The organism is Rahnella sp. CJA17(1/100) (assembly GCF_963881615.1).
Taxonomy (GTDB): Bacteria; Pseudomonadota; Gammaproteobacteria; order Enterobacterales; family Enterobacteriaceae; genus Rahnella; species Rahnella aceris.
In genome coordinates this window covers 403,699-461,369 of sequence record NZ_CAWOJA010000033.1, presented here as the reverse complement: position 1 = coordinate 461,369, position 57,671 = coordinate 403,699, and the positions used below count along the sequence as shown (strand labels likewise).

General features: G+C 53.5%; 48 protein-coding genes and 1 pseudogene (2 of these 49 only partly in view). 32 read left to right on the top strand and 17 right to left on the bottom strand.

Features of this window, described 5'->3' with window-relative positions:
* Positions 1-78, bottom strand: partial view of a protein kinase YeaG gene (gene yeaG / locus AACU55_RS16705; protein ID WP_013575358.1) — the beginning only. Its footprint begins 1,857 nt before the window's first position; the window shows 78 of its 1,935 coding nt (coding positions 1-78); it begins with the start codon at positions 76-78; its stop codon lies off the left edge, out of view.
* Positions 79-683: 605 nt separating this feature from the next.
* Here yeaG and AACU55_RS16700 point away from each other — a divergent pair.
* Both AACU55_RS16700 and AACU55_RS16695 read left to right on the top strand, forming a co-directional pair.
* Positions 684-1,433 carry a MipA/OmpV family protein gene (locus AACU55_RS16700; RefSeq protein WP_037033915.1) on the top strand — a complete coding sequence of 250 codons (750 nt, stop codon included), beginning with the start codon at positions 684-686 and terminating at the stop codon, positions 1,431-1,433.
* Positions 1,434-1,563: 130 nt separating this feature from the next.
* Positions 1,564-2,418, top strand: coding sequence for an aldo/keto reductase (locus AACU55_RS16695; RefSeq protein ID WP_134705795.1), 855 nt, complete (start codon positions 1,564-1,566; stop codon positions 2,416-2,418).
* An 82-nt stretch (positions 2,419-2,500) separates the two neighbouring features.
* Here the strand turns inward: AACU55_RS16695 and AACU55_RS16690 are convergent, their stop codons facing one another.
* Positions 2,501-3,370, bottom strand: a complete 870-nt coding sequence (locus AACU55_RS16690; RefSeq protein ID WP_134705794.1) for a D-hexose-6-phosphate mutarotase — start codon at positions 3,368-3,370, stop codon at positions 2,501-2,503.
* Between the two features lie 166 nt (positions 3,371-3,536).
* Positions 3,537-4,535, bottom strand: coding sequence for a glyceraldehyde-3-phosphate dehydrogenase (gene gapA, locus AACU55_RS16685; protein ID WP_013575362.1), 999 nt, complete (start codon positions 4,533-4,535; stop codon positions 3,537-3,539).
* A gap of 349 nt (positions 4,536-4,884) precedes the next feature.
* On the opposite strand from gapA, the gene msrB reads away from it, so the two are divergent.
* Positions 4,885-5,298: a peptide-methionine (R)-S-oxide reductase MsrB gene (gene msrB, locus AACU55_RS16680; RefSeq protein ID WP_037033918.1), complete on the top strand. Its 414-nt coding sequence runs from the start codon at positions 4,885-4,887 to the stop codon at positions 5,296-5,298.
* A 95-nt stretch (positions 5,299-5,393) separates the two neighbouring features.
* Positions 5,394-5,666: a YeaC family protein gene (locus AACU55_RS16675; RefSeq protein ID WP_015689892.1), complete on the top strand. Its 273-nt coding sequence runs from the start codon at positions 5,394-5,396 to the stop codon at positions 5,664-5,666.
* A gap of 76 nt (positions 5,667-5,742) precedes the next feature.
* Here AACU55_RS16675 and pncA read toward each other — a convergent pair whose 3' ends face one another.
* From pncA to sppA, 3 genes are all read right to left on the bottom strand, one after another.
* Positions 5,743-6,372: a bifunctional nicotinamidase/pyrazinamidase gene (pncA, locus tag AACU55_RS16670; protein WP_134705793.1), complete on the bottom strand. Its 630-nt coding sequence runs from the start codon at positions 6,370-6,372 to the stop codon at positions 5,743-5,745.
* 13 nt (positions 6,373-6,385) lie between these two features.
* A complete protein-coding gene (gene ansA, locus AACU55_RS16665) occupies positions 6,386-7,399 on the bottom strand; it encodes an asparaginase (protein ID WP_013575366.1) in 1,014 nt (337 codons plus the stop codon).
* Between the two features lie 157 nt (positions 7,400-7,556).
* Positions 7,557-9,410, bottom strand: a complete 1,854-nt coding sequence (gene sppA / locus AACU55_RS16660; RefSeq protein WP_013575367.1) for a signal peptide peptidase SppA — start codon at positions 9,408-9,410, stop codon at positions 7,557-7,559.
* Positions 9,411-9,589: 179 nt separating this feature from the next.
* On the opposite strand from sppA, the gene AACU55_RS16655 reads away from it, so the two are divergent.
* The 3 genes from AACU55_RS16655 (at position 9,590) to AACU55_RS16645 (ending at position 12,621) form a co-directional block, all read left to right on the top strand.
* The gene (locus AACU55_RS16655) at positions 9,590-10,141 is read left to right on the top strand and encodes an NAD(P)H nitroreductase (RefSeq protein ID WP_134705792.1); all 552 of its coding nucleotides are present in this window, start codon (positions 9,590-9,592) and stop codon (positions 10,139-10,141) included.
* Between the two features lie 223 nt (positions 10,142-10,364).
* Positions 10,365-12,314 carry a DNA topoisomerase III gene (locus AACU55_RS16650; RefSeq protein ID WP_013575369.1) on the top strand — a complete coding sequence of 650 codons (1,950 nt, stop codon included), beginning with the start codon at positions 10,365-10,367 and terminating at the stop codon, positions 12,312-12,314.
* Entirely contained in the window at positions 12,307-12,621 is a 315-nt protein-coding gene (locus tag AACU55_RS16645; protein ID WP_013575370.1) for a DUF1496 domain-containing protein, read from the top strand. Before AACU55_RS16650 ends, AACU55_RS16645 begins: the two co-directional genes overlap by 8 nt.
* Positions 12,622-12,695: 74 nt before the next feature.
* Here the strand turns inward: AACU55_RS16645 and AACU55_RS16640 are convergent, their stop codons facing one another.
* Together AACU55_RS16640 and xthA are read right to left on the bottom strand one after the other, a co-directional pair.
* Positions 12,696-13,097, bottom strand: coding sequence for a pyrimidine (deoxy)nucleoside triphosphate diphosphatase (locus AACU55_RS16640; RefSeq protein ID WP_134705791.1), 402 nt, complete (start codon positions 13,095-13,097; stop codon positions 12,696-12,698).
* On the bottom strand, positions 13,097-13,906 hold the full coding sequence (gene xthA / locus AACU55_RS16635; RefSeq protein WP_013575372.1) for an exodeoxyribonuclease III: 810 nt from the start codon (positions 13,904-13,906) through the stop codon (positions 13,097-13,099). Before xthA ends, AACU55_RS16640 begins: the two co-directional genes overlap by 1 nt.
* Before the next feature lie 255 nt (positions 13,907-14,161).
* Here xthA and tyrR point away from each other — a divergent pair, with 255 nt between their 5' ends.
* A complete protein-coding gene (gene tyrR / locus AACU55_RS16630) occupies positions 14,162-15,736 on the top strand; it encodes a transcriptional regulator TyrR (protein ID WP_015689897.1) in 1,575 nt (524 codons plus the stop codon).
* 76 nt (positions 15,737-15,812) lie between these two features.
* On the opposite strand, the gene tpx is transcribed toward tyrR, so the two are convergent.
* Positions 15,813-16,316, bottom strand: coding sequence for a thiol peroxidase (gene tpx / locus AACU55_RS16625; RefSeq protein ID WP_013575374.1), 504 nt, complete (start codon positions 16,314-16,316; stop codon positions 15,813-15,815).
* A gap of 136 nt (positions 16,317-16,452) precedes the next feature.
* On the opposite strand from tpx, the gene ycjG reads away from it, so the two are divergent.
* Together ycjG and AACU55_RS16615 are read left to right on the top strand one after the other, a co-directional pair.
* Positions 16,453-17,430 (top strand): L-Ala-D/L-Glu epimerase, encoded by a 978-nt coding sequence (ycjG, locus tag AACU55_RS16620; RefSeq protein ID WP_015689899.1) that lies wholly within the window; start codon positions 16,453-16,455, stop codon positions 17,428-17,430.
* A gap of 145 nt (positions 17,431-17,575) precedes the next feature.
* Positions 17,576-19,210 carry an ABC transporter substrate-binding protein gene (locus AACU55_RS16615; RefSeq protein WP_134705790.1) on the top strand — a complete coding sequence of 545 codons (1,635 nt, stop codon included), beginning with the start codon at positions 17,576-17,578 and terminating at the stop codon, positions 19,208-19,210.
* 64 nt (positions 19,211-19,274) lie between these two features.
* On the opposite strand, the gene AACU55_RS16610 is transcribed toward AACU55_RS16615, so the two are convergent.
* Positions 19,275-20,477 carry an MFS transporter gene (locus AACU55_RS16610; RefSeq protein ID WP_013575377.1) on the bottom strand — a complete coding sequence of 401 codons (1,203 nt, stop codon included), beginning with the start codon at positions 20,475-20,477 and terminating at the stop codon, positions 19,275-19,277.
* Between the two features lie 113 nt (positions 20,478-20,590).
* Here AACU55_RS16610 and AACU55_RS16605 point away from each other — a divergent pair, with 113 nt between their 5' ends.
* The 3 genes from AACU55_RS16605 to AACU55_RS16595 all read left to right on the top strand — a co-directional run bounded on the left by AACU55_RS16605 (position 20,591) and on the right by AACU55_RS16595 (position 23,549).
* On the top strand, positions 20,591-21,526 hold the full coding sequence (locus tag AACU55_RS16605) for a LysR family transcriptional regulator (RefSeq protein ID WP_013575378.1): 936 nt from the start codon (positions 20,591-20,593) through the stop codon (positions 21,524-21,526).
* A 78-nt stretch (positions 21,527-21,604) separates the two neighbouring features.
* The gene (gene zntB, locus AACU55_RS16600) at positions 21,605-22,588 is read left to right on the top strand and encodes a zinc transporter ZntB (RefSeq protein ID WP_013575379.1); all 984 of its coding nucleotides are present in this window, start codon (positions 21,605-21,607) and stop codon (positions 22,586-22,588) included.
* A gap of 283 nt (positions 22,589-22,871) precedes the next feature.
* On the top strand, positions 22,872-23,549 hold the full coding sequence (locus AACU55_RS16595; protein ID WP_134705789.1) for a hypothetical protein: 678 nt from the start codon (positions 22,872-22,874) through the stop codon (positions 23,547-23,549).
* A gap of 59 nt (positions 23,550-23,608) precedes the next feature.
* Here the strand turns inward: AACU55_RS16595 and ttcA are convergent, their stop codons facing one another.
* Both ttcA and AACU55_RS16585 read right to left on the bottom strand, forming a co-directional pair.
* The gene (gene ttcA, locus AACU55_RS16590) at positions 23,609-24,544 is read right to left on the bottom strand and encodes a tRNA 2-thiocytidine(32) synthetase TtcA (RefSeq protein WP_112152468.1); all 936 of its coding nucleotides are present in this window, start codon (positions 24,542-24,544) and stop codon (positions 23,609-23,611) included.
* A 103-nt stretch (positions 24,545-24,647) separates the two neighbouring features.
* Positions 24,648-24,824: pseudogene (locus AACU55_RS16585) on the bottom strand (site-specific integrase); the annotation flags it as partial.
* Positions 24,825-25,085: 261 nt separating this feature from the next.
* Here AACU55_RS16585 and AACU55_RS16580 point away from each other — a divergent pair.
* The gene (locus tag AACU55_RS16580) at positions 25,086-25,319 is read left to right on the top strand and encodes a YgdI/YgdR family lipoprotein (RefSeq protein ID WP_126124855.1); all 234 of its coding nucleotides are present in this window, start codon (positions 25,086-25,088) and stop codon (positions 25,317-25,319) included.
* A gap of 32 nt (positions 25,320-25,351) precedes the next feature.
* Complete coding sequence (locus AACU55_RS16575; protein ID WP_013575383.1) at positions 25,352-25,594, top strand: YgdI/YgdR family lipoprotein; 243 nt, start codon at positions 25,352-25,354, stop codon at positions 25,592-25,594.
* Between the two features lie 117 nt (positions 25,595-25,711).
* On the opposite strand, the gene AACU55_RS16570 is transcribed toward AACU55_RS16575, so the two are convergent.
* Positions 25,712-27,511 (bottom strand): sodium:solute symporter family transporter, encoded by a 1,800-nt coding sequence (locus AACU55_RS16570; RefSeq protein WP_134705788.1) that lies wholly within the window; start codon positions 27,509-27,511, stop codon positions 25,712-25,714.
* A 257-nt stretch (positions 27,512-27,768) separates the two neighbouring features.
* Here AACU55_RS16570 and AACU55_RS16565 point away from each other — a divergent pair, with 257 nt between their 5' ends.
* From AACU55_RS16565 to AACU55_RS16535, 7 genes are all read left to right on the top strand, one after another.
* The gene (locus AACU55_RS16565) at positions 27,769-29,112 is read left to right on the top strand and encodes an alginate lyase family protein (RefSeq protein WP_134705787.1); all 1,344 of its coding nucleotides are present in this window, start codon (positions 27,769-27,771) and stop codon (positions 29,110-29,112) included.
* Positions 29,109-31,247, top strand: a complete 2,139-nt coding sequence (locus tag AACU55_RS16560; RefSeq protein WP_134705786.1) for a heparinase II/III domain-containing protein — start codon at positions 29,109-29,111, stop codon at positions 31,245-31,247. Before AACU55_RS16565 ends, AACU55_RS16560 begins: the two co-directional genes overlap by 4 nt.
* 10 nt (positions 31,248-31,257) lie before the next feature.
* Complete coding sequence (locus AACU55_RS16555; protein WP_013575387.1) at positions 31,258-32,034, top strand: SDR family NAD(P)-dependent oxidoreductase; 777 nt, start codon at positions 31,258-31,260, stop codon at positions 32,032-32,034.
* A 94-nt stretch (positions 32,035-32,128) separates the two neighbouring features.
* Positions 32,129-32,839: a FadR/GntR family transcriptional regulator gene (locus AACU55_RS16550; protein ID WP_013575388.1), complete on the top strand. Its 711-nt coding sequence runs from the start codon at positions 32,129-32,131 to the stop codon at positions 32,837-32,839.
* 252 nt (positions 32,840-33,091) lie between these two features.
* Positions 33,092-33,958: a helix-turn-helix domain-containing protein gene (locus AACU55_RS16545; RefSeq protein WP_134705785.1), complete on the top strand. Its 867-nt coding sequence runs from the start codon at positions 33,092-33,094 to the stop codon at positions 33,956-33,958.
* 107 nt (positions 33,959-34,065) lie between these two features.
* The gene (locus AACU55_RS16540) at positions 34,066-35,364 is read left to right on the top strand and encodes an MFS transporter (RefSeq protein WP_134705784.1); all 1,299 of its coding nucleotides are present in this window, start codon (positions 34,066-34,068) and stop codon (positions 35,362-35,364) included.
* A 47-nt stretch (positions 35,365-35,411) separates the two neighbouring features.
* A complete protein-coding gene (locus AACU55_RS16535; protein WP_134705783.1) occupies positions 35,412-38,069 on the top strand; it encodes a glycoside hydrolase family 78 protein in 2,658 nt (885 codons plus the stop codon).
* 179 nt (positions 38,070-38,248) lie between these two features.
* Here the strand turns inward: AACU55_RS16535 and nifJ are convergent, their stop codons facing one another.
* Positions 38,249-41,779 carry a pyruvate:ferredoxin (flavodoxin) oxidoreductase gene (nifJ, locus tag AACU55_RS16530; protein ID WP_134705782.1) on the bottom strand — a complete coding sequence of 1,177 codons (3,531 nt, stop codon included), beginning with the start codon at positions 41,777-41,779 and terminating at the stop codon, positions 38,249-38,251.
* A 514-nt stretch (positions 41,780-42,293) separates the two neighbouring features.
* Between nifJ and AACU55_RS16525 the strand changes: the two genes are divergently transcribed.
* Positions 42,294-42,575: a putative hemolysin gene (locus AACU55_RS16525; RefSeq protein WP_013575393.1), complete on the top strand. Its 282-nt coding sequence runs from the start codon at positions 42,294-42,296 to the stop codon at positions 42,573-42,575.
* A gap of 50 nt (positions 42,576-42,625) precedes the next feature.
* On the opposite strand, the gene hslJ is transcribed toward AACU55_RS16525, so the two are convergent.
* Positions 42,626-43,048 (bottom strand): heat shock protein HslJ, encoded by a 423-nt coding sequence (gene hslJ / locus AACU55_RS16520; RefSeq protein ID WP_112198606.1) that lies wholly within the window; start codon positions 43,046-43,048, stop codon positions 42,626-42,628.
* Positions 43,049-43,250: 202 nt separating this feature from the next.
* On the opposite strand from hslJ, the gene AACU55_RS16515 reads away from it, so the two are divergent.
* The 5 genes from AACU55_RS16515 to AACU55_RS16495 all read left to right on the top strand — a co-directional run bounded on the left by AACU55_RS16515 (position 43,251) and on the right by AACU55_RS16495 (position 48,390).
* Positions 43,251-44,354 carry an ABC transporter ATP-binding protein gene (locus tag AACU55_RS16515; RefSeq protein WP_134705781.1) on the top strand — a complete coding sequence of 368 codons (1,104 nt, stop codon included), beginning with the start codon at positions 43,251-43,253 and terminating at the stop codon, positions 44,352-44,354.
* A 65-nt stretch (positions 44,355-44,419) separates the two neighbouring features.
* On the top strand, positions 44,420-45,700 hold the full coding sequence (locus tag AACU55_RS16510) for an ABC transporter substrate-binding protein (RefSeq protein WP_134705780.1): 1,281 nt from the start codon (positions 44,420-44,422) through the stop codon (positions 45,698-45,700).
* A gap of 16 nt (positions 45,701-45,716) precedes the next feature.
* The gene (locus tag AACU55_RS16505) at positions 45,717-46,628 is read left to right on the top strand and encodes a carbohydrate ABC transporter permease (protein ID WP_037033939.1); all 912 of its coding nucleotides are present in this window, start codon (positions 45,717-45,719) and stop codon (positions 46,626-46,628) included.
* Positions 46,625-47,440, top strand: a complete 816-nt coding sequence (locus tag AACU55_RS16500) for a carbohydrate ABC transporter permease (protein WP_037033941.1) — start codon at positions 46,625-46,627, stop codon at positions 47,438-47,440. Before AACU55_RS16505 ends, AACU55_RS16500 begins: the two co-directional genes overlap by 4 nt.
* A 20-nt stretch (positions 47,441-47,460) precedes the next feature.
* Positions 47,461-48,390, top strand: coding sequence for a metallophosphoesterase (locus AACU55_RS16495; RefSeq protein WP_134705779.1), 930 nt, complete (start codon positions 47,461-47,463; stop codon positions 48,388-48,390).
* 76 nt (positions 48,391-48,466) lie between these two features.
* Here the strand turns inward: AACU55_RS16495 and AACU55_RS16490 are convergent, their stop codons facing one another.
* Positions 48,467-49,453: a 2-hydroxyacid dehydrogenase gene (locus AACU55_RS16490; protein ID WP_119262238.1), complete on the bottom strand. Its 987-nt coding sequence runs from the start codon at positions 49,451-49,453 to the stop codon at positions 48,467-48,469.
* Between the two features lie 242 nt (positions 49,454-49,695).
* On the opposite strand from AACU55_RS16490, the gene AACU55_RS16485 reads away from it, so the two are divergent.
* The 3 genes from AACU55_RS16485 to AACU55_RS16475 are packed head-to-tail and all read left to right on the top strand — an operon-like array spanning position 49,696 to position 52,975.
* Positions 49,696-52,422, top strand: a complete 2,727-nt coding sequence (locus AACU55_RS16485) for a YdbH family protein (RefSeq protein ID WP_134705778.1) — start codon at positions 49,696-49,698, stop codon at positions 52,420-52,422.
* Entirely contained in the window at positions 52,419-52,613 is a 195-nt protein-coding gene (locus AACU55_RS16480; RefSeq protein ID WP_013575402.1) for a YnbE family lipoprotein, read from the top strand. Before AACU55_RS16485 ends, AACU55_RS16480 begins: the two co-directional genes overlap by 4 nt.
* A 56-nt stretch (positions 52,614-52,669) precedes the next feature.
* A complete protein-coding gene (locus AACU55_RS16475) occupies positions 52,670-52,975 on the top strand; it encodes a YdbL family protein (protein WP_037033947.1) in 306 nt (101 codons plus the stop codon).
* Positions 52,976-53,096: 121 nt separating this feature from the next.
* Here the strand turns inward: AACU55_RS16475 and AACU55_RS16470 are convergent, their stop codons facing one another.
* A complete protein-coding gene (locus AACU55_RS16470) occupies positions 53,097-53,714 on the bottom strand; it encodes an FMN-dependent NADH-azoreductase (RefSeq protein ID WP_134705777.1) in 618 nt (205 codons plus the stop codon).
* 301 nt (positions 53,715-54,015) lie between these two features.
* Between AACU55_RS16470 and hrpA the strand changes: the two genes are divergently transcribed.
* Positions 54,016-57,671, top strand: the 5' portion of a protein-coding gene (gene hrpA, locus AACU55_RS16465; RefSeq protein ID WP_134705776.1) for an ATP-dependent RNA helicase HrpA. 220 nt of this gene lie beyond the right edge of the window; the window shows 3,656 of its 3,876 coding nt (coding positions 1-3,656); the start codon lies at positions 54,016-54,018; its stop codon lies beyond the right edge, outside the window.

Genomic DNA, 57,671 nt, shown 5'->3' with positions numbered 1-57,671 from the left:
GGTAAGAAATTCCTGCAGTGTGAACTCTTCGTCCTTGGCAGCCTCATAGCGCTGGCGATAATGGTCAAATATGTTCATACGATGCCCGTCCTTCGTTATTTTACCCTTCGTCTTTGGAACCGCACCTTCGTTGGCTTCGCTTGTTCACCCGGGTCACTTAACTGTGTAAGCTCATCGGGAATCATTCACTTGCCGCCTTGCTGCAATTCCAATGATTCGGGTAACGCACAGGTTAATGAGAGCTTTTTTCAGCGCTCCCGGAAGAAAGATCTCCCACCTGAAATACAGCAACCCTTATGCCAACTTGCAAAACCCCTTGGAAAGCGACAATCTCGATGGTTTGAGAACTGTCTTTATTCGGTGGGACGGGCAACCGTTCAGGCTAAGTCTTTCATCTATTTATAAGCGTAGTTTGGCATTAAGAAAATTTCCTCTCTGGTTTTGGCGTTTTTTAAGTCATATCAATGACTCAGTTGTGCGGAATGCTCTGAAAAGCCTTACAGGACGTGCCCTGCAGAGCGGAAGTTGTTTCTTTAGTCATTTTTATTTCATATTTTGCAGTTAAATTGTGCGATCGCCCCGGTTTTTCTGGATATGTCTTTTTATAGACCCAGAATTGCTAAGCGTGACGTTTAAGGTTCATTTACACTAGCGACGTTTTTTTACTTAATGGAATTAAGACAATGAAAATGATCAATCTAAAAACACTGTCCATCGTTAGCGCGGCAGTGCTTTGCAGTCATGCTGCCGTGGCGGGAACCTGGCAGGCGGGTGCATCTGCGCTGGTCGCTCCGGATCCGTACCGTGGTAATAATGACCACGTATACCCGGTACCGATCATCAATTACGACAATGATGATTTCTATTTCCACACCCTGATGGCGGGCTATTACCTGTGGAATGATGACGCCAACAAACTGAGCGTCACCGCCAGCTATTTCCCGTTGAGCTTTGATCCAAGCGACAGCGACGATAAGCGCATGAAGCGCCTCGATAAACGTCACTCAACGCTGATGGCCGGTCTGGCTTATTCGCATAACGCCGAGTGGGGTACCCTCCGCGCCAGCTTCAATGCGGATACGCTGGATACCAGCAATGGCATGACTGCTGACCTGGGCTACCTGTATGCCATTAAAGGCTCTAACTGGGCTGTGGTGCCGGGCTTTGGTGTGACCTGGTTTAGCTCGAATCTCACCCAGTATTATTATGGCGTGACCAAAGACGAATCCCGTCGCAGTGGCTTCCACAGCTATTCCCCGAACGACAGCTTCAGCCCGTATGTTGAAGTCTCCGCAAAATATAACTTCACGCCTGCATGGCAAGGGTTCGTGACCGGCCGCTACCTGCGTCTGTCCAGTGAAGTGACCGACAGCCCGATCATCGAAAATAACTGGACTGGCGTGTTGTGGACGGGTGTGACTTACACCTTCTGAGGCAATGCACCATTATGGTGAACATATTGCACATTAATGGGGCGTATCGCCCCATTTGCACATTTATAGATCAGTAAATTTTCAAAGAATCGAATTAACTTTTCAGCTATGACCCAACCGGAGGAAACAGATGAAAGCGAAGACCGTGCAATTGCCTGATGGCACGACAGTACCCGCAATCGGACAAGGTACCTGGTATATGGGGGAACGGAACAGTGATCTCCGTGCCGAAGTGAAGGCCTTGCAGCAAGGGCTGGATGCCGGTATGACGCTGATCGACACCGCAGAAATGTACGCGGATGGCGGTGCGGAAAGGGTGGTCGGTGAAGCGATATCCGGGCGGCGTGATGACGTGTTTCTGGTGTCAAAAGTGTATCCGCATCATGCCGGTGGCGCGAAAGCGATCGCCGCCTGTGAGCAAAGTCTGAAGCGTTTAAAAACAGATTGTCTAGACCTGTATTTGTTGCACTGGCGTGGTTCGATTCCGCTACATGACACTGTCGCGGCGATGGAAAAATTGCAGCAATCCGGCAAAATCCGGCGCTGGGGTGTCTCTAATCTTGATACTGACGATATGCAGGCGCTGTGGAAAATCCCCGGAGGCAATGCATGCATGACCAATCAGGTGCTGTATCACGCGGCAGCCCGTGGCATTGAGTTTGACCTGCTGCCATGGTGTGAGGAGCACAGCGTTCCCGTTATGGCCTATTGCCCGCTGGCGCAGGCCGGCAAGTTACGTCACAACGTCCTGACTGCACCGGTGATGCAGGAAATCGCCAACGCTCGGGGTGTCAGCAGCGCGCAGATTGCTCTGGCCTGGGTAACGCGCACCGGTAACGTGATCGCTATTCCTAAAGCGGTACAACCGCAGCACGTGAAAGATAATGCGGCGGCGCTGACGCTCAGCCTGACGGCCGATGAAATAGCACGAATTGACACAGTATTCCCGGCACCGAATCATAAAACGCCGCTGGATATGGTTTGAAGTCAATCATTCACATCGGTCATCAGACGATAAAAAGGGGCCATCTGGCCCCTTTGTCATCTTTGCTGCAAACCTAAACCGGTTATTTACGGACAGAGAAGGTCACTGCCAGACGCGCTGGCGCGGCATGCATAGAGGTGTGTGTATGGGAAACTTGCGCCGTTTCAACGCACACCATGGTTTTATATCCGTCATCCGGCATATCAGCCATGCTCACCGACAGTGCAGAACCCGGATTCCAGGCCACCACATCGGCGTTATTTTCATGTGCGACAACCAGCGTACGTTTCAGAACCGGATCAACGATTTCGCTGGTGGCTTGCGGCTGGGTGTAGATGCGGTCAGTCTGGCCCGTGAAGGTCAGATCACCGTCTTCCTGTTTGGCTTTCGCGCCATCGACTTTATCAATAAAGTTGTTGCCCAGGCCTTTAATAGTGACATCGGCGATGTCGCCAATGTTGAAATAGGTGTGCAGGGCGCTGTTGGCTTCGAAATCACCGGTTGATTCCAGCTCGATGTGGCAGGTTGCGCCGAGCGTGAAGCGTGCCGTCAGCGTGAATGCATGCGGCCATAATTCCAGTGTTTCAGGGGAGCTTTTCAGCGTTAAGGTCAGTACCACATTTTCGTCAGTTTCTTTGTGGTCAGTCAGTTCCCACGCAACGTTACGTGCAAAACCGTGTGAGGGTTTGCCCGCCGGACCAAACCACGGCCAGCAGATAGGGATACCGCCACGAATCGCAACGCCTTCTTTGAACGCGCTGGCGCTGCTCATCCATAGCACCGGCTCTTCGCCTTCAGGCTGCCATGCCAACAGATGTGCACCTTGCAGGGCAATGGCAGCACGGACTTTCGGATGAGTCACCACGAGTACCGGCAGTTCGTCGACAAGACGCTGGCTAACGGAGGTAGAGATTTGGTTTACGATCGGAAGAGAAAAGAGTTGTTCTGTCATTATCTAAAATCCTGTCAGGGTTAAACAATTACGATTTAGAACCAAGACTACACATGAACCAAACCCGTCTGTTTGATCGCACTCATGTGCTGATAAAAAAGTGCATCCGACAGAAAGCAAAAGGGCGACTTGCGTCGCCCTTCAATCAGTTCATTCACATAACCAATTATTTGGAAACGTGAGCGATCAGATCCAATACTTTGTTTGAATAGCCAGTTTCGTTGTCGTACCAGGAAACCAGTTTCACAAAGTTGTCGTTCAGCGCGATACCTGCTTTCGCATCGAATACGGAAGTCAGTTTTTCGCCGTTGAAGTCGGTAGATACTACGTCGTCTTCGGTGTAGCCCAGAACGCCTTTCAGATCGCCTGCTTCAGAAGCTGCTTTGATTACTGCGCAGATTTCTTTGTAAGACGCTGGTTTTTCCAGACGTGCAGTCAGGTCAACAACAGAAACGTTAGGAGTAGGAACGCGGAACGCCATACCCGTCAGTTTACCGTTCAGAGCTGGGATAACTTTACCTACTGCTTTAGCAGCACCGGTAGAAGAAGGGATGATGTTCTGGGATGCGCCGCGGCCGCCGCGCCAGTCTTTGTGAGACGGGCCATCAACGGTTTTCTGAGTTGCGGTAGTTGCATGAACAGTGGTCATCAGTGCTTCAACGATACCGAAGTTGTCGTTGATAACTTTAGCCAGTGGTGCCAGGCAGTTAGTGGTGCAAGATGCGTTAGAAACGATTTCCTGACCTGCGTATTCTTTATGGTTAACACCCATAACGAACATTGGGGTGTTGTCTTTAGAAGGACCAGTCAGAACAACTTTCTTAGCGCCTGCAGTGATGTGCTTACGAGCAGTCGCATCATCCAGGAACAGACCAGTAGCTTCAGCTACAACGTCAACGTTAACTTCATTCCATTTCAGGTTAGCTGGGTCACGCTCAGCGGTAACACGGATGGTTTTGCCGTTAACAACCAGGTGACCGTCTTTAACTTCAACAGTACCGTTGAAACGACCATGAGTTGAGTCGTACTTCAGCATGTATGCCATGTAGTCCGCGTCTAACAGATCGTTGATTGCTACGATCTCGATGTCAGAACGTTCTTGAGCAGCACGGAAAACAATGCGACCGATACGGCCAAAACCGTTGATACCTACTTTGATAGTCATATATTCCACCAGCTATTTTTTTAGTGAATAAAAGGTTGGTTGTAAAATTACAAAAACCTTGCTGAGCGTCAAGCGGAATCGTGTCAATTATTGCTGTAAGTCAAAGCGACGACCTACTCTTGCTCGCTTATTGCACGTTCCGTTTTTAAATCGGCTCACAACCACATGGGGGCGAAAAACAGAATATAAAGAGCCGGAAGATCAGGAGTGTGATCGCCATCACAAGTTGCAAGCGGGCTAACGCTGATGCCATACAGTTTAGGACAAAACGGGCAGACTCGTTGTTAATTTTTTGTTATTATAAACTGTTATTTAAGTTGATTTTTATATTCGTCAGAGAACGAGAATCATGAGCATTGAAGCCAAATCTTCCCCTACACTTGAGCAACTCACTGAAATTCAACGTTATGTCACGCAGGAACACGGAACAGAACCTCCGTTCTCCGGAAAGTTGCTGCACAACCGCCGCGAAGGGATTTATCATTGCGTGGTCTGTGAGTCAGCGTTGTTCTACTCCGATACCAAATACGATTCCGGCTGTGGCTGGCCAAGTTTTTATCAGCCAGTTAACCCTGATGCGATCAAATATCTCACTGATAATTCGCATAAAATGGCGCGTGTCGAAATCCGCTGCTCCCGCTGTGAAGCTCATCTGGGGCATGTTTTCCCGGATGGCCCGAAACCGACAGGTGAACGTTACTGCATAAACTCTGCCTCAATGAGCTTTACGGATGGCAAAAGTGGCAATAAAACCCGCGGTTAGTTCGCAAGAAAATGGTGATGTAATTTTACCGACAAAATCGATTCAGCTATTATTCAAAACCGTTTGAATAATACAGATGAACACAAGGTGCTCAGATGGAAATTAATCAACTTATTGATGTAATGACGCCGGAAATTTACGCACGTCTCGCGCAGGCAGTTGAACTCGGAAAGTGGCCGGACGGTGTCGCGCTGACGCCGGAACAGAAAGAGCACAGCCTGCAGGCCGTGATGCTGTATCAGTCGCGTCACAATGTTGATGCCCAGCACATGAGCATTGGCACGGACGGGCAGATTGTCACCAAAAGCAAGCAGGAACTGAAACAGCAATTTACGCAGGATACGCTGATTAAACTGAAGCCGGAGTAAGTGGGCGGGTTGCGAAAGTGCTGTTTGCTGATAAAGGCGCTGAAGCGCCTTTATCAAGTCAGACGGGAAGACAAATTCAGCCTGTTACTGCCTCAGAGGTACTGATTTTTGCCCCCGCTTTACGCATCGCTTCAACCGCTTCAGCACTGTCTTCGGGTTGCAGATTGACGCCACGGCAACCGTCGGTCAGCAGTGTCACCTGATAGCCTTGCTCCAGCGCATCCAGCACCGTGAATTTCACACAGTAATCCGTCGCCAGCCCCATTACATACAAATGTGTAATCTGCGCCGCTTGCAGCCAGTCATTGAGCATCGTAGCAGCACGATGTCCGTTATCGAAAAACGCACTGTAACTGTCGATGTCAGGATTGGTGCCTTTCTGCACCACAAAATCCACCTGCGGCAGGTTCAGCCCCGGGTGAAATTCAGCGCCCGGTTCGCGCTGAACGCAGTGAACCGGCCACCAGACCTGCGGCAGACCGTTCAGTTCGCCCGACGTCCAGGGCTCCGCGTGGGAATTCACCGCAAAGCTGCGATGTCCGGCCGGATGCCAGTCCTGCGATGCCACCACGGCGATGTCATGGCTTTTACACCATGTCATCATCTTATTGGCAACCGCAATCGTGGCGTCGCCGTCAGTCACGGCCAGCGCGCCGCTGCGACAAAAATCATTTTGCAGATCGACCAGCAACAAAGCAGATTTCATATCGCCCTCTTATTTATTCGGTGAGTTCGCCGCGCAGGTTTTGCTGCATCAGTTCGCGGATTTCCTCGGGAGTGTGTGACTGGCTGAGCAGATAATGCAACTTGGTCAGTGCCGCTTCCACGGTCATATCAAACCCGCTGATCACGCCGGAATGGGCGAGGGCGTTGCCGGTAGCATAGCCGCCCATATTGACGCGCCCTGAAATACATTGCGTCAGATTAACCACCACAATGCCGCGCTCAGATGCGTCTTTCAGCACTTTCAGCAGGTCACCTTTTTGCGGGGCATTACCGACGCCGTAGGAGCGCAGGATCAGCGCTTTTACCGGTTGCATCAGGAAGTTTTGTACCACTTCGGCGGAAATGCCCGGGTAGATCGTTACCACGCCGATCGGTTGTGGCGTGATGTGATGCACTTTCAGCTTCGCCGCAGGCACTTCAGGCAGTGACGGCGTGGAAAGTCGGCGGATGTGGATCCCGGCTTCCAGCAGCGGCGAAAGGTTCGGTGAGGCAAATGCATCGAAACCATCTGCGTGCGCTTTGGTGCTGCGGTTGCCGCGATACAGACGGTTGTTGAAGAACAGGGTGACTTCGTTGACCGGATGATTCGCGGCGATATACAGCGAGTTCAGTAGATTGATCTGACCATCAGAACGCAACGCTTCAAGCGGAATCTGTGACCCTGTCACAATCACCGGTTTGCTCAGATTTTCCAGCATGAACGACAGCGCAGAAGCGGTGAATGCCATGGTGTCGGTGCCGTGCAGGATAACAAAACCGTCGTAGTCGTCGTAATGCGCCTGAATATCATCGGCGATGTGCTGCCAGTCTTCCGGTGTCATGTCGGAGGAATCCATCAGAGGCGCGTATTCCTGAATGGTAAATTCAGGCATCTCAGGGCGATGGAATTCAGGCATCAGCGCCAGCTGACGTTGTAAATGGCCGGACACCGGAATGTAACCCTGTTCAGAACGCTGCATACCGATTGTGCCGCCGGTATAGGCAACGTAAATAGATTTTTTAGTCATCGAAGATGTTCTTTTTTAGAAAGGTGAAAGCAACTGCGCTAAGTATAAAGGCTTCGTGGCTGACGTCCCACCCTAAAAAAGCCCGGAGTTCTCAGCAAGAAGCTCCGGGCTGTGCATTAAGGCGATTCTTTATCCCACATTATCCCAAAACGGAACGTTACTTCACATCACCACAGGTCAGGCAGAGTGCGTAACGGTTCTGCGGATCGTTCATGTTGCTGAACAGGTCAGCCTGTGATTTCAGCGCCATGGCCATTTTGCTCACCGGCGCAGGCAGATACGCCTGGATTGCCGCCGGTAACATAGCGTGAACCGATGCGCTGACCTGCGAGAATACCAGGTCGCTCAGGCTTGGCTCGCTGACATACCAGTTCAGTTGCCATTTTGGCAGTTTGGCCAGTTCAGCGGCTTTCTTCACGGCGTCATCGAAATCACCCAGCTCATCAACCAGGCCATTGGCTTTGGCATCTGAACCGATCCACACGTGGCCCTGGGCGATCTGGTCGATCTGCTCAGGCGTTTTGTGGCGTGAATCGGCAACCAGACCGAGGAAGGTTTTATAACCGTTCTCGATATTGAGTTGCATCATCTGCGAGAACTCCGGCGGCAGCGCTTTGGTGGAAGCGATATCCGCCAGCGGTGACGTTGCCACGCCGTCGGTATGCACACCCGCGTAATCGAGCGTGTTCTGGTACGTGTTGATTACACCAAAGATACCGATGGAGCCGGTGAGGGTGCTCGGGCTGGCGATGATGTAGTTGGCTGGTGTGGAAATCCAGTAACCGCCGGATGCCGCCATACCGCCCATTGAAACCACAACCGGTTTGCCTGCGGCTTTTGCAGCCGCGAGTTCGGAACGGATCACTTCAGAAGCGCTGACGCTGCCGCCCGGGCTGTTAACGCGCAAGACAATCGCTTTCACTTTCGGATCCAGACGGGCATCACGAATTTGCTGTGCCGTGGTGTCGCCACCGACTGCGCCCGGTTGTTCTTCACCGTCGTTAATTGCACCGGTGGCAAAGATAACCGCGATTTGCGGATCGTTGTTGTCCGGTTTTGGCTTCGGTGAATAATCGTAAATGCTGGTGTAATTAAAGTCTTTGGTGTCTTTGTTCCAGCCAAAGGCTTTCACCATCTCGTTGTCGGCTTCGGTGCGTGACGCCAGTGCATCAACCAGCTTGGCTTTCAGCGCATATTGCGCCATATCACCGCCGGTTGCCTGCATACCCGCCAGCACGCCCGCCGCACCCGGGAACAGTTGTTCGGGCGTGATCTGACGGTTGGCTGACACGGTATTGAGATAGTTGGTCCACAATCCGCCAATCCAGCGGCTGTCTGCCTCACGGGCGTCAGGAGACATATCATCACGGATCAATGGCTCAACGGCAGATTTATAGGTTCCGACGCGGAAGATATTGGTGGTGACTTTCAGCTTATCCAGCAGGGATTTGTAATACAGATTGTTAGTGGCAAAACCGTGAAGATCGACCGCGCCCTGTGGCGACAGATAGATTTTGTTGGCATAACTGGCCAGATAATATTGTGACTGGTTATAGCTGTCGCCGATGGCGTAAACTGGTTTGCCTGCATCGCGGAATTCACGCAGCGCTTTACCGATGTACTGCAGTGAAGACTGGTCGGTGCCGGTGAAATCGGTCAGCTGTAACACAATCCCGGTAACGTTTTTGTCGTCTTTAGCGGAGCGGATGGTCTCGACGAGATCAAACAGCGAGTTCTCCTGCAAGCGGCTGCTCGACGTGCCCAGCAATTCGCGGCCCCACTGACGGACTTTATTATTGACGGAAGGCTTGTCGACCACTGAGCCGCTGAGATCAACCAGCAGTGCACCTTGGGTCGTTTCGACAGGCTTGTCCTGCACGGCATACCAGATGCCAACACCAGCCAGAATAATGAGAATAAGGAATACGTTGAGAATAAATTCTCTGACGAAATTAAGAAGACGCCAGGTCCACTTAAAAAAACCGGCGATAATTCGCCACAATGTGCGCATGGTCTCTCCAACAAGACAGATAAGTCCCGCTATCCTAATGACCCGCCAGAAAAATGTCAGCTTTAAATCATGTCAGAGTTTGGCAGTGATGCATTATCTGAAAGCCAGTTGACCGTTGGAAAAAGGCGTTACGATTATGTTAACGTAATTCAAATAGCAATTATTCTCAGGAGAACATCATGGACGCTTTGGACTTATTACTCAACCGCCGTTCTGCTTCCCGCCTGGCTGCTCCGGCACCGGCCGGTGAAGCGCTGCAAAACATCATCCATGCGGGTATGCGCGCCCCGGATCACGGTGCCCTGCAACCCTGGCGTTTTGTCATTGCTGAAAACGACGGCCTGACCCGTTTCAGTGAGGTACTGCGCGCGGCCGCCATAAAAGACGGCGCGGATGAAAAAGCCATTGAGAAAGCCACGCAGGCGCCCTTGCGCGCACCGCAAATTATTACCGTGATTGCCGTGTGCAAAGAAAGTCCTAAAGTACCGCAATGGGAACAGTTGCTTTCCGCCGGTTGTGCGGTTCACGCCATGCAGATGGCTGCACTGGCGCAGGGTTTTAACGGCATCTGGCGTACCGGCGCGTGGACTGATCATCCGGACGTGCGCAAGACATTCAAATGTGGTGAAAACGATAAAATCGTCGGTTTCCTGTATCTCGGTACACCGCAACTGAAAGCCAGTTTGCAGGTGATCCCGGCCGACAGCACGCCATTCGTCACGCATTTGTAAAATCAGACCGCTCGCTTATTAACCGGTTTTGATCGGCCTTTTCCGATTAAACCGGTTTTTTGCTGCCTAAATGAGCGACCGCCGTCGCGGATCCTTGTAACCATCTTACTAATTACGCCGTCAGCGGCTAACATAGCCACTCTGCATGATGAGGACGTAGTGAAATGAAGGGTGGGATAATGGAAATCTTTGTCGCGATTACACCGCAAACAGGTGCCTGTTGATGCGTCTGTTCATTGCCGAAAAACCCAGCCTTGCCCGCGCGATTGCGGATGTCCTGCCGAAACCTCATCGCCGGGGCGATGGTTATATTGCCTGTGGCAACGATCAGGTGGTGACCTGGTGCGTCGGCCACTTACTCGAACAGGCGCAGCCCGATGCCTACGACAGCCGCTTTGCGCGCTGGTCGCTCGCCGATTTGCCGATCATTCCTGAAAAGTGGCAGCTTCAGCCGCGTTCTTCCGTCGCCAAACAACTCAACGTGATTAAACGCTTATTGCTCGAGGCCTCGCAGGTTGTCCACGCCGGTGACCCGGATCGCGAAGGGCAGTTGCTGGTGGATGAAGTGCTGGATTATCTCGAACTGACGCCGGAAAAACGTCACGCGACTCAGCGCTGCCTGATTAACGATCTCAACCCGCAGGCCGTCGAACGCGCTATTGAGCGGCTGCGCGACAACCGTGACTTTATTCCGCTGTGTGTTTCCGCGCTGGCCCGCGCCCGTGCCGACTGGCTTTACGGCATCAATATGACCCGCGCCTACACCATTCTGGGGCGCAACGCCGGTTACAACGGCGTGCTCTCCGTCGGACGCGTACAGACACCGGTTCTCGGACTGGTGGTCCGTCGCGATGAAGATATCGAAAACTTCGTGCCGAAAGATTTCTTTGAAGTAAAAGCGCATATCGTCACGCCTGCCGAAGAGCGCTTTGTCGCGCTGTGGCAGCCGAGTGATTCCTGCGAGCCGTATCAGGATGAAGAAGGGCGATTGCTGCACCGTCCGCTGGCCGATCACGTTGTGGCGCGCATTGCCGGACAACCGGCGATGGTCACCGGCTATAATGACAAGCGTGAGAATGATATTGCGCCGTTGCCGTTTTCGCTTTCTACATTGCAGATTGAAGGCTCTAAAGCCTTTGGGCTGAGCGCCCAGCAGATCCTTGATATCTGCCAGAAATTGTACGAAACGCACAAATTGATTACGTATCCGCGTTCGGATTGCCGATACCTGCCAGAAGAGCATTTTGCCGGTCGTCATGCCGTGCTGAATGCCATTGGCGTTCACCGGCCTGACCTAATGCCACAACCGGCCGTGGATACCGATTTACGTAACCGTTGCTGGGATGACAAAAAGGTTGATGCGCACCATGCGATTATCCCGACGGCGCGCAGCAGCAACGTCAACCTGACGGATGACGAACGCAAAATTTACGGTCTGGTGGCGCGTCAGTATCTGATGCAGTTCTGCCCGGATGCGGTTTACCGCAAATGTGTTATCGACCTGGATATCGCGGGCGGTAAATTTATCGCCAAAGCGCGTTTTCTGGCCGAGGCGGGCTGGCGCACGTTGCTGGGCAGTAAAGAACGCGACGAGGAAAACGAAGGCACGCCGCTGCCGGTGGTGGCCAAAGGTGACGAACTGTTGTGCGAGCGCGGAGAAGTGGTTGAACGCCAGACCCAGCCGCCGCGGCCTTTTACCGATGCTACATTGCTTTCCGCGATGACCGGGATTGCGCGTTTTGTGCAGGATAAAGAACTGAAAAAAATCCTGCGTGCGACAGATGGATTAGGTACGGAAGCAACGCGTGCCGGGATTATCGAGCTGCTGTTCCGCCGCGAATTTTTGTACAAGAAAGGGCGCTATATTCATTCCAGCGATACCGGCCGCGCGCTGATCCACTCGCTGCCGGACATCGCCGCCCGCCCGGATATGACCGCTGACTGGGAATCCACGCTGACGCGTATCAGTGAAAAGAGCTGCCGTTATCAGGATTTCATGCAACCGCTGGTCGCGACGTTGCAGAATCTCATCATGCAGGCCAAAACGAACCGGGTGTCTTCGGCATTCCGCAGTCTGCCTTCCAAACCGGCGGGCGCTGTGGCGAAAGGCAAAAGCGCCCCTAAACGCCGCAAAGCGAGTACCAAAGGGAAGGAAGCAAACAGTGATGAATAATGTTTTTATCCGTAAAGTTCTGATGGCAGCGCTGATCAGTTCCGCGTTGCTGGCTGCACCGGCGATGGCGAACCGCAGCAATATCGGCAACGGTACGGATGTCGTTGTGCCATTGCCGCCGCAAATCTGGCAGAACAGCGGCAACAACAATAACAGCGCGCCAACCTGCCACAATTGCTGTATCTACAACAACCAGAGTTACAGCGAGGGGGCCGTTGTCACGGCAGACAGCGTGGTCCTGCAGTGTTCCCGTGATCCGAATGTGGTGGGCACCAACGAACTGAAATGGCAAGTGTTGAAGAAATAAGGCTTTCTTAAAATGTTCAGACAAAAAAGGCGCGGAACTGGCAACAGTCCGCGCCTTTTTATTTGCCATGATCGCTAACCGGCAAATTTCGCCAGATAAGCTTGTGCCAGCGGGATATCCGCCGGTGCCAGTTCAAACGACAGCACCTCATCCGGCGTTACCCAACAGATTTCAGAGTGACACTGTAACCTAATCTCGCCGGTAAACCCGCTGACCCGCCAGCCATGCAAACGAATCAACCGTTCAGACTGTTGCATAACGCTGGTAGCGATGAAATCTTCCACCGTGGCAGTGATGTCCATTTCTTCCTGCAACTCGCGCACTAATGCAGCAGGCTGGCTTTCCCCGGCTTCGACTTTGCCGCCGGGGAATTCCCACAAACCGGCCTGATCGCCGGACGCATCCCTTCGGGCAAGCAGTAATTTGCCCTCGCGCTCAATCAGGGCGGCGACCACGTCAATCGTTTTCATGGTCATTACTTCAGGTCGAACGTCGCCCAGATTGGCGCATGGTCAGACGGCCTTTCCATCCCGCGGATATCGTAATCAATCCCGGTGGCGATACAACGCGCGGCCAGCGGCGTGCTCGCCATGATCAGATCAATACGCAGACCACGGTTTTCATCAAAGCCGCGTGAACGGTAATCAAACCACGAGAATTTATCAGCGGTGTCGGGGTTGGCGGCACGGAAGGTGTCGATCAGACCCCAACCTTTCAGGCGATCCATCCACTCACGTTCTTCCGGCAGAAACGAACATTTACCGGTGCGCAGCCAGCGTTTGCGACTGTCTTCGCCGATACCAATGTCCAGATCGGTCGGGCTGATATTCACATCGCCCATCACCACGACCGGATTGTTCACCGACAAACTGGTGGTCAGGTAATCCTGCAAATCACGGTAAAACTTCTCTTTTGCCGGGAATTTAGTCGGGTGGTCGCGGCTTTCACCCTGCGGGAAGTAACCGTTGATGACCGTCAGAATGCCTTGTGGCGTTTCGATATCGGTCATGATGATGCGGCGCTGAGATTCTTCATCATCACCGGGGAAACCACGGCGTACAGCGACGGGTTCTTGCTTGGTCAGCATGGCAACGCCGTAATGGCCTTTTTGCCCGTGATAAAACACGTGATACCCGTGCTGGCTGACTTCTTCCAGCGGGAACATATCGTCATGCACCTTGGTTTCTTGTAAACCAATAACGTCAGGCTGGTGCTGTTCGATTATTGCCGCAAGCTGATGTGGACGTGCGCGCAATCCATTGATATTAAAGGAGACGAACTTCATAGTCGGGAACCATTTGGCGATGAAATCAGAAGGGCGATAGTAGCAGAAAAAGGCGGGATGGCGAAACCAACATGTGCCGGATGCTGTCAGCAGAAATCACTATGAAAGCAAAATCCTTACCCGATCATCATGGCAGTCAGATGTCATTCAGCGAATTATTTTGTCAACTTTTCGTGACAGTCTCTTCTTCCGGTGTACATGAAAGAGTATTATGCCTGCAGCGATTTCCGCACCGGCAGAAAAAGGTCAACACTGATGCGTCTGGAAGTTTTTTGCGAAGACCGCCTGGGTCTCACCCGTGAACTCCTCGATTTACTGGTTTTACGCAGTATTGATTTACGCGGTATCGAGATTGCCTCGATTGGCCGTATTTACCTGAATTTTTCCCAACTGGATTTTGATACTTTTCGCGCCCTGATGGCTGAAATCCGCCGCATTGACGGCGTGACGGACGTCCGTACCGTGTCGTTCATGCCTTCCGAACGGGAGCATCGTGCGTTACGCGCTTTACTGGTTTCCATGCCGGAACCGGTTTTTTCCATTGATATGAAAGGCAAGGTCGAGCAGGCCAATCCGTCGGCGATGGCATTGTTTGAACTTGATGAAGACAAAATCCGCAATGTGACAGCAGCGAATCTGATCACCGGTTACAACGTCACGCGCTGGCTGGAAAGCGAAAATGCCCAGCCACACACCGAACGTATTGTGATCCGCAGCCAGGATTTCCTGATGGATCTCACGCCAATACATGTGGATGACGAAGATGAAAAAGGCGGAATTGCCGGCGCTGTCGTCATGCTCAAATCGGCTGCCCGCATGGGACGTCAGTTGCAGGATCTGACTGTTAACGATGACAGTGAGTTTGACCACATCGTCGCAGTCAGCACCAAAATGCGTCACGTTTTGGATCAGGCGCGTAAACTTGCCATGCTGGATGCGCCGCTGCTGATTGTCGGTGATACCGGCACCGGTAAAGATTTACTGGCGCACGCCTGCCATCTGCGCAGCGCACGCGGCAAAAAACCTTTCCTCGGTCTGAACTGTGCGTCGCTGCCGGATGACGTCGTAGAAAGTGAGCTGTTTGGCTACGCGGCAGGCGCTTATCCGAATGCGCTGGAAGGCAAAAAAGGCTTCTTTGAACAGGCTAACGGCGGCTCCGTGCTGCTCGATGAGATCGGTGAAATGTCGCCGAGAATGCAGATCAAACTGCTGCGCTTCCTCAATGACGGTACGTTCCGTCGCGTGGGTGAAGAGCACGAAGTGAAAGTGGATGTCCGCGTGATGTGCGCCACTCAGAAAAACCTGGTGGAACTGGTGCAGCGCGGCGAGTTCCGTGAGGATCTGTATTACCGCCTGAACGTGCTGAGCCTGACACTGCCACCGCTGCGCGACCGTCCTGCGGATGTGATGCCGCTGACGGAACTGTTCGTGGCGCGTTTCTCGGATGAACAGGGGATGCCGCGTCCGAAACTGTCTTCACAACTGGCGAATTACCTGACGCACTACGGCTGGCCGGGCAACGTCCGCCAGTTGAAAAATGCCATTTATCGTGCGCTGACGCAACTGGAAGGCGGAGAGCTACGCCCGCAGGACATCGTTCTGCCGGACTTTGACGCTGAAGTGACGATAGGTGAGGAAGCACTGAACGGTTCGCTTGACGACATCAGCAAACGTTTCGAACGCTCCGTGCTGACCCGGCTTTACCGCACTTATCCGAGCACGCGTAAACTGGCGAAACGTCTGGGCGTCTCACACACGGCTATTGCTAACAAACTGCGCGAATACGGCCTCAGCAGTCGTCGTGGCGAAACGGGCGACAGCGACGAGTAATTCCCGGTTCAGAAATTATGCACAATAAAAAAGCAACGGATTACGCCGTTGCTTTTTTTTATCTGCTAAAAAGTGATTATTTCAGCACAGCCAGCGCAGATTCATAGTCAGGCTCAGTGGTGATTTCATTCACCAGCTCGCTGTACAACACGTTATCCTGACCATCCAGCACCACAACTGCACGGGCAGTCAGACCGGACAACGCGCCATCGGTAATGCCCACGCCGTATTCGGATTTGAAATCACCGCCACGCAGGGTGGACAGGGTAATCACATTGGACAGGCCTTCCGCGCCGCAGAAACGGGACTGTGCGAAGGGCAGATCAGCAGAAATGCACAGCACCACAGTGTTGTCGATGTCAGCCGCCAGTTGGTTGAATTTGCGGACGGACGTGGCGCAAACGCCGGTATCGATGCTTGGGAAAATGTTCAGGACTTTACGTTTGCCCGCGAAGCTGCTCAGGCTGACATCAGAAAGATCTTTAGCGACCAGGGTGAAAGGCTTAGCAACATCGCCTTTCTGAGGGATTTTGCCTGCAACGCTAACCGGGTTGCTTTGAAAGTGTACTGTCTGGGTCATGATTATTTCCTATTTCCATTTGAGTCAAACGGCTTTCAGTTTAGGGGAACAATGCTATGTTGGATATAGATTATTTGTTAATAAGTTGTATGTATTGATTGTATCCCGCAGGGCGCATTTCACTATTGGAGACGCTATGAGAAGTGTTCGCTTTTATCCTGAAGCCTGGCCGTTACATACGCCGTTTGTGATCTCCCGTGGCAGCCGCACTGAAGCGCGGGTGGTGGTGGTCGAAATAGAAGAAAACGGCATTCGCGGCGTCGGGGAATGCACGCCGTATCCGCGTTATGACGAGAGCGAAACCTCGGTAATGGCACAAATCGCCAGCGTCGTTACCGCTATAGAACAGGGTGCCAGCCGCGAAAAATTGCAACAGATACTTCCGGCAGGCGCCGCCCGCAATGCGCTGGACTGTGCGCTGTGGAACCTTGAATCCCAGACCAGTGGCCTGAATTTATGGCAACTGACCGGCACTGAACCGCTGCCTTCCATCAGCATGGCGCAGACAGTAAGTATCGGTTCGCCGGAAGCGATGGCGGAAGCGGCGCTGGCCTTACAACAAAAGGGGGCGACTCTGCTGAAAATCAAACTTGATGACCGCCTGATTGCCGAACGGCTGGTGGCGGTGCGTGCCGCCGTGCCGAACGCCTCGCTGATTATCGATGCCAATGAAGCCTGGCAAAGCGACGGGCTGGCGGCTCGCTGTCAGTTGCTGGCTGACCTCGGCATTCTGATGCTTGAACAGCCGCTGCCTGCCGGTGAGGATTCGGTACTGGAAAACTTTATCCACCCGCTGCCGATTTGCGCTGACGAAAGCTGTCATACGGTTGAAGGCTTACCGGCGCTGAAAAACCGCTATGACATGGTGAACATTAAACTGGATAAAACCGGTGGACTCACCGGTGCACTGGTGCTGGCAGAAGCCGCACGTGAACAGGGTTTTGAGATTATGCTCGGCTGCATGTTGTGCACGTCACGGGCGGTTCGCGCAGCATTACCGCTGACGGCAGGGGCTAAGTTTATTGACCTTGATGGCCCGACCTGGCTGGCTCAGGACGTCGAACCGGCCATGAAATTTCACTGCGGTGGCATTGACGTTGCCGGTTCGGACTGACTTCGCCCGGCTTTTTATTCACCAAACCCGGCGGTTTTGTGCGCGAAGGCAAATCTGTAATGATTTCTTATAGGGAATTATTACCGGTAATGATAAAACTCGTGAATGTTTCAGGGCGTAGCCCTTTGTCAGTTCAGGAGAATTTATGCTGCAGGGAAATCCATTTCCGCTTTTATCGTATTCCGCATGCGCCGCGCTGGTGGCGCTGACTGCCAGTCAGGCTATCGCCGCTCAGGTTCCTGCCGGTTCCCAGCTCGCTACCAAACAGGAAATTGTCCGTCACATTAAAGACGAACCCGCCTCACTGGATCCGGCTAAAGTTGTCGGCCTGCCGGAAGCGCAGGTGGCGCGTGATTTATTCGAAGGGCTGGTGAATCAGGACGCCACCGGGAAAAATATTCCGGGCGTGGCGGAAAGCTGGCAAAACCAGAACAATCAGGTGTTCCTGTTCACTTTACGCAAAGACGCCAAATGGTCGAACGGCGATCCGGTGACCGCACAGGATTTTGTCTATAGCTGGCAGCGTCTGGTGGATCCGAAAGGGTCATCATCCGGCGCGTGGTTTGCCGGGCTGGCCGGCATTGCTAATGCGGATGCGATTATCGCCGGGAAAATGCCGGTGGATAAACTGGGTGTGACCGCCGTCAGCCCTACGCTTTTACGCGTTACTCTGGATAAACCGGTGCCTTATTTCGTCAGTCTGCTGGCGAATTTCAGCCTGTTCCCGGTGCATAAAGCCACTGTTGAAAAATACGGTGATGAATGGACCAAACCGGGCAATCTGGTGGGCAACGGCGCGTATGTGCTGAAAGACCGCGTGGTCAATGAAAAGCTGGTGCTGGAACCGAACCCGTATTACTGGGATCATGCCCGCACGGTGCTGACGAAAGTCACCTTCGTGCCGATCAACAAAGAATCCAACGCCACGAAACGTTATCTGGCCAATGATATCGACATCACCGAGTCCTTCCCGAAAGACCAGTACAAAAAATTGCTGCACGATTTGCCGGGGCAGGTTTACACGCCGTATCAGCTCGGCACTTATTATTACGCCTTCAATACCCGCCGTGCGCCGACTGACGACGTCCGTGTGCGTCAGGCGCTTTCACTGAGTATTGACCGTAAAATTATTGCTGAAAAAGTGCTGGGCACGGGCGAAAAACCGGCGTGGCGCTTTACGCCGGATGTGACCAACGGCTTTAAACCGGCTGAAAGTGAGCTGCAGCAATATTCACAGGAAGAACTGAACGCACAGGCGAAAAGCCTGCTGGCGGCGGCCGGTTACGGCCCGTCAAAACCGCTGCATCTGACGCTGCTGTATAACACCTCGGAAAGCCATCAGAAGATTGCCATCGCAGTGGCATCGATGTGGAAAAAGACGCTGGGTGCCGATGTGAAACTGGTGAATCAGGAATGGAAAACGTACATCGACAGCCGCAACACCGGTAATTTCGATGTGATCCGCGCGTCCTGGGTCGGCGATTACAACGAAGCCTCGACGTTTCTGTCGCTGCTGACGTCCACACATAACGGCAACATCAGCAAATTCAGCAATGCGGAATACGATAAAGTCATCAGTGACGCCAGCCGTGAAACCAGCGAAGCGCGCCGCAATAATGACTACAACAAAGCCGAGCAGATTATTACCGGGCAGGCCCCCATTGCGCCGATTTATCAGTACACCAATGGCCGACTGATCAAACCCTGGGTGAAAGGCTATCCGATTAATAACCCGGAGGATGTGGCTTACAGTCAGGAAATGTACATCCTCAGGCATTGATATTTCTGACGTAAAAAAGCGCCCGCAGTGAATAGCTGCGGGCGCTTTTCTTTTATCTCATCTTTCAGTTTTTACGGCTGAACAGACGTAGCAAGAGTGCCGCACCGGCCGCAATCGTTGCCAGCGCCACCACACCCGTCCAGCCACCGGTTGCCAGCGCTTTACTGCCCAGCGCCGCACCGGCTGACATGCCGATAAACACCACGGTGAACAGCAGGGCATTCAGTCTGCCGCGTGCCGCTGGTTCAAGGCCATACACCAGCGTCTGATGTGCCACCAGCGTGGCCTGAATACCTAAGTCAAAACCGATGGCGCTCAGCACAATCAGCGCCAGCTGAGCGTGCGGTGACAACAGCGGTAACAGGAACATCGCCGCAAAAGAAATCATCACCAGTGCAGAACCCATTTGCGTGACCCGCGCCGGGCCTTTCTTATCGGCTAACGCCCCGGCCAGTGGCGCAGCTAATGCCCCTGCTGCACCCGCCAGACCAAATGCCCCGGCCACTGCACTGCCCAGATGGAACTGTTCGTTAAGCATAATCGCCAGCGTTGACCAGAAGGCACTGAACGCGACGGACAGCAAACCCTGAGCCAGTGCGGCATGACGCAGTGTTTTATAGTTTTTCCACAAGCCAAACATCGAGTGCAGCAGACCGGCATAACTGATACGCGTATCCGGTTTGAAACGCGGCAATACCCGCCAGAGCGCAACGCCAATCAGCGCGACGCTCAGCGCCGCCAGCTGATACATCACCCGCCAGCCAAAATATTCGGCCACAAAACCACTGAGTACGCGGGAAAGCAAAATCCCGACCAGAAGACCGGTCATCACCGTGCCGACCGTTTTCCCCCGTTGTGCGGCTGGCGCCAGATGCGCCGAGGCGGGCACGATATCCTGCGCCATGGTGGCACCGATACCGGTGATCAGGCTGGCGACCAGCAAACCGTGAATGCCTGGCACAAAACCACACAGCAACAACGCAGCGGCCAGTAAAATGCTTTTCAGCAGAATAATGGTGCGGCGGTCATGGCGGTCACCCAGCGGAATGAGAAACAGAATCCCCAATGCGTAACCGGCCTGTGTGAGCGTTGGAATCAGACCGACGGACGTGGTGCTGGCTTGCAGATTACCGCCCATAATGCCGAGCATCGGCTGGCTGTAGTAAATCGAGGCGACGCTTAACCCCGCACCGGCGGCCAGTGTAAAAATGATTTTGCCCGACAGGGCGGATCCCTCAACATGGGATGTGCTGGTAAGTTCTGACATAACGTGACCCCTGAATAATAAGTTTGTAGCCGTAAGTGCGTGGAATGCATTCTTCACCCGAATGGTTATAAGTGGTAGCCTGCAGAAAGGTAAAACTGTTATACGTGAGGCGTATGAATACACCCGTCACCAGCGGTATTGACCGTATCGACCTGATGCAAACTTTTGTGCGTATTGTGGAAAGCGGCAGTTTGTCTGCGGCTGCGGCGCAACTGAGCACCAGCCAGCCGACCGTCAGTCGCCGTTTGCAGTCACTCGAGCGCCTGCTGGGCGCGAAACTTATCCTGCGCACCACCCACGCGATGAAGCTCACCGACGACGGCCAGCGGTGTTATGAGCAGGCAAAATTATTACTCGAACGCTGGGTCTCGCTGGAAGATCAACTAAGCGGGGCGGGTGATGAACCGGTGGGGACCCTGCGGGTGCGTGCGCCGCATGCGTTCGGGCAGGACCAGCTGATCGCGCCGCTGACCCGTTATTTACAGCGATACCCGAATCTTTCCGTCGACTGGATGCTGAATGACCGCACGCCGGACTTCATTTCTGAAGATATTGACTGCGCCATTCAGGTGGGGAATGTTGCCGATCCGTCGATGGTGGCCATTTTGCTGGCCGAGGTGCCACGTATTGTGGTGGCGACGCCGGAACTGCTGCGGCAGCATCCGGTTACCCGGGTCAGCGAACTGGCAAAATTACCCTGGATTTCTTTCAGCACGTATTACCGCAACGAATTTACGCTAAAACATGACAATGACGGCAGAATGGAAAGTTGCAACATTGCGCCGCGTATGGCGACTGACAGTTTATACGCCATGCGTAAGGCCGCGTTGTCGGGATTAGGGGCGGGCATTGTGTCTGCGTGGATCGTCAAAGAAGACATCGCCGAAGGACGTTTACAGCGCGTATTACCCGGCTGGAACGCCTTGCCGCTGCCGGTTTATCTGGTCTATCCGTATTCCAGTTATTATCCGGCGCGCTTGCGCAAATTCCTCGAAATGATGCGCGGCGTGATGCCTGAACTGGCCGAAATGCAGACACCCGGCGGGTAGAAACACTCGGTTATGTCGCGAAACTGAGGGACTTAGCGCTAAACTTAAAACAGATAACGAAGAAAAGCGAGGAATGTCGTGGAAGTCATTAAGGGAAAAGAACTACAGGTTTCGGATGCCGTTTATGCTTTCCAGATGGACGGACAGGGCGGCGTGAACGATATCAGTCCGCTATGTGTCGCCAGTGAAGATAAACCCTGCTGGTTGCATCTTGATTACACGCTTCCTGCCAGCGAACAGTGGATCAACAGTACGCCGGTGTTACCGGATACCGTGCGCGAGGCACTGGCCGGTGACAGCGTCCGCCCGAAAGTTATGCGCGTAGGCGAGGGCACGCTGATCACCTTGCGCAGTATCAATCTTAATGCGGATGCGCGGCCCGATCAGCTGGTCACCATCCGCGTCTACCTCACCGATAAAATGATTGTCTCCACGCGGCACCGGAAAGTGTTTTCCATGGAAGAAATGATCGGGGATATGAAGCAAGGCAGCGGGCCGAGGAATACCGGACGCTGGCTGGTGGAAATTTGTGATGCGCTGACCGATCACACCAGTAATTTCATTGAAGATCTGCACGATAAAATTATCGATATTGAAGATGATTTGATGGAGCAGCAGGTGCCGGAGCGGGGTGCGATGGCGTTGCTGCGCAAACAGCTTATCGTTTTACGTCGCTATATGGCGCCGCAGCGCGATGTGTTCTCCCGCCTTGCCAGTGAACGCCTGCCGTGGATGAATGACGATGACCGCCGTCTGATGCAGGAAATTTCCGATCGGCTGGGGCGCGGACTGGATGATCTGGATGCCAGCATTGCGCGTACTGCCGTACTCTCGGATGAAATCAGCTCACTGTTGGCCGATTCACTGAACCGCCGTACTTACACCATGTCGCTGCTGGCGATGGTCTTCCTGCCTGCGACGTTCCTGACCGGTCTGTTCGGTGTCAATCTGGGCGGTATTCCCGGCAATACCTCGCCGTTTGGTTTCGGGATTTTCTGTGCCTGTCTGCTGGCGCTGGGCGGTGGTGTCGCACTGTGGATGAAAAAAAGCCGGTGGCTGTAGAGCATTAACTGGCTGAAAAAAAGCCAAAAAAAAGCCGGTCATAAGACCGGCGTCGTTCGAATTAAATTGTGCTATGCATTAATTCTAAAAATTTGGAAATAAGACAATATGGAGCACAACGCCCATCGCTTGACGTTGCATTCACCTGCGGAATAGATACTGCACCGATTCAGCCATTCTAATGTTGATTTCGCTCAATCTTTTTTAAGGTTTCTCCCCTGCGGAAGGCCTGTACAGGCATTTTTGCTTGCCTGCCTTATTTTCGACATAACAGGAGATTGCTGTGCATACCCGGGAAATGATTCATCAGGCGTATGAAAATACGACCACTAAAACATCCGGCATCTGGAAAAACCACCGCGACACGGGCGAAATCCGCACTGAGCCTTTTTATCACCCGACGCGGCTTGCCATCACCAGCGGTCATCGCGCAGGTCCCCGGATGGCGGGGTTACTGGAAGACTTAGCCACCGCTGCGCAAGGGGATCCGCTGGCCGATGTGGCGCGGGTTAACGGCATGCATTTCACTTTTTTCGCCATCACGCAGGCGCTGTATGACCGCCCTGAAGACGCGGAAGGCCTCGCGGATCTGATCAGCATTTTTGAACAGTATTGCCGTGGCCATGTTATGCAGATCAGCGATTTGCGGCTGGTGGCTTTACCGGATCAGCTTCTGCTGGCGGGATTTCCGGACGCGGAAAGTTTGCGGGTGAGACAGGCGCTGGTTGAGCATCTGCTGAATACGCCGTGGGCAGCCAGGATCAGAGAGCGATTCCCCAACACGGAAATCCCGCAAGTCTTCTGGCACAGCACCTTGCTGCGTTACAGCGCGCAATATCTGCCTGAATCGCTGCGTGTCTGGTTCCATGAAAACCGGCAGAAAGACTTTGGCTCGCTGAGTTTGCCGGTGAACCTTGTCATGACTAATTACAACTGGACGGAGACGTTCACACTAGCCTGATAAACAAAAAGCCCGCATTGCGCGGGCTATAAGATTCACAGTGAACGCTGCGCGGGAGATTATTTAATTTCCAGCACGTTCAGACGCTCAACCGGCACCGCCGCTTCATCTTCATCCGGCTGCCAGCCAACCGGCTGCATCGGAATATCTTCACGGTCAAACGCCAGATCTCCACCGTCGACTACGGCATCGCCATGACGGATCCCTTTAAAATCGAACAGATTCATGTCATTGAGATGCGAAGGCACCACATTTTGCATCGCGCTGAACATGGTCTCAATGCGGCCAGGATATTTTTTATCCCAGTCTTTCAGCATGTCGCCGATAACCTGACGTTGCAGGTTTGGCTGCGAGCCGCACAGGTTACAAGGGATAATCGGGTATTCGCGCGCAATCGCAAAACGTTCGATATCTTTCTCGCGGCAGTACGCCAGCGGACGGATCACGATGTGTTTACCGTCGTCGCTCATCAGTTTTGGTGGCATTCCTTTCAGCTTGCCGCCGTAGAACATGTTGAGGAACAAGGTTTGCAGAATGTCATCGCGGTGATGGCCGAGAGCAATCTTGGTACAACCCAGTTCCGTCGCGGTGCGGTACAAAATCCCGCGGCGCAGACGTGAACACAGGGAACAGGTCGTTTTGCCTTCCGGGATTTTATCTTTGACGATGGAATAGGTGTCTTCGGTGACAATCTTATATTCCACACCCAGCGCGTCTAAATACTCAGGCAGGATGTGTGCCGGAAACCCCGGTTGTTTCTGGTCAAGATTGACCGCCACCAGTGAAAAATTCACCGGCGCGCTTTGTTGCAGGTTGCGCAAAATTTCGAGCATGGTGTAGCTGTCTTTTCCGCCGGAAAGACAAACCATAATGCGATCACCTTCTTCGATCATACCGAAGTCAGCAATTGCTTTCCCAACGTCACGGCGCAGGCGCTTTTGTAACTTGTTGAGGTTGTACTGATCTTTTTTATTAACTAATTGATTATCTGACATTTTTTGATGTTCGATTCGTCTGGTGGCGCAGCAGGGAAAACCTGCAACGCGAGTTTCTTGTTCAGCATACCGGTCGGGTCGCTTTCATGCTCCAACTGCCGATGATAAAAGGCGGGTTTGTTCCCGCAGTCAGCATCCGGCATGCGTTCGTGTGGCGCGTATGATACGGATTACGCCGTGAAATGTCAGCGCGTTTTATAGCAGCATTCCGGCATGCTCCGATTGGGGAAAGGGAGTTGCAGGTCTGGAAGAAGAGGCGACCCTTATTTTCGGTGTCATAACGACAAATAAACTTTCAGATGTTCATGAGTATTTTCGGTCATCTCCGGCCAAGAATCGGCAAATTTTTCAGGCAACAGTTTAGGTTATTTTACCTGTCCGCAGAGGGGAAGCGGGGTTGTTTAAGGAATTTTGTGCCTTGAATGACACACCTGTGATGAACGTACGGGGCAAATACAGATGTTTCTCAATGAACAAGCTGAAATGCTAACTATGCTTACTAAACGCATTGTTAAATCAGAATCACTTTCAGGAGAGAAGTATGAACAGGAAAAACCTTATTGCCGCGTCACTTGCCGCTGTATCCGTTCTTTTTGTCGCAGGTTGCGCGTCTAATCAGGCGATTAAAACTACGGACGGGAAAACCATCGTCACAGACGGTAAACCTCAGGTAGATGACGATACCGGTCTGGTGTCTTATAAAAATGCCGAGACGGGTAAAACCGAGCAGATCAATCGTGACCAGGTCAAAAATATGAGTGAACTGGATAACTGATTTATCCGGAAATTCTGACAAAGGAGAGAATGATGAACAGGAATTTATTGCCTCAAAAAATGCTTTTACCTTTAGCCGCTATCCTGTGTGTCGCAGCGCTGTCTGGCTGTACCCGCACGAGTTATGCGATTCAGACCAATGATGCGCGAACCATCATCAGCGACGGTAAACCGAAAGAAGCAGATTCCGGTCTGCTGGAATATACCGACGCCAATGGTGTGAAACAGCAAATCAGCAAAACTGAAGTGAAACAGGTAACAGAACTTCCGAAGTAAATCCGGTGCGTAATCTTTTTTTGTCTGATATTAAAACCCGCTGCTAAAGCGGGTTTTTTATGAGCGGAATACAGCAAACCGTTGCCCAAAATCTCTGCATTGGTTCTCTCATTGCCCCTATCTTTGCGACGTCACCACATTGCGTTTTAATGCTTTTTTGGCCAGTGCGGCTTTCATGCCTTTTTCTGCGCTGCGGTGCAATATCCAGCCGAACAGCAGAACTGCCAGGGCGCACAGCAGGAACATGAGCCGTCCCCACAACGGATTCGGCACCAGCACCATCAGCAGCAACCCCGCGCCCATGTACATCGAAATACGGCCGATTTTATCGCGCTGCAGGCGGTCAAACTCATCTTGTTCATGGTCGGCATAGACGGGTGTCTCCATGTCAGAAAAGAACTGCTGGCGCTGAGTTTCCCGCACCGTATCGGACTCGCGATAGAACAGGGTGGTCAGACAGAAGAACCCGCCGGTAAACACCATGTGCGCAAAGATATTCCACATGATCGCTACATCCAGCAGCTCACGTGCCGTCAGGGTGATCCCCAGCAGACGGGCGACATCCGGCGCGGTGAACAGGTTCGCCACCACATAAGACACGCATAATCCGAATAATACGGTGACCCATGCCGCCCAGTCCGGCGTTTTACGGATAAACACACCGAGGAACAGCGGCACCACAATCGGTGCCTGCATCAGCGTACCGACTTTCATCATCAGGTCGAACAGGCTGACTGTCTGCATAGTGTGCATGTATTGCGCCACCAGAATGACCAGTACGCCATTCACCACGCAGGCAATCTGGCCGACGCGCAACTGATATTTGTCGCTGCGTTCACTGTCGCGGTTAATGACCGGCGTCCAGAAGCTGCGTACAAAAATCCCGGAATTACGGTTCAGTGCGCAATCCATAGAAGACATGGTGGCGGCGAACAGTCCGGCCATCAGCAGGCCGACGGTACCCACCGGCATGGCGCGTTCTGCAAAAATCAGATACACCGCATCGGTCGCGTTTTTGCCCAGTTCCGGATGCGCGGTTGCCGCGTCAGGATAAAGGATCGCCACCGCCCACGGCGGAATGAACCAGATAATCGTACCGACCAGCATCAGCACTAACGCGAACAATGCCGCCTTTTTGGCATTGAAACTGTCTTTTGCATTCAGGAAGCGGTAGGAATCCTGCAGGTTATTGATGCTCTGCACATTCTTGATAAAGAAGAACAGGAAACAGGCCACCAGCAGGGAAATATAATGCGGGCCAACGTCAGGGCCGGTAATGAAGCCGGAAGGAAATTCCGTCACCAGTTTCACCGGGCCGCCGACTTTAAATAACGCCACCACTGCGCAGGCAATGGAAATAATCGCCACCACCAGCGTCTGCACAAAATCACTGGCGACCACGCCCCACGCCCCACTCAGCAGCGAAATCACCAGCACCACGATGCCCGTCACCCACAGCGTCAGAGTGATGTCATGCCGGAATACCGCGCTGGCAAACACCGCCAGGCTGTTCAGCCATACGCCGGCGCTGAGAATGCTCAGCGGAATGATCATCCAGGTGAAAAACTGTTCGTTACCTTTGCCAAAGCGATGGTTGATTGCCTCGGTTGCGGTATCAACACGCAACTGGCGGAAGCGGGCGGCAAACCACCACCAGGCGATCAGATAGCCGAACACGTTACCGGCAAACACGCTGACGACATTGAAACCGTAGCGGTAAGCCTGACCGGCCGCACCGGTAAATGTCCAGGCGCTGAACTGGATCATAAAGGCGGTCGCGCCGACCATCCACCAGAGCATTCGCCCGCCGCCGCGGAAATAGTGGCTCGAGGAGCCGGACGCCATTTTTTTGAAGGCATAACTGATGGCAATCATTAAGACGAAGTAACCGATCATGACCAGAACGTTGATATCCATTGTCGTTACTCTCTTGTTTGTAGGGTGAGATGTTTTTTGGTTATGTATTGAGCAAGCGTAGAAGAGGGAATTGAAATTAAAAGTCGGACAAATAAGAAATGCTTAGTTTGTTATTAAATTGTGATTCTGGTCACTTGTTTGGCCTAATATCGGCTTTTAAGTCAATTCTGGCTGGCGAAAATGAAGGTTCATTGCTTTATTAGTATGACTAAAGCGTGAAATCTCAACGGGGAAATGGCGCGGAGCCGGGAGAATACATGACGTTAATGCTGTGCAGTAATGGAAAAGGAGTGACGGCCAGCCTGGTGCTGTTGCTGACGCTGATGACGGGTTCTGCCGGTGCACTGGCTGCGGAACCGGCATTTTTGAATACGGCGCAAATGGCTGTTGTCCGCCAGCAACTGCATGATCACCGTGCGGCACCGCAAACGGCGGAGGCGTATCAGCACTTGCTGGCCGCGGCGGATTCCGCGCTGAACAAGCCTGAACTGAGCGTGACCGACAAAGGCATGACGCCGCCGGGAGGCTCGAAGCATGATTATCTCAGCCTGAGTGCGTACTGGTGGCCGGACGACAGCACACCCGACGGGCTGCCGTGGGTGCGCAGGGACGGTCATGTAAATCCCGCCAGTAAAAACGACCAGAGTGATGGCGTGCGGCTGGCCGATTTTACCGCACGGGTGCAGAACCTGACGCTGGCGTGGTATTTCTCCGGCGAACAGAAATACGCCGATAAAGCCGCCAGCCTGCTGCGCACCTGGTTTATCAACCCGGAAACGCGCATGAACCCGAATCTGAATTATGCGCAGGGTGTGCCGGGCATTTCGCCGGGGCGCAACGCCGGTGTGCTGGATGGCCGCTATTTCTCCACCCGAATTGTCGATTCGTTAGTGCTGTTGCGCGGAAATCCGGCCTGGACGGATAACGACGAACAGCAAATGCGGGCGTGGATGCAGGATTATCTGCAGTGGTTGCAGGGCAGTAAAATCGCGAAAAAAGAAGGGCGAACGGAGAACAATCACGGTAACTGGTATGTGACACAAGTCTCCGGTATTGCCTGGTATCTGGGCGATAAAGCGCTGACTGGCGACATGGCGAAGCTGATGAAAAGCAAGCTGGATGTGCAACTCAAACCCGATGGCACGCAGCCCGCCGAGCTGGCGCGCACGCGTTCGTTTCATTACAGCTACTTCAATTTGCAGGCAATCAGCATGATGGCGGTGCTGGCGCAGAAAAACGGCATTGACCTCTGGCATTACAAAACACCACAAGGCGGCAGCGTGCTGACCTCGCTGGATTTCATGGCGCGCTTTACCGATCCGTCAGTGCCCTGGCCATACAAGTCACTGGATCAGATCCGTGTGCGTCCGGTGCCGTTGCTGTCCTGGGCGGATAACGCTACGGGTGAAAACCGTTACGAACAATACATCCGCAGCGCGAAATTCACCTTGCCGCCAGCGGTGAAACCGGCTTCCGGCGGATACCACGAAGACGTGACCCGTGGCGCGGTGATGGAGGCCGAACGCGAAACCTGGCTGCTGTCATTGCCATCGTTTGCGGCGGGATATGTCGCGCCACAGCCTCAGGAGATGCATAAATGAATCACTGGCAGCCGTTGCAGATAAGCGCTGACGAAGCGGATGAACTGCGCGGGCAGATTAATGCAGATTCTCCTTTGGGTGCGGCGCTGCGTGCGCAAATCACCACGCTGGAAAACATGCTCGTGCAGCCGCTGACGATTCCCGGTCACGGCGAGGCCGGTGGCCCTGAGCATACGCAGCACAAGCAAAACTATCTGGGAATCAATCTGGCGGGGCGTTTAGCGCTGATCACCGGTGAGCCACGTTATGGCGATTACGCGCTGGCGCTGCTGACCGGTTATGCCGATATTTATCCCTCGCTGGGCAGCGCGACCAGCAAAGACAGCAATGCGCCCGGTCGTTTGTTCCATCAGACCCTGAATGAAAATATGTTCTGGCTGTACGCCGTCGAAGGCTACCACTGTGTGATGCCATTGCTTAACGCGGCTCAGCGGGAACATATCGAAACTAACCTGTTTCAGGTGATGGCAGATGATGCGCTGAACCGGCATACCCGTGATTTCGATATCGTGCATAACCACGGTATCTGGTCGGTGGCCGCGGCGGCGATCAGTGGTTATGTGCTGGACGATACATCGCTGGTAGAAAAAGCCTTATATGGCCTGAAAGGCGACAGTGAAAGTGGCGGATTCTTTGCCCAGCTCAGCCAGCTTTTTTCGCCGGACGGTTATTATATCGAAGGGCCGTATTACCACCGCTTTGCGTTGCGCCCGTTGTTACTGCTGGCAGAGGCCATTGAACGGCGTCAGCCGGATTTACAGATTTATCAGTTCCGTGAGCAGATTATCCGTAAAACCTGTGAAGCCCTGATGCAGACCGCATTCCCCGACGGCGTCTGGCCTGCGCTGAATGATTCCTCTAAAACCATCAATATCCGTGATGACGGCGCGGTGATCGCCGCCAGCGTCTGCTATTCCCGCTATGGCCACAATCCGCAGTGGATCGCTGTCGCACAACAACAGCAAACGGTGTGGGTGAGTGCGGCCGCGCTGAAACTCTCTGCTGCCCTGAAAAAAGCCCCGGCAACGCCCGTGGACTGGGGCAGCGCAGAACTGCGCGATGGCCCGCAAGGCACGCACGGCGGCATCGGGATTTTACGCAGTGACGCAGAAAATCAGGACATGGCGCTGATGTGGTACGGCCAGCACGGCAGCATTCCCCGCCTGCATTCGGCGCTCAATCACGGCCACTTTGACGGCCTGCATCTTAGCCTGTTCAGCGGCGGACGCGAGTTCCTGCGTGATTACGGCTTTGGCCGCTGGGTCAACGTCGAGCCTAAATTCGGTGGCCGCTACATTCCTGAAAACAATAGTTACTGCAAGCAGACCGTCGCGCACAACACCGTGGTGGTTGACGGGCAAAGCCAGAATGGCGGCAACAGTCTTGAAGCCGAAACACGCTGGGGCGAACCGCATTTCTTCGTCACGGGTAATCCGGCCTGTCAGGGGATGAGTGCGCGGCTTAATGATTATTATCCGGGGGTGAACCAGCAACGGACGGTGCTGATGTTGAGCCTGCCGGAACTGTCTTCGCCGCTGATCGTGGATGTGTTCCGGCTTACCAGCCATGAGCCGCACCAGTACGATTATTGCCTGCATCATCTCGGTCAGTTTGTCCGCACTGATGCCGTTCTTGATGCTGCCAGCCAGCTGACACCACTCGGAACAGGTAACGGCTATCAACATTTATGGGATTGCGCGAGGGCTGATATTGCGGCGGGAGATTCGGCCTTATTCAGCTGGCTTGACGGCGACAGTTACCGCACCCTGGTCAGCGCCTTTCCCGACGGTGGCGAACTGATTGTCGCCCGCACCGGTGCCAGCGATCCGAATTTTAACCTGCGTAATGAACCCGCTTTACTGCTGCGAACCCGGGGAGCAAACGCCATTTTCGCCAGCGTGTTTGAAACCCACGGCTATTTTGATGAAGCCAGCGAAACGTCCCTTGACGCGCGCGGCAAGGTCGAACGCGTCAGCGTGGTCAGCCATGACGACGTGCAAACCGAACTGAATATTTACTTTGCCGCCAACCGGACACTGAACGTCCGCATCAGCAACCGCACCGCACCGGCTGCGGAAGATGCGTTCAGCGTGGCGTGGCAATCCGTTTCACCTCTGAACATCCCTGAATCATAAAGGAGTCACTATGTTTAACGATTTGAAAGGTCAGCGTGTTTTGATCACCGGCTCAACCAAAGGTATCGGGCTGGCGGCGGCGCAGGCATTTGCCGCAGCGGGCGCAAAAGTCGGGATTAACGGCCATCGTCATGATGCCAGCCTGGACAAACTGGCGGCTGATATCGCTAAGAACGGCGGCGAAGTAGCCTATTTTGGTGCGGATGTGACGAAGTCGGCCGAGTGCGAAGCGCTGGTGGCGAGTTTTGTCGAACGCTTTGGTGGCATTGATGTGCTGATTAATAACGCGGGCGGCCTGGGCGGACGTCAGGGGCTGGAAAGCATTGACGATGATTTTTATGACCATGTGATGGATCTCAATGCCCGCTCGGCGCTGATGGTCACAAAATTTGCTATTCCGCATCTGCGTCACGCGGCGAAACAGAGCGGTAAAACCACATCGGTGATCAGCACCGGTTCGATTGCCGGACGCGAAGGCGGCGGGCCGGGTGCCAGTCTCTACGCCGCCTCAAAAGCCTGGCTGCACAATGTGCACCGCAACTGGGTGAAAGAATTCACCCGGGACAATATCCGCTTTAACGTGATCGCGCCGGGCACCATCGACACCGTTTTTCACGCGGATAAAAGCGCAGAAGTGCGTGAAAAAATCGCCGGTTCCATCGCCATGGGCCGTTTCGGCACCGCTGAAGAACTGGCACCGTCGTACCTGTTTTTCGCCTCGCACGCCTGCAGTGGTTACATCACCGGCCAGATTCTGGATGTGAATGGCGGCCAGATGGCGCCGTAGCGCACAGTTCGGGTGTTTCAGTGTGGCGGGGGCATGCAGCGCGCCGCCACCTGAACTATGATGTCGGCAATCTGCACAGGAAAAAGGGAAGAGCATGACGATGCAGTTTGAAACCGCCGCAGGCATGACCCGTGGCCTGAATACCCATATCGCCCGCGACATCGCCCGCAAAATTCTTTCGGGCGAACTGGCATCAGGCGCGATACTGCCGAGTGAAATCGAGCTGGGCGAACAGTTTGGCGTCAGCCGTACTGCGTTGCGTGAAGCGCTGAAACTGCTGACCTCCAAGGGATTACTGGAGTCGCGGCCAAAAATCGGCACCCGCGTGAAAGAGCGTCCGCAATGGAACATGCTGGATCCGCAGTTGCTGGAATGGATGCAGGGCATGGAAGCGACGGAAGATATTTATCACCAGTTTCTGGAATTTCGCAAAGCGATTGAACCGCACGCCACCGCGCTGGCGGCGGTGAACGCCAGTAAAGAGCAACGCATTGAACTCTCAAGAATTTATCGCCAGATGTGTCATGTAGCCGAAAACTTCGATGCACAACATTGGGTCGATATCGATACGCAGTTCCACCGGATGATTTTCATTTCCTCCGGAAACTGTTTTTACGTGCCGTTCGGCAACGTGCTGACCACCATTTTCAAATGGTTCTTTGAGTATTCCTCAAAAGAAGGGGGCATGTGCCTCAGTGAACATAAACGTATTTACGAAGCGATCATGGCCGGTGACGAAGGTGCGGCATTTTCTGCCTCGCTGAGTCTGATGAAAGGGCATAAGCACCGGTTGCATCAGACATAACGTTCAGCAAAACCGTTTCATGCCGTTCCTCCCGATGCGCAGATCTCTCTGCGCATTTTTTATGTCTGATGATCCTCAAATGAGCTCACTGATACAAAAATGAAACAAACGTCACGGGCGGTTACGCCCCAGTGCCAGTGGGTTATATAGACTTGTCATAATTATTACGGTCTAATCATTTTATCAGGACATAATATTTTATGGCGCAGAGTGATTAACGATATTTATTTTAGTTATTAACCCGGTGAATATATGAAAATACTCAAGGTCAGTGATTTCTTTCTCTCGGAACATCATGCTTTCAGTTTATTCGATATGAATCGCCAGTCGATGGAAGATGTACACGGGCATGAGTTTGATGAGCTGGTTATTGTCCGCAACGGCAGCGGATTTCATATAATCAACGACCAGGCAGAATTTATTCATAAAGGCGATTTTTTCATCGTCAGCGCTCATGATGTCCATTGTTATGAATCCACCAATAAGCTGTCAATTACTAATATTTTGCTCCATAAAGAGCGCCCGTTTTATTTTCTCAATAACATTGGACAACTGACGGCGGGGATCAAAGATTATACTGCCTCGATAAAAAAGCGGCGTGCAGGATTAACGGACGGGGAACTGACGAAAGTTATTGAGCTGACCGATAAAATCACCCGGCAAAGTGATGCCTGTTATGACAACGCCTACTTTGCCACAGCAGAGTCTTATTTATTTTCGATGATGGTCATCCTGTACCAGTGTGCGACCCGCAAGGAATGCCGGGCCAGCCCGACAGATTCCGGCAAGCGACATCTGCTGAATTATTTACGCGAGAATTACACATGCAGCATCAACTGGGATTATTTATGTGAAGAAAGTGGTGTGGCAAAAAGAACGATGTTCAGATTTATAAAAGAGATGACAGGATTTACACCTGAAAAATTTCAGCAGCGTTACCGTCTGTTAAAAACACAGGAATTATTGCGTACCTCAGATTTAACTGTCGGGAAAATAGCCACCGTGTGCGGTTTTTCCACCCCATCACGTCTGACGGAAGCCTATAAAAAAGAGTTTCACAGAACACCCTCTCAGGAACGAATGAGAGTCAGTAACAGTGTGATTAAAACGCGCTATTAAAACAAAATTCAATAATAAGAATTATTAATATAAAACCATAACAGCACTAATAATTCAGGATAACTCACGGACTTTTTTATTCACCATTACCTCTGAAGGACATTATTATGTCAACCACTAAACAACCTAATCCCTGGTACGTCGGGGTGGTTTCCGGCATGGCGTCATATATTGATTCAGCCGCGATTGTTTCAAACGGAACGGCCCTGGTTATTTATCAGAAAACGATAGGGACAACATCAGCTCAGATAGGCATACTTTCCGGCATATTAACCCTGAGCATTGCACTGGGTGCATTTCTGGGCGGCAGAATGGGGGATTGTTATGGCCGACGCAAAGTGTTTATTGTCACCATGGCAATGATCATTATCGGTACGCTGCTGCTGGCATTCGGCAATACCTTTCCGGTGCTGCTGGCTGGCACATTGTTGGTCGGGTTAGCTACCGGTGCAGACTTACCGGTATCACTGGCGACCATTGCTGAAGCGGCGACGGATAAAAATCGCGGGAAAATTATCGGATTGTCGAATCTGCTGTGGTTTTTGGGGATTGGCACCACGATGGCAATTTCTGCCATGGTGGGCGACTGGGGAAGGCCCGGTGCGCAGATTATGTATCTGCATGTCTGCGTGGTGGCCGTCGTTCTGCTGGCGTTGCGCTGGACGATCCCGGAGTCGCCTTTATGGCTGATTGCCCGAAACGAAAGGCGTGCAGGCATTGTCACGGTGCGTGCGCAGAAAGCGTCGTTTAAAGATCTTATCCACGGGAAATATCTGTGGCCGTTTATTGCGTTGTGCCTGTTCTATACTTTTACCAATCTTGCAGCGAATACCGGCGGTCAGTTTGGGACTTATATTGCAGTTAACGTAGTGGGTATTTCCGTCGGGCAACACTCGCTGTGGAACCTGCTGACCATGCCGGTCGGGGTATTTGCCGGGATCATGTTTATGCGCTTTGTCGATACACCGAAACGTATCCCCGCGTTTATTATGGGGGCATTTTGTTTTGCGGGAGGATTCTTCCTGCCGGTAGTATTTAACTTTTCACCCGTATCCTGGTTCTGTTGTTTGTTCTTTACCGCGATAGGCAGCGGTCTGGCCTTCGAAGGGATAATGAAAGTCTGGTCGCAGGAATCCTTCCCGACCATGCTCCGGTCTACAGCACAAGGTATTATCGTCGCTATTTCCCGGTTGTTATGCGGTGTGCTGGCATTCATTACGCCACTGCTGCTTGATGCCGGTCCGCTGGTATTGTATTTCATCTTATCCTCTACGGTGGCTTCCGGTTTATTGATCGGCTGGATCTGTTTCCACGGCAAGCAAAGGAATGAATTTAACAGCGAAGCCGGTACGGTTATTAAAGAACCGGCAACGGAATATCCGGCATCCGCTATAAAGCAAATCTAGTTGTTTAGTTTACCGCTCAGACAACATTACACGAGGAGTAAGGCATTATGCTCGCAGTAATCAGACTTACAGTAAATCAGGAATCTGCATTGCACGGTGTGCAGGAACTGCCTGTATTAGGCTGGGAAATTGAAAGCCATAACAGAAATGTCCGGCAAACTGCTTACCGGATCCAGATCAGCCAGGATCAGAATTTTGATAATATCCTGCTTCGCGGTGAATGGCAGGAAAGCGAACGTTCAAATAATGTTTCCCTGACGGAATTAATGCTCACATCCTCGCAGCATTATTTTATCCGTGTACAGGTACGCGATAATTATGACGAAACCAGTGCCTGGAGTTCACCTGCGGAGATGATTTCCGGCGTGCTGTATAGCCATGAATGGCTGGCTGATTTTATTACCGCCGAAACGTCGGCAGATAAAGACAATTCCGGCGCAACATTATTGCGAAAACCTTTTGTTCTGAACCGTGCGGAAGATATTCAGTCTGCCTTTATTCATGTCAGTGCACTCGGACTTTATGAATTACATCTCAACGGTCATAAAGTCGGAGAAGATGCCCTGACGCCAGGCTGGACGAGTTATCACCATCATTTACTTTATCAGACTTATGATGTGACGGGACATCTGGAAAAAGGCGAAAACGTTATTGGCGCTATTGTCGGTGCGGGCTGGTACAAAGGTGATATGGGCTTCAGCCGTCATCGCAATTATTATGGTGAACGGAGCGCGCTTATTTCCCAACTGGTCATTAATTATAACGATGGCTCGCATGAAATTGTGGTCAGCGATGAAAGCTGGAAAGGGCAGGATTCCGCCATTCTGTTTTCAGAAATCTATGACGGCGAAACTTACGATGCGCGCAGGGAAATCCCCGGCTGGTGCGTGAAAGGTTTCGCAGAGAAGGGATGGCGTCCGGTCAGTCTGGCGACGCATGAAAAATCCACACTGGTGGCGCAGGGAAGCAACAGGGTCAGGAAAATGGGAGAAATTAAGCCTGTTGCGCTGCTCACCACGCCGCAGGGTGACACCGTCATTGATTTTGGCCAGAATCTCAGTGGCTGGGTAGAGTTTACGGTCAGCGGCAAAGCGGGCGATAAAGTCGTGTTACGCCACTTTGAAGTGCTGGACGCAGAGGGCAATGTGTATCTCGATAATCTGCGTTCTGCCCGACAGCGCACTGAATATGTGCTCAAAGGTAAGGGCGAAGAAACCTGGCATCCGCACTTCACCTGGCAAGGTTTCCGCTTTGTGAAAGTTGAGGAATATCCTGCACAGTTGGATCTGAATAACTTCACCGCCATTGTTTTGCATTCCGATATGGAGCAGACCGGGTCTTTTGCCTGTTCAAACCCGGATCTGAATCAGTTACACCACAATATTCTGTGGGGGCTGAAAGGTAACTTTGTCGATGTGCCGACGGACTGCCCGCAACGTGACGAGCGGCTTGGCTGGACGGGGGATGCGCAGATTTTTTGCCGTACGGCGAGTTATCTGATGCAAACCCGCAATTTCTTCGCCAAATGGCTGACCGATCTTCGTTATGACCAGACGGCTGAAGGCGGTGTGCCGCACGTTATCCCGGATATCCTGACCGGTTACTGTGGCCAGGACCGCCTGTTGTCTGAAGGCGGAACCCATTCTGCCTCGGCCTGGGCGGATGCCGCGGTGATCAACCCGTGGACAATGTACCTGATGTATGGCGATACCAACGTGCTGGAAAACCAGTATGCCAGCATGAAAGGCTGGATTGATTTCATGACCGCGCATGCGGAAAATCACATCTGGCATTACAAATTACAGTTTGGTGACTGGGTGGCGCTGGATGCCAAAGAGGGCAGTTATTTCGGTGCTACCCCAAACGACCTGACCTGCACGGCGTATTACGCTTATTCCACGCAATTGTTCGCCAAAGCCGCCAAAGCGCTGAATCGTACTGAAGACTATCAACATTACACTGCCTTGCATCAGGCGATTGTCCGTCGTTTTCAGGAGGAGTTCTTTACGCCATCGGGTCGTCTGGCGGCCAGAACGCAAACCGCGCATATTCTGGCACTGTACTTCAATCTGGTCCCTGACGAATTCCGCCAGCGCACCACCGATACGCTGGTTGAATTGCTCAACGAGCACGACGGGCATCTGGTGACCGGCTTCGTCGGCACGCCGTATTTCTGTCACGCACTCAGCCAGAATGGCCGCACTAAAGAAGCCTGGAATTTACTGCTGAAAGAGGATTTCCCTTCGTGGCTGTATCAGGTGAAAGCCGGTGCCACCACTGTCTGGGAACACTGGGACGGCATCAAACCGGACGGCAGCATGTGGAGCGCGGACATGAATTCCTTCAATCACTACGCTTACGGTGCGGTGGGGGAATGGCTCTACCGCGTGGCGGCAGGGATTGAAGCTGATGAGGAACAGCCCGGATTCAAACACGTCATCATCAAACCGCAGACCGGCGGCGGCCTGAGCTGGCTGGATACCCGCTATCAGTCAATCTATGGTGCGATTGGCGTACGCTGGGAAGTGAGTGATCAGCAGGTGATTCTTAAGGTCAGTATTCCGGCCAATACCACCGCCACACTTGTCCTGACGGACGGTCAAAGCTTGCAGGAAGCGGACGGGATTGATTTTGTGCGCTGCGCTGACGGGTATACCGCTGAGGTGGGATCGGGGGAATATCGGGTGGAATACCGGTTAGTTTAGTGAGGTCGCTTGTTTGCTCCTCCCCCTGCGAAGGGGGAGGTCGGGAGGGGGTTTAGCAGACAAAACGGCCGTCAAAGCACAGGTTAACTTTTTGATTTGTCTGTGATACCCCACCCCAACCCTCCCCTTCGCAGGGGAGGGAGCCGACCGCATTTTTTCTCAACGCACAGTTTAAAAACTCAAGACTCCGGCTCGGTCTTCTTCCCCGCCAGCATGGCTAAAAAGTCATATTTAGCCTGTAACTCTTTCTCTGCCGCCGCATACAACATCTCTGCTACTTCCGGCTGTTGGGAGTTCAGCCTTCTGAACCGTTGTTCATTATTGAGCGTATCGGTCAGCCCGCTGGAAGGCGGTCTTGAATCCAGGGCCAGTGCCGGTTTGCCTTCTTCGACACGACGCGGATCGAAGCGGTACAGTGGCCAGAAACCGGTGGTAGTCAGTTGTTTCATCTGGTCGTGACTGAGCGCCAGATCATAGCCGTGTTCCTCGCACGGGCTGTACGCGATAATCAGTGACGGCCCCGGATAAGCTTCGGCTTCCTGAATGGCTTTGACGGTCTGGTTAAGCTGCGCGCCGAGTGAAATCTGCGCCACATACACATGACCGTACATCATCATGCTCACTCCCAGGTCTTTGCGTGATTTGCGTTTTCCCTGTTCTGCGAATTTCGTGACGGCACCGAGCGGAGTCGCTTTCGACTGCTGTCCGCCGGTGTTGGAATAACACTGGGTATCGAGCACCAGCACGTTGACGTTTTCGGTCAGGCTTAAGACGTGATCCAGTCCGCCGAAACCAATGTCATACGCCCAGCCGTCACCGCCAATCAGCCAGATGGATTTATCCACCAGATAATCGGCGTCGGTGGCCAGCTGACGCGCCTCCGGCGTGTCGATGTCTGCCAGAATGTTACGCAGCGCCGTGACATGCCCGCGTTTCACTTCCGGCGTGGACGTTTCATCGCGCAGGCCACCGAGGACGTCCGCCGGAATATGTTCCGCCAGCGATGCAACCAGACGCAGCACGCGGCGGCGGTGCTGATCCACCGTCAGGCGAAAGCCCAGCCCGAACTCGGCGTTGTCTTCAAACAGTGAATTTGCCCATGCCGGACCGCGACCTTCGGCGTTAGTGGTGTACGGCGTTGAAGGCAGATTACCGCCATAAATAGACGAACAGCCGGTGGCATTGGCGATCAGCAAACGGTCGCCATAAAGCTGGGTCAGCAGTTTGATGTAAGGCGTTTCGCCACACCCGGAGCAGGCACCGGAATACTCAAACAGCGGGGTGATCAGCTGAGACGTGCGGATATCAATGCGTTCCAGCGTGGTTTTATCAATCTCCGGCAGTTTGAGGAAGAAATCGTAATTGGCGCGTTCTTCTTCCAGATGTTCGATGCGATCCGCCATATTAATGGCCTTGATGGACGGATCCTGACGGTCTTTCGCCGGACACACTTCAACGCACAGATTACAGCCGGTGCAGTCTTCCGGTGCGACCTGCAACACGTACTTCTGACCGCGCATGTCGCGGGATTTCACATCCAGCGATTGCAGGGCAGACGGCGCATCTGCCATAAATTCCGGCTGAACCACTTTGGCGCGGATCGCCGAGTGCGGACAGGCGGCGACGCAATGATTGCACTGGGTACACAAATCCGGTTTCCAGATCGGCACTTCTTCGGCAATGTTGCGTTTTTCCCATTGCGTGGTGCCGGTCGGCCAGGTGCCGTCCGGCGGGAACGCGGAAACTGGCAGGGCATCGCCAAGACCGGCCAGCATGGTCGCGGTGACAGTTTTGACGAAATCCGGTGCCGCGTCGGAAACAATCGGCGGGCGTTTGCGCGGATTTTCAGGGATCGCCTGCAGCGGCACGGAGACCAGTTCTTCCAGCGTAGCGGCCAGCGCCATCCAGTTGCGGGTGACGATCTCTTCGCCTTTGCTGCGGTAACTGCGGGCAATCGCGCCCTGCAACTCTGTCAGCGCCTGTTCACCCGGCAGGATTTGCGTCAGGTGGAAGAACGCCATCTGCATGACGGTGTTAATGCGCGCGCCGAGTTTGCATTCGCGGGCAATTTTGGCAGCGTTAATCACATAGAAACGGGCTTCGCGCTGGATAAGTGTCGCCTGCACTTCCAGCGGTAAACGCGCCCAGACTTCATCAGCGCTGAACGGCGCATTGAGCAGGAAAATCCCGCCCGGACGCAGGCGTTCTGCCATCTGATACAGGTCGATAAACTGCCACTGATGACAGGCAACGAAATGCGCCTGACTCACCAGATAAGCAGATTTGATCGGTTTTTCACTGACGCGCAGATGCGACACCGTCAGGCCACCGGCCTTTTTGGAGTCGTAGACAAAATAACCCTGCGCATACATCGGCGTGCTGTTGCCGATAATTTTGATATTGTTTTTGGTGGCCGATACCGAACCGTCGCTGCCCAGGCCGTAGAACAGGGCCTCGAGCGACGCGTGCTGCGGCAACGCTTCTTCCACCACCGGCAGGGAAAGGCCGGTGACGTCGTCATAAATGCCGACGGTAAAGCGCGGACGCGGCTGGCTGAGCGACAGTTCGCGGAACACCGACAGCACGCAATCCGGCCCGAATTCTTTCGAGGATAATCCGTAACGACCACCGCTCACTTTCGGCAGTGAATCGCGTTCGCCACGGGAATAGGCTTCGGCCAGCGCGGTCATCACGTCGAGGTATAACGGTTCAGCCAGCGCGCCCGGCTCTTTGGTGCGATCCATCACCGCGATGCTTTTCACACTTTGTGGCAGCACGGACAGCAAATGTCCGGCGCTGAACGGACGGTACAGCCGCACCTTCAGCACGCCGACTTTTTCGCCACGGGCATTCAGGGTTTCAATCACTTCTTCGGCGGTGCCGATGCCGGAACCCATCAGCACAATCACCCGTTCGGCTTGCGGATCGCCAACATATTCGAAGGGCTTATATTCACGGCCAGTCAGGACGGCAAAAGCATTCATCGCATCAATGACGTGCTGGCAGGTGGCGTTGTAATACGGATTGGTGGCTTCGCGGGACTGGAAATAAGTGTCCGGGTTGGCGGAGGTGCCGCGGATCACCGGATGGTCCGGCGACAGAGCACGGGCGCGATGCGCGTCAATCTGCGCCTGCGGCAACATCTGCTGGAGCGTGTCATCACTGAGCGGGGCAATTTTGTTGATTTCGTGCGAGGTCCGGAAACCGTCGAAGAAATGAATAAACGGCACGCGACTGTTGAGACTGGCAACCTGAGAAATCAGCGCGAAATCCTGCGCTTCCTGCACGCTGGCGGCAGAGAGCAGGGCGCAACCGGTCTGGCGTACGGCCATCACATCCGAATGATCGCCAAAAATGGACAGCGCGTGGGTAGCTACGGTGCGCGCAGCAACATGCAGCACGAACGGCGTCAGTTCACCGGCCAGCTTGTACAGCGTCGGGATCATCAGCAACAGACCCTGAGACGAGGTGAACGAGGTCGACAGTGCGCCGGTCTGCAACGCGCCATGCACGGTGGAAATCGCACCGGCTTCCGACTGCATTTCCATTACCGTCGGGACATCGCCCCACAAATTTTTCTTCCCTTCGCCTGACCAGGCACCGGCAATTTCGGCCATGGTTGAACTGGGGGTGATCGGGTAGATAGCAATCACTTCGTTGGTACGATAAGCCACGGAAGCGACTGCATTATTACCATCAGTGGTGATCATGGAATACCTTTTTTGCTTTGCTCACAATGGCAGCCAGCGGAAAAGTCGGTTGCTGGCGGGAATGTTAAAAGCTTAGCAGAGGGCGGATTAATCGATTTATCCTGATTGTGTGCAGGGCTATTTCGGCTGATATTTTAAGCGGTTACTGAATAACCCAAGGCACTGGGATTATTATTAGCTGCCGTGCAGAAGCCGGTTCGGGACAGCGGCTAAATAGGGGCGTGAAGGGCGCGCGCGTGATGATTAATGAATATCTTTCGACAAATTCAGTCAGCATATAAGCGCCTTATCATTATATTTTCCCGCGAATGCAGCGGGAAAAGCGGTTAATTACTGTTGGTTTTATGCGTTAAAGAAATAACCGGCCGAAATAAAATGTGTCTGAGTGTTTAAATTTGAGATTATTTTAGGAAAAAGTTGATGTTATTTTGCCGAAAGGCTCGACGCAGGCGAAAAACGTCGGATATGATGGCGATTCGCAAAAAAATCCCCGTCATATTCAGGAGCAGGACAGATGATCACTGCGTTTCGCGTGTTACTGGCCGCCGGTGTGCTGGTGTTAGCCGCATGCAGCAGCCACGACGATTCGGCTGACGTTCCACAAAAAGGCAACAGCGTTAATATCGGGCAACGTACCGTTAATATGGATAGCCCGGCGTATGCAGCCTGTTCTATGGCGGGCGGGCAATTACGGATGGCGCCGCAACTTGATGGCAGCCGCGTCGGTATGTGTTCGATGGCTAATGGTCGTCAGTGCTCGGAAAGTGCTTTGATGCAGGGTGTGTGTAAAGCCTGATAAACGCCAGACAGTCGTCTGGCGTTTTTGCAGTTAACGTGGCAATAAATTTACATCCGGTCTTTCAGACGATAAATCAACTGGTGTTTACCCTGTGTCAGGGTCAGTTTGTTTTCCTGCAAGGTCAGCGCCGCGCCGTTATTGAGCACATCGCTGATCACGTGATCCCACTTATTCAGGTTTTCATCCGGGCACATCATCATGGTGGATGCCAGTCCTTTCACGGTCAGCACGTTGTTTTGCAACTGGCCCTGACCCATGAAGTTATTACACATTTTTCCCGAAACGTGCATGTTTGAGCCGAACTCAATGTCCGGAATGCGCCCTTGCGCGGCAGGCACAGTCTGACCATCGACGCTCAGCAACTCAAAACGGTGATGCTGCAAATCGGTCTGTTTAACGGCGGTATTCTGATTCATGCTGCACGCCCCCAGGGTCATCGCGGCGGCCAGAACAAACAGTGACTTCTTCATCTTCTCTCCTGAGAAATATTCCTTTGGCACTCGCCATGTCGATATATTCAACTGACTTATGCGATATTTGTTGGCGCATTATAGCGTGAATGAATGGGGCTTAAAACCTTGTCCGTCTTTATGCCGTCATCTCCCGATCATAAAAGCGTCATTTTAGCCCGATAGGTTATGCCCATCACCGGTCAGAGAGACTTACAGCGGCATGAGCTACCTATCACTGCATCACATCCGGAAATCCTGGGGGACGAAAGTGGCCCTCAATGACATCAGTTTTGATGTGGAAGAGGGTGATTTTATTGCCTTGCTCGGTCCTTCCGGCTGCGGAAAATCGACGTTGTTACGCACCATCGCCGGGCTGGAAACGGCGGAAAGCGGTACGTTGTATTTTCAGCAATCCGATGTCACGTCGCTGGCACCCTCGCAGCGTAAACTGTCGATGGTGTTTCAGTCTTACGCGTTATTCCCGCACATGAATGTGCGCGAAAATCTGCTTTTCGGTCTGCGTGCGCGTGGCGAAGACAAGCGTCATTTTGCATCGCGGCTGGCGGACGTCAGCAGGCTGATGGAACTGGAGCCGCTGCTCGACCGCTTACCCTCGCAGCTTTCCGGCGGTCAGCAACAGCGCGTGGCGCTGGGCCGGGCGGTGATTGCCAACAACAGGCTGTGCCTGATGGACGAACCGCTTTCCAATCTCGACGCCAAACTGCGCCAGAGTATGCGCCGCGAAATCCGTGCAATTCAGAAGAAGCTCGGCCTGACCTTATTGTATGTCACGCACGATCAGACCGAAGCGATGAGCATGGCGGACAAAATCATTTTGCTCAACGATGGCCGCATCGAGCAACACGACACCCCGGATAACCTTTATAACAACCCGACCAGCATTTTTGCCGCGCAATTTATCGGTGCGCCGCCAATGAATATTCTGCCGCTCGAACGCCGCGGGCAGCATCACTATCTCGCCGGTACGCCGCTGCCGGTGGTGGAAAACCTCAACGAAAACGCCCTGAGTCTCGGCCTGCGCGCCGAAGATATTCAGCTGATTTCGCCTGAACACGCCAGCCTGACCGCCCAGGTGGTCAGCCATGAATACATGGGGGCGGACACCCTGGTGGCCTGCGCGCTGGCCGGATATCCCGAGCTAATGACCGTGAAAGTCGCGGGCATGAAACGTTTTGCTGATGGTCAGAAGGTCGGTCTGCAATGGACCACGGGCGCACAATATTTTTTCATTACAGCCGACGGAAAACGCTGCTTCCACGCTGAACAATCCTGTTTACCGTCAGATCACAGAGTTGCCGTGTAGTTGTCATTTTTTGCCGTTATTCACTTTTATTGACTCATACAACGCCTATTGCCGAAGGGAAAACTATGTCACCTGTTCACCGTTTTTCACGTCTCGCTACCGCCGTTCTGCTCATCTCCTGCACCTCTGCTTTTGCGGCAGATCCGGTGAAATTACAAATGTATTACCCGATTGCTGTCGGCGGGAAAATCAGTCATACGGTGGATACGCTGGTGGAAGATTTCCAGAAAACACATCCTGATATCAGCATTCAGCCCGTTTATACCGGTGATTACGCCACCACCGTCACCAAAGCGCTGACGGCGTTTCGTGGCGGCAATGCCCCGCAAATTGCGGTGATCGGCGATATTGAAGCGTATTCCCTGATCGACGCGGGCGCGATTTTGCCGGTCAGCGATCTGGCGAATGACGCAGACGGTAAAAAATGGATCGACGGCTTCTATCCGGCCTTTATCCGCCACATTCAGGGCAAAGTCTGGAGCATTCCGTTTCAGCGTTCGACGGTGGTGTTGTACTGGAACAAACAGGCGTTTGAGAAGGCGGGTCTGAATGGCGACACGCCGCCTGCCAGCTGGCAGCAGGTGGTCGATTTCGGCAAAAAACTGGTGGTGCGTGACGGTTCTGAAGTGAAGCAGTGGGGCATTGAAATCCCGTCCACGCCGAACGGTTACTGGAATTTCCAGGGGATTGCGGCCACCAACGGCAGCCATCTGGATAATGGCAAAGGCACGGCAGTGACATTTGACACACCTGCCAATGTGGAAGCCCTGCAATGGCTGACCGATCTGTCGCAGAAAGAAGCGGTGTCACCGAAGGGCACCATCGCCTGGGGCACCACACCGCAGGACTTTATCGACGGCAAAACGGCGATGATGGTCACGACGACCGGCAACCTGACGACCGTGCGTGAGAACGCGAAATTCCCGTTTGGTGTGGCGATGCTGCCGGAGAAAACGCAGCGTGGCAGCCCGACCGGCGGCGGTAATCTTTACGTCTTCAAAAACACCACGCCGGAACAACAGAAAGCGGCACTGGAATTTATCCGCTGGGTTTCTGCCCCTGAACAGGCGGCGCGCTGGAGTATCGCCACCGGTTATGTCGCGACATCGCCTGCTGCGTGGGAAAACCCGGTCATGCAGGATTATGTGAAACAGGTTCCGCAGGCGCTGGTGGCCCGCGAACAACTGAAATATTCGCAGCCGGAACTCTCGACCTATAACAGCGTGCAAATTCAGGAACTGATGAACCACGCGATTGAAGCGGCGGTCACACAGGCAAAAACGCCGGCAGACGCGCTGAGTTCGGCGCAGAAACAGGCTGACCGCCTGCTGAAACCGTATCAGTAAGCGCGAAAGGAACAGCATGAGCACATTTCACGCGGTTCTTCCGGCCACCCGCACACGCGGGTTGTCATTACAACTTTACGGCTATCTGTTGCTGCTGCCCGCGCTGGGTTTTCTGCTGCTGTTTACCCACTATCCGGCGCTGGCAACGGTGTGGGAAAGCCTGTTCAGCGCTGCCCGCAGCGGGCATCCGCCGCAGTTTGTCGGGCTGGATAACTACCGGGCACTGCTGGACGACGACGTGTTTATGTTGTCGTTACGCAACAATCTGCTCTACGCCCTTATCACCATCCCGCTGTCGGTTGCCCTTGCGCTGCTGATGGCGCTGGCGGTCAACCGCCGTCTGCGCGGCAATGCGCTGACCCGCGCCGCTTTCTTTATTCCTTCGCTGCTGCCGATGGTGGCGATTGCCAATCTGTGGCTATTTTTCTATACGCCGCAACTCGGTTTGCTCAACAAAATGCTGGCGCTCTTTTCGCTACCTGCGGTCAACTGGCTGGGTGAACCGGGCACGGCACTCTACAGCCTGATGGCAGTTTCAGTCTGGCGCGAGGCCGGGTTCTTCATGATTTTCTACCTTGCCGCATTACAGCAAATCGACCCGCGGCTGGCCGAAGCGGCAGAAATCGAAGGGGCATCACGGCGCTATTTCTTCCGCCGGGTACAGTGGCCGCTGCTGATGCCAACCACATTATTCGTGCTGATCAACGCCTCGATGAATGCATTCAGGATTGTCGATCAGGTGATTGCGATGACCAACGGCGGGCCGAATAACAGCACCAGTCTGCTGCTGTTTTACATCTACCGCACGGCGTTCAGTTACTGGGATTTACCGGCTGCGTCGGCAATGACCGTCGTGTTACTGGTGATCCTCGCCGTCATCGCGCTGATTAAATTCAACCTGCTGGATAAAAGGGCGCATTATCAGTGAAATCGTTTTCTTTCAGCCGCCTGATCCTGAATCTCGCCATCTGGCTGGCGGCGTTACTGTGGTTTTTACCGGTGCTGGTCGCGGTCTGGGTGGCGATTCATCCGGCGTCAGTGCAGGGCAGTTTTTCGCTGTTTGCGCCGCTGACTTTTCAGAATTTCATCAACGCCTGGCAGGCGGCACCTTTCGCGCGCTACTTCATGAACACTACTTTGCTGGTGATGATGATTGTGGTGTGCCAGCTGATTCTGGCGACCCTGGCGGCTTACGCGCTGGTGCGGTTTAAACTGAAAGGTGCCGGATTTATCTTCGCACTGATTTTGCTGCAACTGATGATAAGCCCCGATGTGCTGATCCTGAACAACTACAAAACCATTGGCGCGCTCGGGTTGCGTGACACGCTGGCGGGCATCGCGCTGCCGTATTTTGCCTCGGCGTTTGCCATTTTCCTGCTGCGCCAGACGTTTAAAAGTATTCCGCTGGTGCTGGAAGAAGCCGCCATTGTGGAAGGCGCCAGCCGGTTTTATATCCTGCGTAAAATCTATATCCCGCTGGCGAAACCGATTTATGTCGCTTTTGCACTGGTTTCTATCAGCTTCCACTGGAACGATTTTCTCTGGCCGTTAGTGATCACCGATTCCGTCAAAGTGCGGCCGGTGACGGTCGGACTGCAGTTGTTTTCCGCGCCGGAGCAGGGCGTGCAATGGGCGCTGATCAGTGCCGCCACCCTGATGACCGTGTTGCCACTGCTGGTGTTATTTCTGATATTTCAGCGTCAGTTTGTTCAATCCTTTATGCGGGCAGGGATCCGTTAAGATCCCGACAGGAGAATGTTATGGCCGTCACCACTTTATCCCCTTTGATATCCGAACGGCAGGCGCTGGCGCTGGGCAACGTGAGTGCATTTTATCAGTTGCCGGACGTTCACGATGCGCTGGTTAATGGCACACGGCTGCGCTTCGGGCTGATTGCCGACCCGCAGTATGCGGATGCCGAACCCCAAAAAATCCGTTATTACCGCAACAGCCTGAATAAACTGGCCACCGCCATCAATGAGCTTAATGATCTCAAACTCGATTTTGTGGTCACGCTGGGTGATCTGGTGGACCGCGACTGGAGCAGTTTTCAGGCCGTTCTTGCCCGTTATGAGGCGCTGCGCCACCCGCATGCGGCGGTGATCGGCAACCACGACGCGCAGGTGATTTCCGAGCATCTCGGGGCGCAGAAACCGGCCATCGGTTTACCGAAAAGTTATTATTCGTTCAGTTTGCCGGGCTATCGTTTTCTGGTCATCGACGGTAACGACGTCAGTTTGTATTGCAACCACGCCAATGCCGATGACCGCCAGTTAGCAGAATATATGCTGGAAGAACTGACAGAATGTCAGCAGTCGCAGGCACAGCCCTGGAACGGTGCGGTCGGGCCGAAACAGCTTGAATGGATTGAGAAAAACCTGCTTGAGGCGCGTGAGCAGCGCGAGGTGGTACTGGTTTTCGGCCATTATCCGCTGACACCGGTTAACAGCCACAACCTGTGGAATTGTGAAACGCTGGTGGAATTGCTGTGCCGTTACAACGTTCGCGCCTATTTCGCCGGTCACGATCACCGTGGCGGTTATGACCGTGTAGACAATACTGATTTTATTACGCTGAAAGGTATGGTCGACGGCGAAAGCAGCCTGCCATTTTCCTCGGTCACGCTGGCTGATGATGTCCTGACCCTCACCGGCTACGGCCCGGAAATCAGCCGCGTGCTGAGCCGCTGAGTGTGTTGCAGCGCAGATGCAGAAAGTAAAAAGGCTCACCGGAGTGAGCCTTATAATGATGATGCTGATTACGTGATTAAAGCAGGTTCGGGCAGACCACACCTTTCGACAGCTGATCAATATTCAACAGCGTCGTTTCTGAAATGCTGGTCAGTGCGTCGCTGGTCAGGAAGGCCTGATGGCCGGTGAACAGCACATTGTGGCAGGACGACAGACGACGGAAGACGTCATCAAGGATCACTTCGTTAGAATTGTCTTCGAAGAATAAATCGCGTTCATTCTCGTAAACGTCCATGCCCAGTGCGCCGATTTTTTGCTTTTTCAGGGCATCGATAGCCGCAGTAGCATCCAGTAATCCGCCACGGCTGGTGTTGACGATCATCACACCGTCTTTCATTTTGGAGAAGGCTCCTGCATTAAGCAGATGATGATTTTCCGGTGTCAGCGGGCAGTGCAGCGAAATGACATCGGATTCGGCATACAGCGTATCCAGGTCGACATACTCCGCGCCGAGTTCGAGGGCCAGCGGGCTGGGATACGGATCAAACGCCAGAATGCGCATGCCGAAACCTTTCAGGATCCGCATCGTCGCCACGCCAATTTTACCCGTACCGATAATACCGGCGGTGCGCTGATACATGTTAAAACCGATCAGACCTTCCAGCGAGAAGTTGGCTTCACGCGTGCGTTGATAAGCGCGATGGATGTGGCGGTTAAGACACATCATCATTCCTACTGCATGCTCAGCCACCGCTTCCGGCGAATAAGCCGGTACGCGCACCACCGAAATTCCCAGTTCTTTTGCGGCATCTAAATCGACATTGTTAAAGCCTGCACAGCGCAGTGCCAGCGTTTTAATGCCCAGAGAGGCCAGTTCCTGCAGCACTTCGCGGCCGCCATCGTCATTCACAAAAAGGCAGACTGCATCGGCACCTACCGCCGTTTTCGCTGTTTGCGGGGTCAGCAGAAAGTCGAAAAATTCCAGTTCATAGCCATAATGCGCGTTGACCAGTTCCAGATATTTCCGGTCGTAATTTTTAGTACTGTAGACAGCCACTTTCATGGTGTTTCTCCGCAGTGAGTTTGAATCTCTGGCGAAACGGCTTCCGCATGTTTTATAAGGAATAAACAGTTTCAGAAACAATTCGCAATATGCCATCAAACTAGCAGAGCGCAGGAAGGCAGACAATTTATCCTGTGCTATTTGATTCAGGTGCTCTGGCATTCCTGTCATCAGTTGTTACGCTAATTATGATATCTTGCGGGCGTTTAGATCATTTAGTGAAGCATAAGACAAGGCAAGTCATGAGGAACGGACTGAAGAAAAGCGCGCAGATACTCCTGAGTATAGTGGTGATTATTGCACTGCTGTTGTGGGTGTTATGGAAAACCGTGCCGCGCTGGTTGCCCGTTGTTGCCAGCCACTGGTTGCCGGGCGGAACCCAACTGGTGCTGAGTGGTTCTCCGCACTGGTCGCACGGCGTCCTGCAACTGCCGGGCGTGCGCTATCAGGCCGGGGACTGCACGCTCGCGACGGCACGAAATGCCCGCCTCAGTTATAACACCGGCCAATGGGCGCTGAAGCTTGATGCGCTGACGGTCGATACCGCCTGTCTGGCAAAACTGCCCAAAAGCGAAAGTCAGTCAACGCTTTCCCTCGCAGAGATACAGCAATTACTGCCTGCCGGTGACGTCAGTATCGGCCAGTTTTCTGTGACGCCGTGGCAGCATTACGCTGCCAGTGTGCAGCTCAGTAATCTGGACGGCGTACAACATCTTTCTGTGAATGGCGATGCCCTGAAACTTGACGCCGTGCTTGACGGTAACCGTCAGCTTGCCATCCGTTCATTCAGTCTGACGCCGCCGGGCAGTACGCAGCCGGTGACGCTCAGCGGTAAACTGCTGCTGCCAGCAAATCTCGATCATCTGCCTGAATCCGGCGAACTGCACGCCGAAATGCAAACGGCGCAGGTGCCTCAGCCGCTGGACATTACGCTGAGCTGGCAGGCAACCGACGGTATTCTGACGCTGACCGAAAAGGGCAGTGATCAGCCTCTGGCGATGCTGCCATGGAAACTCAACAATAACGAATTACAGATCACGCAGGGACAATGGCGCTGGCCTTATGCCACACAACCCCTGGCAGGGGGCGTAAATCTGACCCTCAGCGACTGGTCACCGGCGTTTGATCAGACCCACATTACCGCAAGGCTGAATGTGCTGACGCAGGGCCACAACGGCAAGGCCAACGTGGTGCTGACGCTCGGGCCGGGACGCATTGGTTTACTCGACAGCGATTTAGGTTTCCGCCTGACCGGTCAGGCAAATTTACAGACCACGTCTCTGAGTGCGTCATTGCCCGGTCAGCTCAGCGGCTCGGTGCTTAACCCGACGCTTTCATTGCGCAGCGGTTCGCTGTTACGGGCGTGGGGTAAGCCGACGCCGGAACTGACCATCAGCGATGCGCGCTGGCCACTGGCGGGGGTCAAAGTCTCCGCAGAGGGCGTGAGCGGGCCGTTGCAAGCGATCCTCAAAGCACGTCACAGTTTCTGGGGCGCGTTTGATCTGCATCTCAGCGGGAAATCGCTGGCGTTCTGGCCGGACATTGGACTGTGGAATTTCAATTACTGGGGCAACGGGCATCTGCAGCCACTGAACGGCCGCTGGGACATGTCTGGCAAAGGTCAGTGGCACGACAATCTGATCAGCATTAATTCGCTCTCGACGGGCTTTGACCGCCTGCATTACGGGCTGGCAGATGTCGATGCGCCGCGCCTTACGCTCGAACACCCTTTGATCTGGAAACGTCCGCCATCCGCCCGCTTCAAACCGCAGTATCCTGATGAGCCAACGGCGTTTAAAGGGGACATCAGACTGGTGGCGAAGAAGATTTCGCTGGCGAACGGCGGCTATCTGCCGCCCGCCACGCTGACGTTACAGCTCAGCGGTGGCAGCCCGGACAGTTTCATCATGCGCGGGATGCTGGATGCCAAACCGATCGGCCCGATCCGGCTCAACGGGCGCTGGGATGGCGAACGTCTGCGCGGGGAAGGCTGGTGGCCGAAACAGCAACTGACCGCGTTCCAGCCGCTTCTCACGCCGGATCTGAACATCAAATTACGTGAAGGCACCTTCTACGCGCAGTCGGCATTTTCGGCCGCGCGCGGGCAGGGATTTGTCGCGGGGGGGCACTGGGTGGTGAAAAACGGGGGCTTCTGGATGCAAGACGGCGACCTGAGCGGGCTGGATTTCAGCCTGCCGTATCGCCTTCAGGATCAGGTCTGGCAGCTCGGCGTGAAAAAGCCGGTGACGCTGCGTATCGGCGAAGTGAACAATCTGGTCAAAATGCAGAACGTGACGGCCGATTTACAGGGACATTATCCGTGGAGTGAACAAACGCCACTGACCCTGAGCAATCTCGGTGTCGATATATTGCGTGGTCATCTCAGCTTGTCTGCGCTGCGTATGCCGCAGCATGATGCGGCCGTGCTGAAGCTGGAAAAGATCAATCTCAGCGAACTGTTTACGGCGCTGAAACCCAAGCAACTGGCGATGTCCGGTGTGATTTATGGTGAGCTGCCGCTGTATGTGGAAAATCCGCAGTGGATCATTCATAACGGTTGGATCAGAAACGACGGCAGCCTGACGCTGCGCCTCGACCCGCAATTTGCCGATGCAATGGCCAGCGGCAATTTCGCCAACAATATGGTCATTGGCCTGCTGCGCTATCTGGAAATCAGCCGTTCCGATGCGCAGGTCAGTCTGGATAATCTTGGTGTGCTGACCATGAAGGCTAAAGTTGACGGTGTGAATTACACCGACACGACGCACGGTGGTGATAAAGAAAAACGTGAAATCGTCCTCAATTATTCCCATGAGGAAAATATCTATCAGCTTTGGCGCAGTTTGCGTTTTGGCGACAATCTTCAGGAATGGCTGCAACAGCAGATGTCTTTGCCTGCTGATGCGCTGTCAAAAAATCCGTCTGCGGCGGGACAGAAAAAGGATCCAACAGTGAGGAAGGAACAATGAAATTGCGAGTTGTCGGCCCGGGCGTGGCGCTTTGCGTAATGATGCTCAGCGGTTGCGTGCCGCGTATCGAACTGGCCGCGCCGAAAGAGCCGATCACCATCAACATGAACGTGAAAATCGAACACGAGATCCATATCAAAGTGGATAAAGACGTGGAAAATCTGTTGAAGAATCAAAGCGATTTATTCTAGGGGCCACTATGTCCGCGATATTTTTCAATAAGAACAGCATCAGGAGAATCAGCCTGATGTTACTGACGGGTGGTTTACTGTTTTGCAGTCAGGCGTTCGCGTTAACGCTCAATGAAGCCAAACAGCAGGGGCGCGTGGGTGAAACGCTGTCCGGCTATCTGGCACCGCTGAAACAGGATGCGGAGAGCGTCGCGCTGGTGTCAAAAATCAATGATGCCCGCCAGCAGCAATACGCACAGGTGGCGCAGGACAATAACGTCAGTACCGACGATGTCGCCAGACTGGCCGGGCAAAAACTGGTCGCCCGTGCCGGAAAGGGCGAATATGTGCGGGGCATCAACGGTAAATGGTTGCAGAAGTAAGCAGAGGATCGCAGGCAAAAAAAAGCGCGCCTTTCAGCGCGCAATAGCTTTATCACAACATCATCTGAGCGGAACGGACAGATTCTTAAGTGAATGGGTGCTCAGATTGTGATAACGATAATTATGCAGCAGCCAGTTCTTTGATGGCGGCATCGATTGCTGCTTTCGCATCAGTCTGTGCTTTGGTCGCCACTTCAGGACCGTACGCAATACCTTCAGCGTAAACAAATTCTACGTCGCTCATCCCCAGGAAGCCCAGGAACAGAGACAGGTATGGTGCTACCAGGTCGCTTGGGGTGTCTTTATGAATACCACCACGGCTGGTCAGAACGATAACGCGTTTGCCTTTCACCAGGCCTTCAGGGCCTTTCTCGGTGTATTTGAAGGTCACGCCAGCACGGGCAACCAGGTCGAAATACGTTTTCAGCTGAGTCGGGATGTTGAAGTTGTACATGGGTGCAGCGATAACAATCACGTCATGCGCCTGCAGTTCGTCAATCAGGGTGTTAGACAGCGCCAGTGCTTCTTCCTGACGTGGCGTCAGCGGTGCATCGGAAGGACGCAGTGCGCCAACCAGTTCGCCATCTAATACAGGGACTGGGTTAGCCGCCAGGTCACGAACTGTCACGGTAGAACCGCTGTTTGCAGACTGATACTGTGCAATCAGGTAATCGGCCAGTTGATTTGACTGAGAGAAGTTAGCCAGAATGCTTGATTTCAGAACGAGTACTTTGCTCATTAGTGAGTTCCTTAACTGTGTGATACATAGGGAATGGTTTTTTATAACCAGAACGTCCCCCGAATGGAACTTACTTTATTCACAAAGCTTATTCAGTGATAGCGCAATATTTAGAGACCTATCATCGATTTTTTTGAACAACTTTAATCCTGTGGCGTCATCACCCGTTTTCAGCATGTTCAATACCTTGTGTTAACATAGACACAAGCAGGCAAGGCTTAAACCTTCCTCATCACCCATTCAGATTCAGCTGGCGCAGACGTTTTGCTCTCCGGCTGACATGCAACAAGGAATTGTGAACGTGAAATCACCGCTCGCGGCATTATCAGCGCAGTTAGACGGGCTGATGCTACGTGACCGGCAACGCCTGCAACGCCGTTTGCAGGGTGCCAGAAAGATTGATAAACCCGAAGCACTCGACGCGTTAAGTGCTGAAATCCAGACCGCCATCAACGAGAGCCTGAAGAAAGTCAGTGCCCGTGAAGCCTCACGGCCAAAAATCAGCTATCCGGAAAACCTGCCGGTCAGCCAGAAGAAAGAAGACATCTATAACGCTATCCGCGATCACCAGGTAGTGATTGTCGCAGGTGAGACCGGCTCCGGTAAAACCACGCAGATCCCGAAAATCTGTATGGAACTCGGTCGCGGGATTAAAGGCGTGATTGGTCATACCCAGCCGCGACGTCTGGCGGCGCGTACTGTGGCCAACCGTATTGCTGATGAGCTGGATACCACGCTCGGTAACACGGTCGGTTATAAAGTTCGTTTTAACGATCAGGTCAGTGAAAACACCCTCGTTAAGCTGATGACCGACGGTATCTTGCTGGCGGAGATCCAGCAGGATCGCATGCTGATGCAGTACGACACGCTGATCATCGATGAAGCGCATGAACGCAGCCTGAATATCGACTTTATCCTCGGTTACCTGCGTCAGTTGCTGCCAAAACGCCCCGATCTGAAAGTCATTATTACCTCGGCAACTATCGATCCGCAGCGGTTCTCGCGTCATTTTAATCATGCGCCGATCATTGAAGTTTCCGGCCGGACGTATCCGGTTGACGTGCGTTATCGCCCGATTGTGGATGACGCAGATGATGTGGATCGTGACCAGTTGCAGGCGATTTTCGATGCGGTCGATGAGCTCGGTCGCGAAAGCATGGGCGACATTTTGATCTTCATGAGCGGTGAGCGTGAAATTCGTGATACCGCCGATGCGCTGAACCGTCTGGATTTGCCTCACACCGAGATTTTGCCGCTGTATGCGCGGCTGTCGAACAGCGAGCAGAACCGCGTATTCCAGTCGCACTCCGGTCGCCGTATCGTGCTGGCGACCAACGTCGCCGAAACTTCACTGACCGTGCCGGGTATCAAATATGTCATTGATCCCGGCACCGCGCGTATCAGCCGCTACAGTTTCCGCACCAAAGTGCAGCGCCTGCCGATCGAACCGGTTTCGCAGGCGTCGGCTAACCAGCGTAAAGGCCGCTGCGGACGTGTTTCCGAAGGTATCTGTATCCGCCTGTATTCGGAGCAGGATTTCCTCTCGCGCCCGGAATTTACCGACCCTGAAATTCTGCGCACCAATCTGGCTTCCGTCATTTTACAAATGACCTCGCTGGGGCTGGGCGATATCGCCGCATTCCCGTTTGTTGAGGCGCCGGACAAACGCAATATTCAGGATGGCGTCCGTCTGCTGGAAGAGCTGAACGCCATTAATAACGCCGTCGATGGCCGCTATACGCTGACATCGCTTGGTCGTCAGCTGGCGCAGTTGCCGGTGGATCCGCGTCTGGCGCGCATGGTGCTGGAAGCACAGAAAAACGGCTGCGTACGTGAAGTGATGATCATTACCGCCGCGCTGTCGATTCAGGATCCGCGTGAGCGTCCGATGGACAAACAGCAGGCGTCCGATGAAAAACATCGTCGCTTTGCCGACAAAGACTCTGATTTCCTGGCATTCGTAAACCTGTGGGATCACCTGCAGGTGCAACAGAAAGAGCTGTCTTCTGCACAGTTCCGCAAATTGTGCCGCAGCGATTTCCTCAACTATTTGCGCGTGCGCGAGTGGCAGGACATTTACACCCAGTTGCGTCAGGTAGTGAAAGAACTGGGGCTGCCGGTGAACAGCCTGCCGGCTGAATACCGCGAAGTTCATTGCGCATTGCTGACCGGTTTGCTGTCGCATATCGGCCAGAAAGATGCCGATAAGCAGGAATATACCGGTGCACGCAATGCCCGTTTTGCGGTGTTCCCTGGCTCCGGATTATTCAAAAAACCGCCGAAATGGGTGATGGTCGCCGAACTGGTGGAAACCAGCCGCCTGTGGGGGCGTATTGCCGCGCGTATCGAACCAGAATGGATCGAGCCGCTGGCTCAGCATCTGGCGAAAAGCAGTTACAGCGAGCCGCACTGGGAAAAAGCCCAGGGCGCGGTGATGGCGACGGAAAAAGTCACGCTGTACGGCCTGCCGATTGTGGCGGCACGCAGGGTGAATTACGGCACGATTGATCCGGTCGTGTCACGGGAACTGTTTATCCGTCATGCGCTGGTGGAAGGCGACTGGCAGACCCGTCATGCGTTCTTCCGCGCTAACCTGCGTCTGCGCACTGAAGTGGAAGAGCTGGAACACAAATCCCGTCGCCGCGATATTCTGGTCGATGACGAAACCCTGTTCCTGTTCTACGAACAACGCATCGGGCAGGAAGTGGTGTCGGCGCGTCATTTTGATACCTGGTGGAAAACGCAGCCACAGGACAGCCTGAACTTTGAAAAAAGCATGCTGATCAAAGAGGGCGCGGGCAATATCAGCGCTCACGATTACCCGAATTTCTGGCATCAGGGCAATCTCAAACTGCGCGTGACCTATCAGTTTGAGCCGGGTACCGATGCTGACGGCGTAACGGTACATATTCCTTTACCGCTGCTCAATCAGGTGAGTGAAGAAGGTTTTGACTGGCAGATCCCGGGCATTCGTCGTGATCTGATCATGGCGCTGATTAAATCGCTGCCAAAACCCGTTCGCCGCAATTTTGTGCCTGCGCCAAATTACGCGGATGCCTTGCTCGGGCGCATCAAACCGTTCGAGATGCCGTTGCTGGATGCGATGGAGAAGGAACTGCGTAAGATGAGTGGCGTGACGGTGTCACGCGAAGACTGGCAGTGGGATCAGGTGCCCGATCATCTCAAAATGACGTTCCGCATTGTCGATGATAAAAACAAAACGCTGCGCGAGGGCAAAGACCTGGCCGCGCTGAAATCTGGCCTGAAAGAGCAGGTTCAGCAAACGCTTTCTGCGGTGGCTGATGACGGTATCGAACAACGCGATCTGCATGTCTGGAGCTTTGGTACCTTACCGGAACGCTATGAACAAAAGCGCGGCGGCTATGAAGTAAAAGCTTATCCGGCGATTGTGGATGAGAAAGACAGCGTAGCGATCCGCCTGTTTGACAGTGAACTGGAACAGCAACAGGCAATGCTCAGCGGGATGCGGCGCCTGCTGCTGCTCAATATCCCGTCGCCGGTCAAATACCTGCATGAGAAGTTGCCGAACAAAGCCAAACTGGGGCTGTATTTTAACCCGTATGGCAAAGTGCTGGATCTGATTGACGACTGCATTTCCTGCGGCATCGACAAACTGATTGCGGAGTCCGGCGGGCTGGTGTGGCGTGAAGAAGATTTCGCGAAACTGCATGAGCACGTGCGCGCCAACCTGAATGATACGGTGGTGCAGATTGCGATTCAGGTGGAGCAAATTCTGACGACCGTTTTCAGCATCAATAAACGGCTGAAAGGACGGATCGATATCAACATGGCGCTGGCGCTTTCAGATATCAAAACCCAGATGTCCGGGCTGATTTATCGCGGTTTCGTGACGCAAAATGGCTGGAAACGTCTGCCGGATACGCTGCGCTATTTGCAGGCCATTGAACGCCGGATGGACAAACTGGCAATGGATCC

What these genes read in the sequence shown, in the direction of transcription:
- AACU55_RS16700 (WP_037033915.1), top strand. Translation starts at nt 684, where the DNA reads ATGAAAATGATCAATCTAAAAACACTGTCCATCGTTAGCGCGGCAGTG.
- AACU55_RS16695 (WP_134705795.1), top strand. Translation starts at nt 1,564, where the DNA reads ATGAAAGCGAAGACCGTGCAATTGCCTGATGGCACGACAGTACCCGCA.
- AACU55_RS16690 (WP_134705794.1), bottom strand. Translation starts at nt 3,370, where the DNA reads ATGACAGAACAACTCTTTTCTCTTCCGATCGTAAACCAAATCTCTACC.
- gapA (WP_013575362.1), bottom strand. Translation starts at nt 4,535, where the DNA reads ATGACTATCAAAGTAGGTATCAACGGTTTTGGCCGTATCGGTCGCATT.
- msrB (WP_037033918.1), top strand. Translation starts at nt 4,885, where the DNA reads ATGAGCATTGAAGCCAAATCTTCCCCTACACTTGAGCAACTCACTGAA.
- AACU55_RS16675 (WP_015689892.1), top strand. Translation starts at nt 5,394, where the DNA reads ATGGAAATTAATCAACTTATTGATGTAATGACGCCGGAAATTTACGCA.
- pncA (WP_134705793.1), bottom strand. Translation starts at nt 6,372, where the DNA reads ATGAAATCTGCTTTGTTGCTGGTCGATCTGCAAAATGATTTTTGTCGC.
- ansA (WP_013575366.1), bottom strand. Translation starts at nt 7,399, where the DNA reads ATGACTAAAAAATCTATTTACGTTGCCTATACCGGCGGCACAATCGGT.
- sppA (WP_013575367.1), bottom strand. Translation starts at nt 9,410, where the DNA reads ATGCGCACATTGTGGCGAATTATCGCCGGTTTTTTTAAGTGGACCTGG.
- AACU55_RS16655 (WP_134705792.1), top strand. Translation starts at nt 9,590, where the DNA reads ATGGACGCTTTGGACTTATTACTCAACCGCCGTTCTGCTTCCCGCCTG.
- AACU55_RS16650 (WP_013575369.1), top strand. Translation starts at nt 10,365, where the DNA reads ATGCGTCTGTTCATTGCCGAAAAACCCAGCCTTGCCCGCGCGATTGCG.
- AACU55_RS16645 (WP_013575370.1), top strand. Translation starts at nt 12,307, where the DNA reads ATGAATAATGTTTTTATCCGTAAAGTTCTGATGGCAGCGCTGATCAGT.
- AACU55_RS16640 (WP_134705791.1), bottom strand. Translation starts at nt 13,097, where the DNA reads ATGACCATGAAAACGATTGACGTGGTCGCCGCCCTGATTGAGCGCGAG.
- xthA (WP_013575372.1), bottom strand. Translation starts at nt 13,906, where the DNA reads ATGAAGTTCGTCTCCTTTAATATCAATGGATTGCGCGCACGTCCACAT.
- tyrR (WP_015689897.1), top strand. Translation starts at nt 14,162, where the DNA reads ATGCGTCTGGAAGTTTTTTGCGAAGACCGCCTGGGTCTCACCCGTGAA.
- tpx (WP_013575374.1), bottom strand. Translation starts at nt 16,316, where the DNA reads ATGACCCAGACAGTACACTTTCAAAGCAACCCGGTTAGCGTTGCAGGC.
- ycjG (WP_015689899.1), top strand. Translation starts at nt 16,453, where the DNA reads ATGAGAAGTGTTCGCTTTTATCCTGAAGCCTGGCCGTTACATACGCCG.
- AACU55_RS16615 (WP_134705790.1), top strand. Translation starts at nt 17,576, where the DNA reads ATGCTGCAGGGAAATCCATTTCCGCTTTTATCGTATTCCGCATGCGCC.
- AACU55_RS16610 (WP_013575377.1), bottom strand. Translation starts at nt 20,477, where the DNA reads ATGTCAGAACTTACCAGCACATCCCATGTTGAGGGATCCGCCCTGTCG.
- AACU55_RS16605 (WP_013575378.1), top strand. Translation starts at nt 20,591, where the DNA reads ATGAATACACCCGTCACCAGCGGTATTGACCGTATCGACCTGATGCAA.
- ttcA (WP_112152468.1), bottom strand. Translation starts at nt 24,544, where the DNA reads ATGTCAGATAATCAATTAGTTAATAAAAAAGATCAGTACAACCTCAAC.
- AACU55_RS16580 (WP_126124855.1), top strand. Translation starts at nt 25,086, where the DNA reads ATGAACAGGAAAAACCTTATTGCCGCGTCACTTGCCGCTGTATCCGTT.
- AACU55_RS16575 (WP_013575383.1), top strand. Translation starts at nt 25,352, where the DNA reads ATGAACAGGAATTTATTGCCTCAAAAAATGCTTTTACCTTTAGCCGCT.
- AACU55_RS16570 (WP_134705788.1), bottom strand. Translation starts at nt 27,511, where the DNA reads ATGGATATCAACGTTCTGGTCATGATCGGTTACTTCGTCTTAATGATT.
- AACU55_RS16565 (WP_134705787.1), top strand. Translation starts at nt 27,769, where the DNA reads ATGACGTTAATGCTGTGCAGTAATGGAAAAGGAGTGACGGCCAGCCTG.
- AACU55_RS16560 (WP_134705786.1), top strand. Translation starts at nt 29,109, where the DNA reads ATGAATCACTGGCAGCCGTTGCAGATAAGCGCTGACGAAGCGGATGAA.
- AACU55_RS16555 (WP_013575387.1), top strand. Translation starts at nt 31,258, where the DNA reads ATGTTTAACGATTTGAAAGGTCAGCGTGTTTTGATCACCGGCTCAACC.
- AACU55_RS16550 (WP_013575388.1), top strand. Translation starts at nt 32,129, where the DNA reads ATGACGATGCAGTTTGAAACCGCCGCAGGCATGACCCGTGGCCTGAAT.
- AACU55_RS16545 (WP_134705785.1), top strand. Translation starts at nt 33,092, where the DNA reads ATGAAAATACTCAAGGTCAGTGATTTCTTTCTCTCGGAACATCATGCT.
- AACU55_RS16540 (WP_134705784.1), top strand. Translation starts at nt 34,066, where the DNA reads ATGTCAACCACTAAACAACCTAATCCCTGGTACGTCGGGGTGGTTTCC.
- AACU55_RS16535 (WP_134705783.1), top strand. Translation starts at nt 35,412, where the DNA reads ATGCTCGCAGTAATCAGACTTACAGTAAATCAGGAATCTGCATTGCAC.
- nifJ (WP_134705782.1), bottom strand. Translation starts at nt 41,779, where the DNA reads ATGATCACCACTGATGGTAATAATGCAGTCGCTTCCGTGGCTTATCGT.
- AACU55_RS16525 (WP_013575393.1), top strand. Translation starts at nt 42,294, where the DNA reads ATGATCACTGCGTTTCGCGTGTTACTGGCCGCCGGTGTGCTGGTGTTA.
- hslJ (WP_112198606.1), bottom strand. Translation starts at nt 43,048, where the DNA reads ATGAAGAAGTCACTGTTTGTTCTGGCCGCCGCGATGACCCTGGGGGCG.
- AACU55_RS16515 (WP_134705781.1), top strand. Translation starts at nt 43,251, where the DNA reads ATGAGCTACCTATCACTGCATCACATCCGGAAATCCTGGGGGACGAAA.
- AACU55_RS16510 (WP_134705780.1), top strand. Translation starts at nt 44,420, where the DNA reads ATGTCACCTGTTCACCGTTTTTCACGTCTCGCTACCGCCGTTCTGCTC.
- AACU55_RS16505 (WP_037033939.1), top strand. Translation starts at nt 45,717, where the DNA reads ATGAGCACATTTCACGCGGTTCTTCCGGCCACCCGCACACGCGGGTTG.
- AACU55_RS16495 (WP_134705779.1), top strand. Translation starts at nt 47,461, where the DNA reads ATGGCCGTCACCACTTTATCCCCTTTGATATCCGAACGGCAGGCGCTG.
- AACU55_RS16490 (WP_119262238.1), bottom strand. Translation starts at nt 49,453, where the DNA reads ATGAAAGTGGCTGTCTACAGTACTAAAAATTACGACCGGAAATATCTG.
- AACU55_RS16485 (WP_134705778.1), top strand. Translation starts at nt 49,696, where the DNA reads ATGAGGAACGGACTGAAGAAAAGCGCGCAGATACTCCTGAGTATAGTG.
- AACU55_RS16480 (WP_013575402.1), top strand. Translation starts at nt 52,419, where the DNA reads ATGAAATTGCGAGTTGTCGGCCCGGGCGTGGCGCTTTGCGTAATGATG.
- AACU55_RS16475 (WP_037033947.1), top strand. Translation starts at nt 52,670, where the DNA reads ATGTTACTGACGGGTGGTTTACTGTTTTGCAGTCAGGCGTTCGCGTTA.
- AACU55_RS16470 (WP_134705777.1), bottom strand. Translation starts at nt 53,714, where the DNA reads ATGAGCAAAGTACTCGTTCTGAAATCAAGCATTCTGGCTAACTTCTCT.